The 53,624-nt window shown below is 67.4% G+C and carries 59 protein-coding genes and 1 pseudogene (1 of these 60 running past the window's edge); 33 read left to right on the top strand and 27 right to left on the bottom strand.

Annotated features, from left to right (window positions below; translation table 11 throughout):
- The 12 genes from ubiB to J2X50_RS19030 form a co-directional block, all read left to right on the top strand.
- Positions 1–307 carry the end of a 2-polyprenylphenol 6-hydroxylase gene (gene ubiB, locus J2X50_RS19085; protein ID WP_429097387.1) on the top strand. It extends 1,268 nt beyond the left edge of the window, so only the last 307 of its 1,575 coding nucleotides appear in the window; the start codon falls outside the window, past its left edge; it ends in the stop codon at positions 305–307.
- 83 nt (positions 308–390) lie between these two features.
- Entirely contained in the window at positions 391–648 is a 258-nt protein-coding gene (locus tag J2X50_RS19080; RefSeq protein ID WP_429097385.1) for a FitA-like ribbon-helix-helix domain-containing protein, read from the top strand.
- Positions 645–1,046: a type II toxin-antitoxin system VapC family toxin gene (locus J2X50_RS19075; RefSeq protein ID WP_429097383.1), complete on the top strand. Its 402-nt coding sequence runs from the start codon at positions 645–647 to the stop codon at positions 1,044–1,046. The genes J2X50_RS19080 and J2X50_RS19075 overlap by 4 nt, the downstream gene beginning before the upstream one ends.
- 18 nt (positions 1,047–1,064) lie before the next feature.
- The gene (coaBC, locus tag J2X50_RS19070; protein WP_429097381.1) at positions 1,065–2,282 is read left to right on the top strand and encodes a bifunctional phosphopantothenoylcysteine decarboxylase/phosphopantothenate--cysteine ligase CoaBC; all 1,218 of its coding nucleotides are present in this window, start codon (positions 1,065–1,067) and stop codon (positions 2,280–2,282) included.
- A gap of 105 nt (positions 2,283–2,387) precedes the next feature.
- On the top strand, positions 2,388–2,993 hold the full coding sequence (gene gstA, locus J2X50_RS19065) for a glutathione transferase GstA (protein WP_429097380.1): 606 nt from the start codon (positions 2,388–2,390) through the stop codon (positions 2,991–2,993).
- 209 nt (positions 2,994–3,202) lie between these two features.
- Positions 3,203–3,337 carry a hypothetical protein gene (locus tag J2X50_RS19060; RefSeq protein WP_429097378.1) on the top strand — a complete coding sequence of 45 codons (135 nt, stop codon included), beginning with the start codon at positions 3,203–3,205 and terminating at the stop codon, positions 3,335–3,337.
- An 11-nt stretch (positions 3,338–3,348) separates the two neighbouring features.
- Positions 3,349–3,438 carry a K(+)-transporting ATPase subunit F gene (gene kdpF / locus J2X50_RS19055; RefSeq protein ID WP_340036012.1) on the top strand — a complete coding sequence of 30 codons (90 nt, stop codon included), beginning with the start codon at positions 3,349–3,351 and terminating at the stop codon, positions 3,436–3,438.
- A 34-nt stretch (positions 3,439–3,472) separates the two neighbouring features.
- Positions 3,473–5,176, top strand: coding sequence for a potassium-transporting ATPase subunit KdpA (gene kdpA, locus J2X50_RS19050; protein WP_429097376.1), 1,704 nt, complete (start codon positions 3,473–3,475; stop codon positions 5,174–5,176).
- A gap of 32 nt (positions 5,177–5,208) precedes the next feature.
- The gene (kdpB, locus tag J2X50_RS19045; RefSeq protein ID WP_429097375.1) at positions 5,209–7,281 is read left to right on the top strand and encodes a potassium-transporting ATPase subunit KdpB; all 2,073 of its coding nucleotides are present in this window, start codon (positions 5,209–5,211) and stop codon (positions 7,279–7,281) included.
- Between the two features lie 11 nt (positions 7,282–7,292).
- The gene (gene kdpC / locus J2X50_RS19040; RefSeq protein ID WP_429097374.1) at positions 7,293–7,862 is read left to right on the top strand and encodes a potassium-transporting ATPase subunit KdpC; all 570 of its coding nucleotides are present in this window, start codon (positions 7,293–7,295) and stop codon (positions 7,860–7,862) included.
- Positions 7,863–7,925: 63 nt separating this feature from the next.
- Positions 7,926–10,634 (top strand): DUF4118 domain-containing protein, encoded by a 2,709-nt coding sequence (locus J2X50_RS19035; protein WP_429097373.1) that lies wholly within the window; start codon positions 7,926–7,928, stop codon positions 10,632–10,634.
- Positions 10,631–11,323, top strand: coding sequence for a response regulator (locus J2X50_RS19030; protein WP_429097371.1), 693 nt, complete (start codon positions 10,631–10,633; stop codon positions 11,321–11,323). Before J2X50_RS19035 ends, J2X50_RS19030 begins: the two co-directional genes overlap by 4 nt.
- A gap of 25 nt (positions 11,324–11,348) precedes the next feature.
- Here J2X50_RS19030 and map read toward each other — a convergent pair whose 3' ends face one another.
- The 5 genes from map to J2X50_RS19005 all read right to left on the bottom strand — a co-directional run bounded on the left by map (position 11,349) and on the right by J2X50_RS19005 (position 16,832).
- Positions 11,349–12,125 (bottom strand): type I methionyl aminopeptidase, encoded by a 777-nt coding sequence (gene map / locus J2X50_RS19025; RefSeq protein WP_429097369.1) that lies wholly within the window; start codon positions 12,123–12,125, stop codon positions 11,349–11,351.
- On the bottom strand, positions 12,122–12,334 hold the full coding sequence (locus tag J2X50_RS19020) for a ParD-like family protein (RefSeq protein WP_429097368.1): 213 nt from the start codon (positions 12,332–12,334) through the stop codon (positions 12,122–12,124). The genes map and J2X50_RS19020 overlap by 4 nt, the downstream gene beginning before the upstream one ends.
- A gap of 209 nt (positions 12,335–12,543) precedes the next feature.
- A complete protein-coding gene (gene gyrB, locus J2X50_RS19015; RefSeq protein ID WP_429097366.1) occupies positions 12,544–14,991 on the bottom strand; it encodes a DNA topoisomerase (ATP-hydrolyzing) subunit B in 2,448 nt (815 codons plus the stop codon).
- Between the two features lie 269 nt (positions 14,992–15,260).
- A complete protein-coding gene (locus J2X50_RS19010) occupies positions 15,261–15,830 on the bottom strand; it encodes an NADPH-dependent FMN reductase (protein WP_429097364.1) in 570 nt (189 codons plus the stop codon).
- A 96-nt stretch (positions 15,831–15,926) separates the two neighbouring features.
- Positions 15,927–16,832, bottom strand: coding sequence for a LysR family transcriptional regulator (locus J2X50_RS19005; protein ID WP_429097362.1), 906 nt, complete (start codon positions 16,830–16,832; stop codon positions 15,927–15,929).
- 150 nt (positions 16,833–16,982) lie between these two features.
- Here J2X50_RS19005 and J2X50_RS19000 point away from each other — a divergent pair, with 150 nt between their 5' ends.
- Together J2X50_RS19000 and J2X50_RS18995 are read left to right on the top strand one after the other, a co-directional pair.
- Positions 16,983–17,387 (top strand): ester cyclase, encoded by a 405-nt coding sequence (locus tag J2X50_RS19000; RefSeq protein ID WP_429097360.1) that lies wholly within the window; start codon positions 16,983–16,985, stop codon positions 17,385–17,387.
- A 67-nt stretch (positions 17,388–17,454) separates the two neighbouring features.
- Positions 17,455–18,825: a cytochrome P450 gene (locus J2X50_RS18995; RefSeq protein ID WP_429097359.1), complete on the top strand. Its 1,371-nt coding sequence runs from the start codon at positions 17,455–17,457 to the stop codon at positions 18,823–18,825.
- 30 nt (positions 18,826–18,855) lie between these two features.
- Here the strand turns inward: J2X50_RS18995 and J2X50_RS18990 are convergent, their stop codons facing one another.
- Both J2X50_RS18990 and J2X50_RS18985 read right to left on the bottom strand, forming a co-directional pair.
- A complete protein-coding gene (locus tag J2X50_RS18990; RefSeq protein WP_429097357.1) occupies positions 18,856–20,112 on the bottom strand; it encodes an RNA polymerase sigma factor in 1,257 nt (418 codons plus the stop codon).
- Between the two features lie 2 nt (positions 20,113–20,114).
- On the bottom strand, positions 20,115–20,465 hold the full coding sequence (locus J2X50_RS18985; RefSeq protein ID WP_429097355.1) for a YciI family protein: 351 nt from the start codon (positions 20,463–20,465) through the stop codon (positions 20,115–20,117).
- Positions 20,466–20,682: 217 nt separating this feature from the next.
- Between J2X50_RS18985 and J2X50_RS18980 the strand changes: the two genes are divergently transcribed.
- Positions 20,683–21,303 (top strand): glutathione S-transferase family protein, encoded by a 621-nt coding sequence (locus J2X50_RS18980; protein ID WP_429097353.1) that lies wholly within the window; start codon positions 20,683–20,685, stop codon positions 21,301–21,303.
- A gap of 246 nt (positions 21,304–21,549) precedes the next feature.
- On the opposite strand, the gene J2X50_RS18975 is transcribed toward J2X50_RS18980, so the two are convergent.
- Positions 21,550–21,702 (bottom strand): hypothetical protein, encoded by a 153-nt coding sequence (locus J2X50_RS18975; protein ID WP_340036037.1) that lies wholly within the window; start codon positions 21,700–21,702, stop codon positions 21,550–21,552.
- A gap of 318 nt (positions 21,703–22,020) precedes the next feature.
- A complete protein-coding gene (gene mbfA / locus J2X50_RS18970) occupies positions 22,021–23,004 on the bottom strand; it encodes an iron exporter MbfA (RefSeq protein WP_429097352.1) in 984 nt (327 codons plus the stop codon).
- Positions 23,005–23,177: 173 nt separating this feature from the next.
- Between mbfA and J2X50_RS18965 the strand changes: the two genes are divergently transcribed.
- Entirely contained in the window at positions 23,178–23,501 is a 324-nt protein-coding gene (locus J2X50_RS18965) for a hypothetical protein (RefSeq protein ID WP_429097351.1), read from the top strand.
- A gap of 6 nt (positions 23,502–23,507) precedes the next feature.
- On the opposite strand, the gene J2X50_RS18960 is transcribed toward J2X50_RS18965, so the two are convergent.
- Complete coding sequence (locus tag J2X50_RS18960) at positions 23,508–23,987, bottom strand: GNAT family N-acetyltransferase (RefSeq protein WP_429097350.1); 480 nt, start codon at positions 23,985–23,987, stop codon at positions 23,508–23,510.
- Positions 23,988–24,079: 92 nt separating this feature from the next.
- Here J2X50_RS18960 and J2X50_RS18955 point away from each other — a divergent pair, with 92 nt between their 5' ends.
- From J2X50_RS18955 to J2X50_RS18940, 4 genes are all read left to right on the top strand, one after another.
- Positions 24,080–24,511 (top strand): EamA family transporter, encoded by a 432-nt coding sequence (locus J2X50_RS18955; RefSeq protein ID WP_429097348.1) that lies wholly within the window; start codon positions 24,080–24,082, stop codon positions 24,509–24,511.
- A gap of 239 nt (positions 24,512–24,750) precedes the next feature.
- Entirely contained in the window at positions 24,751–25,650 is a 900-nt protein-coding gene (gene rsmI / locus J2X50_RS18950; protein ID WP_429097346.1) for a 16S rRNA (cytidine(1402)-2'-O)-methyltransferase, read from the top strand.
- Positions 25,643–26,014: a YraN family protein gene (locus J2X50_RS18945; RefSeq protein ID WP_429097344.1), complete on the top strand. Its 372-nt coding sequence runs from the start codon at positions 25,643–25,645 to the stop codon at positions 26,012–26,014. Before rsmI ends, J2X50_RS18945 begins: the two co-directional genes overlap by 8 nt.
- 214 nt (positions 26,015–26,228) lie before the next feature.
- Positions 26,229–26,459: a DUF3297 family protein gene (locus tag J2X50_RS18940; protein WP_340036046.1), complete on the top strand. Its 231-nt coding sequence runs from the start codon at positions 26,229–26,231 to the stop codon at positions 26,457–26,459.
- Between the two features lie 37 nt (positions 26,460–26,496).
- Here the strand turns inward: J2X50_RS18940 and J2X50_RS18935 are convergent, their stop codons facing one another.
- The 3 genes from J2X50_RS18935 to J2X50_RS18925 form a co-directional block, all read right to left on the bottom strand.
- A complete protein-coding gene (locus tag J2X50_RS18935) occupies positions 26,497–26,781 on the bottom strand; it encodes an acylphosphatase (RefSeq protein WP_429097342.1) in 285 nt (94 codons plus the stop codon).
- 78 nt (positions 26,782–26,859) lie between these two features.
- The gene (gene cysK / locus J2X50_RS18930; protein ID WP_429097340.1) at positions 26,860–27,840 is read right to left on the bottom strand and encodes a cysteine synthase A; all 981 of its coding nucleotides are present in this window, start codon (positions 27,838–27,840) and stop codon (positions 26,860–26,862) included.
- 154 nt (positions 27,841–27,994) lie between these two features.
- Positions 27,995–28,612: a LysE family translocator gene (locus tag J2X50_RS18925; protein ID WP_429097338.1), complete on the bottom strand. Its 618-nt coding sequence runs from the start codon at positions 28,610–28,612 to the stop codon at positions 27,995–27,997.
- A 209-nt stretch (positions 28,613–28,821) separates the two neighbouring features.
- On the opposite strand from J2X50_RS18925, the gene J2X50_RS18920 reads away from it, so the two are divergent.
- Positions 28,822–30,078: an Hsp70 family protein gene (locus J2X50_RS18920; protein WP_429097336.1), complete on the top strand. Its 1,257-nt coding sequence runs from the start codon at positions 28,822–28,824 to the stop codon at positions 30,076–30,078.
- A gap of 70 nt (positions 30,079–30,148) precedes the next feature.
- On the opposite strand, the gene J2X50_RS18915 is transcribed toward J2X50_RS18920, so the two are convergent.
- Positions 30,149–30,334: a hypothetical protein gene (locus J2X50_RS18915; RefSeq protein ID WP_340036051.1), complete on the bottom strand. Its 186-nt coding sequence runs from the start codon at positions 30,332–30,334 to the stop codon at positions 30,149–30,151.
- A gap of 23 nt (positions 30,335–30,357) precedes the next feature.
- Positions 30,358–31,428 (bottom strand): heat-inducible transcriptional repressor HrcA, encoded by a 1,071-nt coding sequence (gene hrcA, locus J2X50_RS18910; protein WP_340036052.1) that lies wholly within the window; start codon positions 31,426–31,428, stop codon positions 30,358–30,360.
- Positions 31,429–31,573: 145 nt separating this feature from the next.
- On the opposite strand from hrcA, the gene rph reads away from it, so the two are divergent.
- The 4 genes from rph to hemW all read left to right on the top strand — a co-directional run bounded on the left by rph (position 31,574) and on the right by hemW (position 34,920).
- Positions 31,574–32,290 (top strand): ribonuclease PH, encoded by a 717-nt coding sequence (gene rph / locus J2X50_RS18905; protein ID WP_429097334.1) that lies wholly within the window; start codon positions 31,574–31,576, stop codon positions 32,288–32,290.
- 192 nt (positions 32,291–32,482) lie between these two features.
- A complete protein-coding gene (locus J2X50_RS18900; RefSeq protein ID WP_429097332.1) occupies positions 32,483–32,893 on the top strand; it encodes a VOC family protein in 411 nt (136 codons plus the stop codon).
- A complete protein-coding gene (gene rdgB, locus J2X50_RS18895) occupies positions 32,893–33,540 on the top strand; it encodes an RdgB/HAM1 family non-canonical purine NTP pyrophosphatase (protein ID WP_429097330.1) in 648 nt (215 codons plus the stop codon). Before J2X50_RS18900 ends, rdgB begins: the two co-directional genes overlap by 1 nt.
- A gap of 222 nt (positions 33,541–33,762) precedes the next feature.
- On the top strand, positions 33,763–34,920 hold the full coding sequence (gene hemW, locus J2X50_RS18890) for a radical SAM family heme chaperone HemW (RefSeq protein WP_429097328.1): 1,158 nt from the start codon (positions 33,763–33,765) through the stop codon (positions 34,918–34,920).
- Between the two features lie 5 nt (positions 34,921–34,925).
- Here the strand turns inward: hemW and J2X50_RS18885 are convergent, their stop codons facing one another.
- From J2X50_RS18885 to J2X50_RS18870, 4 genes are all read right to left on the bottom strand, one after another.
- The gene (locus J2X50_RS18885; RefSeq protein WP_429097326.1) at positions 34,926–36,074 is read right to left on the bottom strand and encodes an ABC transporter permease; all 1,149 of its coding nucleotides are present in this window, start codon (positions 36,072–36,074) and stop codon (positions 34,926–34,928) included.
- On the bottom strand, positions 36,071–36,988 hold the full coding sequence (locus tag J2X50_RS18880) for an ATP-binding cassette domain-containing protein (RefSeq protein ID WP_429097324.1): 918 nt from the start codon (positions 36,986–36,988) through the stop codon (positions 36,071–36,073). The genes J2X50_RS18885 and J2X50_RS18880 overlap by 4 nt, the downstream gene beginning before the upstream one ends.
- A gap of 84 nt (positions 36,989–37,072) precedes the next feature.
- Positions 37,073–38,023: an HlyD family secretion protein gene (locus tag J2X50_RS18875; protein ID WP_429097322.1), complete on the bottom strand. Its 951-nt coding sequence runs from the start codon at positions 38,021–38,023 to the stop codon at positions 37,073–37,075.
- Complete coding sequence (locus J2X50_RS18870; RefSeq protein WP_429097320.1) at positions 38,020–38,709, bottom strand: CerR family C-terminal domain-containing protein; 690 nt, start codon at positions 38,707–38,709, stop codon at positions 38,020–38,022. The genes J2X50_RS18875 and J2X50_RS18870 overlap by 4 nt, the downstream gene beginning before the upstream one ends.
- A 77-nt stretch (positions 38,710–38,786) precedes the next feature.
- On the opposite strand from J2X50_RS18870, the gene J2X50_RS18865 reads away from it, so the two are divergent.
- Genes J2X50_RS18865 through J2X50_RS18855 form a run of 3 tightly spaced genes read left to right on the top strand, consistent with a single transcriptional unit; the run spans position 38,787 to position 41,100 of the window.
- Positions 38,787–39,260 carry a CYTH domain-containing protein gene (locus J2X50_RS18865; RefSeq protein WP_429097318.1) on the top strand — a complete coding sequence of 158 codons (474 nt, stop codon included), beginning with the start codon at positions 38,787–38,789 and terminating at the stop codon, positions 39,258–39,260.
- On the top strand, positions 39,257–40,204 hold the full coding sequence (locus J2X50_RS18860; RefSeq protein WP_429097316.1) for a CHAD domain-containing protein: 948 nt from the start codon (positions 39,257–39,259) through the stop codon (positions 40,202–40,204). The genes J2X50_RS18865 and J2X50_RS18860 overlap by 4 nt, the downstream gene beginning before the upstream one ends.
- Positions 40,205–40,251: 47 nt before the next feature.
- Positions 40,252–41,100, top strand: a complete 849-nt coding sequence (locus J2X50_RS18855; RefSeq protein ID WP_340036063.1) for a YiiX/YebB-like N1pC/P60 family cysteine hydrolase — start codon at positions 40,252–40,254, stop codon at positions 41,098–41,100.
- Here J2X50_RS18855 and J2X50_RS18850 read toward each other — a convergent pair.
- The 3 genes from J2X50_RS18850 to J2X50_RS18840 all read right to left on the bottom strand — a co-directional run bounded on the left by J2X50_RS18850 (position 41,039) and on the right by J2X50_RS18840 (position 43,880).
- Complete coding sequence (locus J2X50_RS18850; RefSeq protein WP_429097314.1) at positions 41,039–42,772, bottom strand: SulP family inorganic anion transporter; 1,734 nt, start codon at positions 42,770–42,772, stop codon at positions 41,039–41,041. The genes J2X50_RS18855 and J2X50_RS18850 overlap by 62 nt on opposite strands.
- Before the next feature lie 85 nt (positions 42,773–42,857).
- Entirely contained in the window at positions 42,858–43,103 is a 246-nt protein-coding gene (locus J2X50_RS18845; RefSeq protein ID WP_429097313.1) for a helix-turn-helix domain-containing protein, read from the bottom strand.
- A 78-nt stretch (positions 43,104–43,181) separates the two neighbouring features.
- Positions 43,182–43,880 carry a phosphatase PAP2 family protein gene (locus J2X50_RS18840; protein WP_429097311.1) on the bottom strand — a complete coding sequence of 233 codons (699 nt, stop codon included), beginning with the start codon at positions 43,878–43,880 and terminating at the stop codon, positions 43,182–43,184.
- Positions 43,881–44,124: 244 nt separating this feature from the next.
- On the opposite strand from J2X50_RS18840, the gene J2X50_RS18835 reads away from it, so the two are divergent.
- The 3 genes from J2X50_RS18835 to J2X50_RS18825 all read left to right on the top strand — a co-directional run bounded on the left by J2X50_RS18835 (position 44,125) and on the right by J2X50_RS18825 (position 48,325).
- Entirely contained in the window at positions 44,125–46,116 is a 1,992-nt protein-coding gene (locus J2X50_RS18835; RefSeq protein ID WP_429097309.1) for a PhoX family protein, read from the top strand.
- A gap of 146 nt (positions 46,117–46,262) precedes the next feature.
- The gene (locus J2X50_RS18830) at positions 46,263–47,666 is read left to right on the top strand and encodes a sensor histidine kinase (protein WP_429097307.1); all 1,404 of its coding nucleotides are present in this window, start codon (positions 46,263–46,265) and stop codon (positions 47,664–47,666) included.
- Positions 47,663–48,325, top strand: a complete 663-nt coding sequence (locus J2X50_RS18825; protein WP_429097305.1) for a LuxR C-terminal-related transcriptional regulator — start codon at positions 47,663–47,665, stop codon at positions 48,323–48,325. Before J2X50_RS18830 ends, J2X50_RS18825 begins: the two co-directional genes overlap by 4 nt.
- 85 nt (positions 48,326–48,410) lie before the next feature.
- Here the strand turns inward: J2X50_RS18825 and J2X50_RS18820 are convergent, their stop codons facing one another.
- The 4 genes from J2X50_RS18820 to J2X50_RS18805 all read right to left on the bottom strand — a co-directional run bounded on the left by J2X50_RS18820 (position 48,411) and on the right by J2X50_RS18805 (position 50,738).
- Positions 48,411–49,046, bottom strand: a complete 636-nt coding sequence (locus J2X50_RS18820; RefSeq protein WP_429097303.1) for a hypothetical protein — start codon at positions 49,044–49,046, stop codon at positions 48,411–48,413.
- 125 nt (positions 49,047–49,171) lie between these two features.
- Entirely contained in the window at positions 49,172–49,510 is a 339-nt protein-coding gene (locus J2X50_RS18815; protein WP_429097302.1) for a hypothetical protein, read from the bottom strand.
- Between the two features lie 166 nt (positions 49,511–49,676).
- Positions 49,677–49,976, bottom strand: coding sequence for a hypothetical protein (locus J2X50_RS18810; protein WP_429097300.1), 300 nt, complete (start codon positions 49,974–49,976; stop codon positions 49,677–49,679).
- Positions 49,977–50,123: 147 nt separating this feature from the next.
- Positions 50,124–50,738 carry a GNAT family N-acetyltransferase gene (locus tag J2X50_RS18805; RefSeq protein WP_429097298.1) on the bottom strand — a complete coding sequence of 205 codons (615 nt, stop codon included), beginning with the start codon at positions 50,736–50,738 and terminating at the stop codon, positions 50,124–50,126.
- Between the two features lie 187 nt (positions 50,739–50,925).
- Here J2X50_RS18805 and J2X50_RS18800 point away from each other — a divergent pair, with 187 nt between their 5' ends.
- Positions 50,926–51,243 carry a hypothetical protein gene (locus tag J2X50_RS18800; protein WP_429097297.1) on the top strand — a complete coding sequence of 106 codons (318 nt, stop codon included), beginning with the start codon at positions 50,926–50,928 and terminating at the stop codon, positions 51,241–51,243.
- 68 nt (positions 51,244–51,311) lie between these two features.
- Positions 51,312–53,120, top strand: coding sequence for a translation elongation factor 4 (gene lepA / locus J2X50_RS18795; protein ID WP_429097296.1), 1,809 nt, complete (start codon positions 51,312–51,314; stop codon positions 53,118–53,120).
- A gap of 273 nt (positions 53,121–53,393) precedes the next feature.
- Here lepA and J2X50_RS18790 read toward each other — a convergent pair.
- Positions 53,394–53,624: pseudogene (locus J2X50_RS18790) on the bottom strand (hypothetical protein); the annotation flags it as partial.

Raw genomic sequence — 53,624 nt, 5'->3', positions numbered from 1 at the left:
GTGGAAGACCGCCGAGCCGGTGGTCGGCCACTGGATCGCCGGCAATCTCGGCCCGCGCGGCCTGCTGATCGACGCCCGCGACGGCCTCGGCGCGCTGCTTTCGTTGGCGCGCCAGGCACCCGACCTCTCGGCCCGCGCCGAGCGCCTGTCGCGCGAGATCGACGCCATGGCCGAGAATGGCCTGCGCTTCGACCAGGCCACCGCCCACGCCATCGGCAAGGCCGAGGCGCGGCACACCCGCTCCGGCCGCATCGCGCTCTGGGTGATCGCGCTGACCCTGCTCTTTATCGCCTGGAAGCTGCTCTGAGGTGGCATGACAGCATTGCTAGCAATGCTGTCATTGAATGCATCACGCTTCGGCGCTATCTTCTGTGAGATAGGAGCCATGCCATGGGCACGCTGACCATCCGCAACCTCGACGACGACGTGAAGCAGGAACTGCGCACCCGCGCCGCCGCACGCGGCGTGTCGATGGAGCAGGAGGTGCGGGACCTCATCACCCGGGATGTCAGGAACGGCAACCGTCGCCTGCTCAATGTCTCTTTCGACGAGATCATGAGCCTGTCCCGCAAGCCCGCCCGGCCAATCGATTCCAAAAAGGCGCAGGACGAGGTTTGGGATTACCTCTACGAGGCCGATCGCCGATGATCGCCGTCGACACTTCGGCCTTGTTTGCCTTCCTTGCGGCAGAGCCCGAGGCGGCAGATGTCGCGCGGCTCATGTATGGCTCGCCGGTCCTCGTATGCGCGCCGACATGGGCCGAGACGGGAATCGTCGTGTCGAACAAGCTCGGATCGGATGGGTTGTCCCGGCTGCAGCGGCTTGCGCAGGCCCTGCAGTTCGACATCGTCGCCTTCGATCGCGATCTTGCCGACGCCGCGGTTGCCGCGCATCGCCGCTTTGGCCGAGGTTCGGCGCATCCGGCCAATCTCAACTTCGGCGACTGCTTCGCCTACGCACTCGCCAAGACCCGAAAAGTCCCTTTGCTTTTCAAAGGCGACGATTTCATCCATACCGACATCGAACCGGCACTCAAGCCGGCCTGAGACCACGGCGGACCTGGCATGTTCCTTTCCGGCAAGCGCATCCTGCTCATCATCGGCGGCGGCATCGCGGCCTACAAGTCGCTCGACCTGATCCGCCGCCTGCGCGAGCGCGGCGCCTCGGTGCGGGCGATCATGACGTCTGCCGCCCAGGAGTTCATCACGCCGCTGTCGGTCGGCGCGCTCACCGCCGACCACGTCTTCACCGATCTCTTCGACCGCCAGGACGAGCAGGACGTCGGCCACATCAGGCTGGCGCGCGAGGCCGACCTGATCGTGGTCGCGCCCGCCACCGCCGACCTGATGGCCAAGCTCGCCAACGGCCACGCCTCCGACCTCGCTTCCGCCGTGCTGCTCGCCACCGACAAGAAGGTGCTGTTCGCGCCGGCCATGAACCCGAAGATGTGGTCGCATCCGGCGACGCGCCGCAACCGCGCCACCCTCGAAAAGGATGGCGTCCATTTCATCGGCCCGATGAAGGGCGAGATGGCCGAGAGCAACGAGGCCGGCGAAGGCCGCATGGCCGAGCCGCTGCAGATCGTCGGTGCCGTCGAGGAGCTGCTCGACGCCCGGCCCAAGCCGCTGTCGGGTCGCAAGATCATCATCACCTCCGGACCGACGCACGAGCCCATCGACCCCGTGCGCTATATCGCCAACCGCTCCTCGGGCAAGCAGGGCCACGCGCTCGCCGCCTCGCTCGCCCGGCTCGGCGCCGACGTGCGGCTCGTCTCCGGCCCGGTCACCATTGCCGATCCCGCCGGGGTGAAGACCGTGCATGTCGAGAGCGCGCGCGAGATGCGCGATGCCGTCGAACAGCTGCTGCCGGCCGATGCCGCCGTCTTCGTCGCCGCAGTCGCCGACTGGCGCGCCGCCGCTTCCGCCGGCGAGAAGATCAAGAAGGTGGCGGGCGAGGGGCCGCCTGCGCTGCAGATGGTCGAGAACCCCGACATTCTCGCCGGCGTCGGCCACCACGCCAAGCGTCCCTATCTGGTCGTCGGCTTCGCCGCGGAAACCCAGGACGTGCTCAAGAACGCACAGGCCAAGTTGGCCAAGAAGGGCGCCGACTTCATCGTCGCCAACGATGTCAGCCACGAGGGCGGCGTCATGGGCGGCGACCGCAACCGCGTGAAGATCGTGAGCCCGGCCGGCGTCGACGAATGGCCCGATTTGCCCAAGGAAGAGGTCGCCGAGCGGCTTGCCCAGCTGATTGCCGAGAAGCTAAGGACGATCACTGTCTGAGCGGTGTTTCGCCTGTGAAAACATAGTGTTCACAGGTTGGTGTCTTGGCCGCTTCGCCCGCGCGTGCGAGGGAAGGGCCCCCCACCATCTGGAGTTCCCTCGGAAATGAAGCTTTTCTACATGCCCGGCGCCTGCTCGCTGGCCCCGCACATCGTCGCCAACGAGGCCGGCATCGACCTCGAACTCGTCAAGGTCGACGGCAAGACCAAGACCACCGAAACCCAGCAGGACTTCCTCGCCACCAACCCCAACGGCTACGTGCCGGCGCTGGTCCTCGGCGACGGCGAGCTGATGACCGAATCCTCGGTCCTGGTGCAGTACCTCGCCGACCAGAAACCCGAGAGCGGCCTGATGCCCAAGGCCGGCGACATGGCGCGCTATCGCGTCCAGCAGTGGCTGGCCTTCGTCGCCACCGAGCTGCACAAGGTCTTCGGCGCCTTCTTCAAGCCCAACACGCCCGAGGCGACCAAGGAGATCAACCGCGAGCTGCTCGCCAGGCGCCTCGCCTATGTCGACGGCAAGCTCGAAGGCCGCGCCTATCTGATGGGCGACGTGTTCACCGCTGCCGATGCCTACCTCTGGACGATTCTCGGCTGGGCCCGGCATGTCGGCATCGACCTTTCGTCCTTCGCCAACATCCAGCGCTATCTCGGCACCGTGGCGGCCCGCCCGGCCGTGCAGAAGGCGCTGCGCGCCGAAGGCCTGGCCTGATCCCTGCCGATCTGCCGCGGCTGACGCGGCGGTTCCGAACCTGACGACAAGACGGCCCTCCGGCATCCGCCCGAGGGCCGTTTTCTTTATGCAATTCCTATTTCTTTCAGGGCGCCGCTCTCTCGAACCTTAATGCGGTTCGGCCCCAGATTCCTCCCTGACATCGACAGTTCTGCCGACGACGCCCGCATCGCTGGCGTCGCCGTGTCGTGCATCGATCCAACGCCCGCCTGCCGGGACGATTTCAGGAAAGGACCACGGAGATGGACATCTTCGTACTCGCCATAGGCGTCTTCTTCTTCGCCATGTGCTTCGCCTACGTCAAAGCCTGCGACATCCTCTGAGGGAGCGTTCGATGTTGTTCGACTACATTCTCGGCGGCGGCGTGACCGTGTTCCTGCTCGCCTACCTGACCTACGCGCTCATCCGCCCCGAACGGTTCTGAAGACCGTCCCGCGCATGTTCGGAAAGCTTTTCTCATGACCATCAATGGCTGGCTACAGATCCTCGTCTTCTGCGGGGTCATCATTCTGCTCGTGAAGCCGCTCGGCGGCTACATGTACCGCGTCTTCAGCGGCGAGCGCACCTTCCTCACCACTGTCCTTGGCCCGGTCGAGCGCCTGCTCTACGGCCTCGCCGGCACCAGCGAGCGCGAGGACCAGCACTGGACCGGCTATGCCGCGGCCATGCTCGCCTTCAACGTCGCGGGCTTCCTGCTGCTCTACCTTTTACAGCGCCTCCAGGGCGACCTGCCGTTCAATCCGGCCGGCATGACTGCCGTCCCGCCGGAGCTGTCGTTCAACACCGCCGTCAGCTTCGTCACCAACACCAACTGGCAGAACTATGGCGGCGAAAGCACCATGTCCTACCTGGTGCAGATGGCCGGCCTGACGGTGCAGAACTTCGTCTCCGCCGCCACCGGCATCGCCATAGGCATGGCGCTGATCCGCGGCTTCGCCCGCGCCTCGGGCAAGTCGATCGGCAATTTCTGGGTCGACCTGACGCGCGCCACGCTCTACGTGCTCCTGCCGCTCTGTATCGTGCTCACGCTCGCCTATGTCTGGCTCGGCGTGCCGCAGACGATCGGCGCCTACGTCACCGCCACCACCGTCGAGGGCGCTGAGCAGACCATCGCGCTCGGGCCTGTCGCCTCGCAGCTCGCCATAAAGATGCTCGGCACCAATGGCGGCGGCTTCTTCAACGCCAACTCGGCGCATCCGTTCGAAAACCCCGACGCGATCTCGAACTTCCTCCAGATGGTGTCGATCTTCGCCATCGGTGCCGCATTCACCAACGTCTTCGGCCGCATGGTCGGCAACCAGCGCCAGGGCTGGGCGATCTTCGCCACCATGGGCATCCTGTTCGTCGCGGGCGTCGCCTTCACCTACTGGGCCGAGGCCGCCGGCAACCCGCTCGTCCAGGCGCTCGGCATCGACGGCGGCAACATGGAAGGCAAGGAGGTCCGCTTCGGCATCGTCTTGTCGTCGCTCTTCGCCATCGTCACCACGGCTGCGTCCTGTGGCGCGGTCAACGCCATGCACGGCTCGTTCACCGCGCTCGGCGGCATGATCCCGCTCATCAACATGGAACTCGGCGAAGTCATCGTCGGCGGCGTCGGCGCCGGTTTCTACGGCATCCTGATGTTCGTCGTCATCGCCATCTTCGTCGCCGGCCTGATGGTCGGCCGCACGCCCGAATATCTCGGCAAGAAGATCGAGGCCAAGGAGGTCAAGATGGCCGTGCTCGCCATCCTGTGCCTGCCGCTCGCCATGCTCGGCTTCACGGCAATCGCCGTTCTGCTGCCCAGTGCGGTGGCATCCATCGGCACGCCCGGACCGCACGGCTTCTCCGAGATCCTCTATGCCTATACCTCGGGCGCGGCCAACAACGGATCGGCCTTCGGCGGCCTCACCGGCAACACGCCCTGGTACAACGTCACCATCGGCCTCGCCATGCTGATGGGCCGCTTCCTGGTCATCATCCCGGCACTCGCCATCGCCGGCTCGCTGGTCGCCAAGAAGACCGTGCCCGCCTCGGCCGGTACCTTCCCGACCGACACGACCCTGTTCGTCGGCCTGCTGGCAGGCGTCATCCTCATCGTCGGTGGCCTCACCTTCTTTCCGGCGCTCGCTGTCGGCCCGATCGTCGAACATCTCGCCATGATCGTCGGCCAGGTCTTCTGAAGCAGCGCCGCTAGAAAATACGGAGTCTCAAAATGAGCACCCACAAATCCGCGAGCCTGCTCGACGCTCGCATCCTTCTCCCGGCGATCGGCGATGCCTTCAGGAAGCTCGACCCGCGCAGCCTGGCCCGCAACCCGGTGATGTTCGTCGTCGCGGTCGTCTCGGCTCTCACCACCGTGCTGTTCGTCAAGGACCTCGTCAGCGGCACCGGCAACCTCGGCTTCTCGTTCCAGATCATCCTCTGGCTCTGGTTCACCGTGCTGTTCGCCAACTTCGCCGAGGCCGTCGCCGAAGGCCGCGGCAAGGCCCAGGCCGACTCGCTGCGCAAGGCGCGCACCGAAACCCAGGCCAAGCTGCTTGAGGGTGATAGCACCACCTCGTGGAAGCTGGTGCCGGGCACCAGCCTCAAGGTAGGTCAGGTCGTCCTGGTCGAGGCCGGCGACATCATCCCGTCCGACGGCGAGGTCATCGAGGGTGTGGCGTCGGTCAACGAGGCGGCCATCACCGGTGAATCCGCCCCCGTCATCCGCGAATCCGGCGGCGACCGTTCGGCCGTCACCGGCGGCACCCAGGTGCTGTCGGACTGGATCCGCGTCCGCATCACCGCCGCCGCCGGCTCGACCTTCCTCGACCGCATGATCTCGCTGGTCGAGGGCGCCGAGCGCCAGAAGACGCCCAACGAGATCGCGCTCAACATCCTGCTCGCCGGCATGACCCTCATCTTCGTGCTGGCCGTCGCCACCATCCCGAGCTTCGCCACCTATGCCGGCGGCTACATCCCGGTCATCGTGCTGGTCGCGTTGTTCGTGACGCTGATCCCCACCACCATCGGCGCGCTGCTGTCGGCCATCGGCATCGCCGGCATGGACCGTCTCGTCCGCTTCAACGTGCTCGCCATGTCCGGCCGCGCCGTCGAGGCCGCCGGCGACGTCGACACGCTCTTGCTCGACAAGACCGGCACCATCACCCTCGGCAACCGCCAGGCCACCGAGTTCCGTCCGGTCAAGGGTGTCTCCGAGCAGGAACTGGCCGACGCCGCCCAGCTCGCCTCGCTCGCCGACGAGACGCCGGAAGGCCGCTCCATCGTCGTGCTTGCCAAGGAGCGTTACGGCATCCGCGCTCGCGACATGGGTTCGCTGCACGCCCATTTCGTGCCCTTCACCGCCCAGAGCCGGATGAGCGGCGTCGATTTCGACGGCTCCTCCATCCGCAAGGGTGCGGTGGATTCGGTGCTCGCCCATGTCAGGTCGATCGCTGCGTCCGCCTCGGGCGCGCCGGCCGACAGCGAGGCCGTGCGCAACATCCAGGCTATCTCGGACGAGATCGCCAAGCTCGGCGGCACCCCGCTCGCCGTTGTCCGCGATGCCCGCCTGCTCGGCGTCATCTACCTCAAGGACATCGTCAAGGGCGGTATCAAGGAGCGTTTCACCGAGCTGCGCCGCATGGGCATCCGCACCGTCATGATCACGGGCGACAACCCGATGACGGCCGCGGCGATCGCCGCCGAAGCCGGCGTCGACGACTTCCTTGCCCAGGCGACGCCCGAGAACAAGCTGGCGCTGATCCGCGAGGAGCAGGCCAAGGGCAAGCTGGTCGCCATGTGCGGCGACGGCACCAACGATGCGCCAGCACTTGCCCAGGCCGATGTCGGCGTGGCTATGAACACCGGCACGGTCGCAGCGCGTGAAGCCGGCAACATGGTCGACCTCGACAGCGATCCCACCAAGCTCATCGAGATCGTCGAGATCGGCAAGCAGCTGCTGATGACCCGCGGCGCGCTCACCACGTTTTCGATCGCCAACGACATCGCCAAGTATTTCGCCATCATCCCGGCGATGTTCCTGGCCTTCTACCCGCAGCTCGGCGCGCTCAACGTCATGGGGCTTTCCACCCCGCAGAGCGCCATCCTGTCGGCCATCATCTTCAACGCGCTGATCATCGTGGCGCTCATCCCGCTGTCGCTGCGCGGCGTGAAGTACCGCGCCGTCGGTGCCGCCTCGCTGCTCCGCCGCAACATGCTGGTCTACGGCCTCGGCGGCATCGTCGTGCCCTTCATCGGCATCAAGGCCATCGACATGGCGATCACCGCCATCGGCCTCGCATAAGGACGTCTCCAATGCTGAAGCAACTCAGACCCGCGCTCGTCATGATCGTAGCGCTCACCGCCATCACCGGCCTCGCCTATCCGCTCGGCATGACCGGCATCGCCCAGGTGCTGTTCCCCAAACAGGCCAACGGCAGCCTGATCGAGAAGGACGGCAAGGTCATCGGCTCCGAGCTGATCGGCCAGGCCTTCACCGGCGACCGCTACTTCCACGGCCGCCCGTCGGCCGCGGGCGACGGCTACAATGCCGCCGCCTCCTCCGGCTCCAACCTCGGCCCGACCAGCGCCAAGCTGATCGACCGCATCAAGGCCGATGCCGAGAAGCTGAAGCAGACCGATCCGGGTGCGCCCGTGCCCATCGAGATGGTCACCGCCTCCGGCAGCGGCCTCGACCCGCACGTCTCGCCCGAGGCGGCCTATTTCCAGGTCGCCCGTGTCGCCAAGGCGCGCGGCGCCGATCCGGCCTTCGTCCGCAATCTCGTCGACAGCCACGTCGAGGGCCGCAAGCTCGGCTTCATGGGCGAGCCCGTGGTCAACGTGCTCAAGCTCAACCTTGCCCTCGACGCCGCGATTGCGCGCTGACAACTTCGCGCCGGGGTTCTAACACTGTAAGAAACTCCGGCGCACCGACACATGCAGGCATAGATGCCAGACGATATCAGGGACAAGGAAGCCAGGCCTTCGCCGGACGCGCTGCTCGAGACAGCCGCCCGCGAAACCCGCGGCCGTCTGAAGATATTCCTCGGTGCTGCCCCCGGCGTCGGCAAGACCTACGAGATGCTGATGTCGGGCCGCGCCCGGCTCGGCGACGGCACCGACGTCGTCATCGGCGTGGTCGAGACCCATGGCCGTCGCGAGACCCAGGCGCTTGTCGAGGGCTTCGAGGTCATCCCGCGCAAGGCGGTCGACTACAAGGGCCGCGCGCTGGACGAGATGGACCTCGACGCCATCATCGCGCGCCGGCCGAAGCTGGTGCTGGTCGACGAGCTCGCCCACTCCAACGCTCCCGGCAGCCGCCATCCCAAGCGCTATCTCGACGTCCAGGAATTGCTGTCCCAGGGCATCGACGTCTACACCACGCTCAACATCCAGCATGTCGAGAGCCTCAACGACGTCGTCGCCCAGATCACGCGCATCACCGTGCGCGAGACGGTGCCCGACGTCATCATCGACCGCGCCGACGACGTCGAGATCATCGACCTCACGCCCGACGACCTGATCAAGCGGCTGCACGAGGGCAAGGTCTACGTGCCGACCACGGCACGCCGGGCCATCGAGAACTATTTTTCGCCCGGCAACCTGACCGCGCTGCGCGAACTCGCCCTGCGCCGCACCGCCCAGCGCGTCGACGAGCAGCTGCTCACCCACATGCAGGCCCATGCCATCGAGGGGCCGTGGGCCGCCGGCGACCGCGTGCTGGTCGCCGTCGACGAGCATCCGCGCAGCGCCTCGCTCGTGCGCTTCGCCCGCCGCCAGGCCGACCGGCTGCGCTGCCCCTGGGCAGCGCTCCACGTCGAGACCTCGCGCTCGGCCAATCTGGGCGACGCCGACAAGGACCGGCTCGCCGCTACCATGCGGCTGGCCGAACAGCTCGGCGGTGAGGCGGTGACCATTCCCGGCCAGTCGGTGGCCGAGGACATCGTCCGCCACGCCGGCACCCACAACTTCACCCACATCGTCATCGGCAAGCCGTCCAAGCCGCGCTGGCGAGAGCTGTTCGAGGGCTCCGTCACCCACGACCTGATCCGCCAGGCCGGCAACATCTCCGTCCACGTCACCTCTGGCGCCGAGCAGGACGCGGCGCTCGCCGCCCGCGACGTCAGGACCGCCGCTCAGCGGCGCGGCCTCGACCCCCGGCCCTATCTGGTGGCGACGTTGCATGTGACCGGCGCGCTCGCCTTCGGCTTCGCCCTCGACACCTTCCTCGACGTCCGCTCCATCGCGCTCGTCTTCCTGATGGCGGTGCTCACTTCGGCGGTCACGCTCGGCCTGTGGCCGGCGCTCTACGCCTCGGTGCTGAGTTCGCTCGCCTACAATTTCTTCTTCCTGCCGCCGCTCTACACGCTGACCATCGCCGACCCCGAAAGCGTGGTCGCCCTGATCTTCTTCCTCGTCGTCGCGGTGATCGCGTCGAATCTCACCGGCCGCGTCCAGCGCCAGGCCGCCGCCGCCCGCGAGCGGGCGCGCATGACGGAAGACCTCTATCTGTTTTCGAAGAAGCTCGCCGGCACCGGCACGCTCGACGACGTGCTCTGGGCCACGGCCTTCCAGATCGCCTCGATGCTTAAGGTGCGCGTCGTGCTGTTGCTGCCGGAGGACGGCACCATCGCGGTCAAAGCCGGCTATCCGCCTGACGACACGTTGGTCGACGCCGACATCGCCGCCGCCAAATGGGCCTGGGAGCACAACCGGGCCGCCGGACGCGGCGCCGACACCTTGCCGGGCGCCAAGCGCCTCTATCTGCCGCTGCGCACCGGCCGCATGGCCGTCGGCGTCGTCGGCCTCGACAACGATCGCCAGGGTCCGATCCTGACCCCCGAGCAGCAACGCCTGTTCGACGCGCTGGCAGACCAGGCGGCCGTCGCCATCGAGCGTATTCAACTCGTCGCCGACGTCGACCGCGCCCGCCTCGCCGTCGAGGCCGACCGATTGCGCTCGGCGCTGCTCACTTCGATCTCGCACGACCTCAAGACGCCGCTTGCCGGCATAATGGGGGCGGCGGGTGCGTTGCGTGACTTCGGCGGCTCGCTGCCGGAGGAGGGCAGGGTGGAGCTGGTCTCGACCGTGGTCGACGAGTCCGAGCGTCTCAACCGCTTCATCGCCAACCTGCTCGACATGACCAAGATCGAGTCGGGCGCGATGGAGCCCAATTACGCGCTGCATTTTGCCGGCGATATCGTCGGCTCGGCCCTGCGCCGCGCCGCCAAGATCACCGCCCGGCACCGGACCGAGGTCGACATGCCGGCCGAGCTGCCGATGCTCAAGATCGACCCCGTGCTGTTCGAACAGGTGCTGTTCAACCTGCTCGACAATGCCGCCAAATACGCGCCCGAGGGCTCGCTCATCCGCATTCGCGGCTGGTCCGACCATGGCTCGGTGGTCATCCAGGTGATGGATGAGGGCCCCGGCATCCCGCAGGCCGATCTGGAACGGATCTTCGATACGTTCTATCGGGTGCGCAAGGGCGACCATGTCCGCGCCGGCACCGGCCTCGGCCTGTCGATCTGCCGCGGCTTCGTCGAGGCCATGGGCGGCACGATCGTCGCCTCCAACCGGGGCGACCGGCCGGGCGCGGTCTTCACCATCACCATGCCGGTACCGGGAGAGGCATCGAAGCTCGAAGGATTGGCATGACCAGCGCCGCCGTGAAGATACTCGTCGTCGACGACGAACCGCCGATCCGCAAGCTCCTGCGCGTAGGCCTTGGCACCCAGGGCTATGCCATATTCGAGGCACCCGCCGCCAAGGCGGCGCTTGCCATTGCCAGGGCGGAGCAGCCGGATCTCGTCCTGCTCGATCTCGGCCTGCCCGATATGGCCGGCCACGACCTGCTCGCCGCCTGGCGGGCGGAGGGCGTTCAGGTGCCCGTCATCATCCTGTCGAGCCGCACCGACGAGGCCGGCATCGTCAAGGCGCTGGAACTCGGCGCCGACGACTACGTCACAAAACCCTTCGGCATGAACGAGCTCATCGCCCGCATCCGCACCGCGCTCCGCCACCGCCTGCAGCAGCAGGGCGAAAAGCCGGTGTTCCAGACCGGCGAGCTGTCGGTCGACCTGGTCAAGCGCATCGTCAAGGTCGCCGGTCAGGAGGTGAAGCTGTCGCCCAAGGAATACGACATCCTGCGCGCGCTGGTGCAGCACGCCGGCAAGGTGCTCACCCACCGCTTCCTGCTCGAGCATGTCTGGGGCGGCTCGGCCGACGTGCAGTATCTCAGGGTCTATGTCCGCCAGCTTCGCCAGAAGATCGAAAAGACCCCCGACGAGCCGCAATACATCACCACCGAGACCGGCGTCGGCTACCGCCTGCGCGAGGCCGATTAGCGCGATCCCGGAACGGGCAGCGGCATCAGAGCGAAGCGTATCTCTCCATCTCGTCGGGCCGCAACGTCAGCACGTCGACGCCCGACGCCGTCACAGCGACGGTGTGCTCGAATTGCGCCGAAAGCGAGCCGTCCCGCGTCACCACGGTCCAGCCGTCGGCTTCGGTCCGCACGCTCCGCCGGCCGCGATTGAGCATCGGCTCGATGGTGAACACCATGCCCTCGCGCAGCGTCAGCCCGGTGCCCGGCTTGCCATAGTGCAGGACCTCCGGTTCCTCGTGCATCTCGCGTCCGATGCCGTGGCCGCAAAAATCGTGCACCACCGAATAGCCGCTCCGCTTGGCATGGCGCTCGATCGCCCAGCCGATGTCGCCGAGCGTGGCGCCGGGGCGAACCGTCCTGATGCCCTGCCACAGGGCCTCGTGCGTGGCCTCGACCAGCCTCCGGGCGGCTTGGTGCACCGCGCCGACCAGATAGGTCTTGCTGGAATCGGCGATGTAGCCGTTCTTCTCCAGCGTGACGTCGAAGTTGACGATATCGCCGGCCTTCAGCACGTCCGATTGCGATGGAATGCCGTGGCAGACGACCTCGTTCAGCGACGAGTTCAGCACGAAGCCATAGCCGTACTGCCCCTTGCTTGCCGGCCGTGCCTGAAGGTCGCCGACGATGAACCGTTCGACCATTTCGTTGATCTCGAGCGTCGACCTGCCTTCGAGCGAGGTGCGATCCAGGAGCGCGAACACCTGCGCCAGCAGCCTGCCGGACTCGGCCAGCAGCAGCAGCTCCTCTGGCCGCTTGATCATGCCTGGATCGCCGCCAGCGATGGCGCCGAAACGCCGGCCAGGCTCAGCTCGCGCTCCATGATCTCGTTGAAGCTCAGCGTCGGATTGGTCTCGCACAGCATGCCGACCTTGATCCAGAAGGCGGCCTGCGCGTTGATCGACCGGCAAGACACCTTGCTCGCCCTGCGCAGCTGCTCGTGCAGCTCATCGTCTATGTTCACAATGCCCATTTGGGTTCTCCATATATGGTTCATATATAGAACGTATATGGAGTTGCCAAGAGCCGCGCTGAAGACACCTCTGTTCGAGATGGTTTGCCCACCGATGGTCCATGGGAGCGCGCCGCTGTCTCGAGCGCGAACCCACCGCACCTCGGAAAACACAATCGCCCCCTTCGCGGCGCGAAGGAGGCGAGGTGCAACAAGTCGATCTGCCGCGATCAGACGTCCAGGTTGGCGACGCTCAGCGCGTTCTCCTGGATGAAGTCGCGGCGCGGCTCCACTTCGTCGCCCATCAGGCGGGCGAACAGCGAGTCGGCGTCGGTCGCATCGGTCACTTGCACCTTGAGCAGCGAGCGCACGTTCGGGTCCAGCGTGGTCTCCCACAGCTGCTCGGCGTTCATCTCGCCGAGGCCCTTGTAGCGCTGCATGGTCAGGCCCTTGCGGCCCGAGGCAAACACGGCGTCGAGCAGCGCGAGCGGCCCCGCCAGGGTTTCCGAGTTCTCCTTGCGGCGCAGCACCGGCGGCTGGTTGTAGACCTCGCCGAGGCGCGCCGCATAGCGGTCGAGCGCGCGCGCGTCGGCCGAGTTGATCAGGGCCATGTCGAGCTGCACATGCTCGGTCACGCCGCGCAGCGTGCGCTTGAAGACATAGCCGCCGGGGCCTTCGTTGGATGTCGACACCTCGCCGCTCCAGCCGCGCTCGATGTCCTCGGAGATCAGGTCGAGGCGCTTGGCGATGGCTTCGGCCATGTCCTTGGCGCGGCCGAGATCGCTGAAGATGTCCGGGTTGAGTGCGCCGGCGATCGCCGCCTGCTCGACCACGGGGCGCGAATAGCGCGTGTGCAGCCCGTCCATCAGCGTGCGCACGCCGAGCGCGTCGGACACCGCCGTGCGCAGGTCCTGGCCGACGCGCACCTCGCCGTTGGCGAGCGTCAGCGACGCCTCGTCCAGGCCGACATCGACCAGGTAGTCCTCGAAGGCGCTCTCGTCCTTCAGGTATTGCGAGCTCTTGCCGCGCGTCACCTTGTAGAGCGGCGGCTGGGCGATATAGAGGTGCCCGCGCTCGATCAGCTCCGGCATCTGGCGGAAGAAGAACGTCAGCAGCAGCGTACGGATGTGGGCGCCGTCGACGTCGGCGTCGGTCATGATGATGATCTTGTGGTAGCGCAGCTTGTCGGCGTTGAACTCGTCCTTGCCGATCGAGGTGCCGAGCGCGGTGATCAGCGTGCCGATCATGTCCGACGACAGCATGCGGTCGAAGCGGGCGCGCTCGACGTTCAGGATCTTGCCGCGCAGCGGCAGGATCGCCTGGTTCTGGCGCGACCGGCCGCTCTTGGCCGAGCCGCCTGCCGAGTCGCCCTCGACGATGAAGATTTCGGACTTGGCTGGATCGCGCTCCTGGCAGTCGGCCAGCTTGCCCGGCAAAGACGTGATGTCGAGCACGCCCTTGCGGCGGGTCAGCTCGCGCGCCTTGCGCGCCGCCTCGCGGGCGGCGGCGGCTTCCACCACCTTGCCCACCAGCGTCTTGCCTTCGGAGGGATGCTCTTCCAGCCAGGTGCCGAGCGCCTCGTTGACCAGGCTTTCGACCACCGGGCGCACTTCCGACGACACCAGCTTGTCCTTGGTCTGCGACGAGAACTTCGGGTCCGGCACCTTCACCGACAGCACGGCGGTCAGGCCTTCGCGGCAGTCGTCGCCGGTCAGCGTGACCTTTTCCTTCTTGGTCAGGCCGGAGCTTTCGGCATAGCCGGTCACCTGGCGCGTCAACGCTCCACGGAAGCCGGCGAGGTGGGTACCGCCGTCGCGCTGCGGGATGTTGTTGGTGAAGGCCAGCACGTTCTCGTGGTAGCTGTCGTTCCACCACATCGCCACTTCGACGGTGATGCCGTCACGCTCGGCCTTGATGGCGATCGGCTTCTCGATCAGCGGCTTCTTGGCGCGGTCGAGATACTTCACGAACTCGATCAGCCCGCCGTCATAGAGCAGTTCCTGCACCTTCACGTCCGCATGGCGCTTGTCCGACAGCACGATGCGCACGCCGGAATTCAGGAAGGCCAACTCGCGCAGGCGGTGTTCCAGCGTGTTGTAGTCGAACTCCACCATGGTGAAGGTGTCGGGCGAGGGCAGGAAGGTCACTTCCGTGCCGGTCTCGTCGCCGGCCTGGCCGATCACCTTCAGCGGCGCAACGGCATTGCCGTGGCTGAAGGTCATCTCGTGGACCTCGCCCTTGCGGCGGATCTTGAGCTTCAGCCACACCGACAGCGCATTGACCACCGACACGCCGACGCCGTGCAGGCCGCCCGAAACCTTATAGGAGTTCTGGTCGAACTTGCCGCCGGCATGCAGCTGGGTCATGATCACCTCGGCGGCGGAAACGCCTTCCGAGGGATGGATGTCGGTCGGAATGCCGCGGCCGTTGTCGGTCACCGTGCACGAGCCGTCGGGGTTCAGCGTCACCGTCACCAGCGTCGCATGCCCGGCCAGCGCCTCGTCGATGGCGTTGTCGACCACCTCATAGACCATGTGATGCAGGCCCGAGCCGTCGTCGGTGTCGCCGATATACATGCCGGGGCGCTTGCGGACGGCATCCAAGCCCTTCAAAACCTTGATGGAATCTGCGCCGTACTCGGCCTGGGCGCCGGGAAGGTTCTCGGACTGGTCGCTCATGAAGATCTTTCGTCTGACTGCCGCGGAAGGACGCGGCAGAATCGGCCCCGAATCGCACGCCCACTAGTCCCCGAGATATAGGGGTTAAGTGTGACTTTTCCAAGTTTTACGGGGGTTTTGGGCGGGGATAACGGGCTTTGGCGAGCCGCCGCCGCCGCTGTGCGGGCGGCGGTTGCGAGCCTTCGAAACGTGCCCATCGCCACTCGGGACCGTCGGCAGCCCAGATCGGTGCGGGGCGGCTGTCGCCGCCCCGTTGTCATGCAGAGCAGTCAGGCAGCCCTGAGCGGCCTCAGCGCCTCGCTCCAGCGATGCAGTTCGTCCAGCATCGTCCTGGCGCTGTCCTTGACCAGGTCGTTGGCCTTGAACTCGCCCTCCTCGTCGAGGTGCTGCGCGAAGGCGGGAATCGCGATCGCCTCGGGGATCGGCATGATCTTCAGCGTCGTCAGCAGCATCTTTTCCGACTGCACGGCGCGCAGGCCGGCGGAGACGCCGCCATAGCTCAGGAAGCCGGCCGGCTTGTAGTTCCACTCGCGCGCCAAATAGTTGACGGCGTTGACCAGTGCGGGCGCAGCGAAGAAGTTGTATTCCGGCGTCACGAACACGAAGGCGTCGCCGGCCTTGATCGCCTCGGACCATTTCTTCGTGTGTTCGTTCTCGTACTGGCCGAGCCTCGGGTGCTTGGGCTCGTCGAACATCGGCAGGCCGAAGGCCTCGATGTCGGTGATGACGGGTTCGAACTTGCCGTGCTCGCGCACATAGGCCTCGAACCAGCGGGCGAAAACGGGTCCGACGCGGCCGGGGCGGGTGCTGGCCACGATGATATTGAGCTGGTGTTTCAAGATTTCAGTCCTTGGTGGGCAGGTATCCAATGGTGACCAGCGAGACATAGGCGCCGGAACCATCCAGTTGCAAGAAGGCACCTTTCGGTAACTGGATCACGTTCCGGTAATCGGGCCGGTAATCAGCGCCTTCTTCTCGGCGATCTCGGCCGCGAGGAAATCGGCCACGCTGCGGATCAGCGGGTCGTTGCGCCGGCTCTCGTGCCAGCACAGCCAGAACGGGCTTGGAAAGCTGCCCAGCGCTTCGCATCGCACCAGTTCGGTCGAGCCATGCGCGGCAATCGCGGGCAGGGCGGCGAGCCCGAGCCCGGCTTCGGCGGCGGCGAGCAGTCCCGGCAGCGAGTTGGAGCGCAGCGCGATCCGTGCCGGATCGGCCCGCTTTTCCAGGAGCGCCACCGGTCCGGCGGCCTGGATCGCGCCTTCGCCGGCGATGACGGGGAAGCGGGCGATGTCCGCCTCGTTTTCGGGCATCCCGGCGGTCCCGGCCAGCGACCTGGCCAAGTAGATCGCCCACACCGAATCCGGCAGCCTGCGCCGCACGATGTCGTCGCGCTCGTCGGCACCGCCGGCGCGAAGGGCGATGTCGGCTTCGCCCTTGCCGAGGTCGAGGCGGCTGTCTGTGGCGATGATCTCGGTTGCGATTTCGGGATAGGCCGCGCGCAACCGGGAAATGGCGGGCGCCAGCAGCAGGCGCGCGGTCAGCTCGGTGCCGGTGATCCTGACCCTGCCCGAGAGTGCCCGCTTGCGCGCCGCGACCTTTTCCTCGAGCCGCGCCGCAGCCTCCTCGGCGGCTCTCGCCAGGTCGAGCACGGCGCGCCCCTCCTCGGTCACGCTGTAGCCCGACTGCCGGCGGTGGAACAGCTCGATGCCGAGCGCGTCCTCCAGCGCCTTGATGCGCCGCGCCACCGTTGTCTGGTTGACGCCGATGGTTGCCGCCGCCTTCAGCGTCGAGCCGTGGCGGGCGGTGGCGATCAGGTAGCGCAAATCGTTCCAGTCGAACATCGCCTATCCTGCACTTTCGCAGAACCGTTCTGCAAGTGGCGCAATTGCCCGGCGACGCGCCGTCGCGATAGACCGCCCCGAACCCGCACGATCCCGGGAGCCGGAACGCGCCCGTGTCTTCCCCCGTGCCATCCTCCCCTGGAGCCCGTCATGCTGAACCAGACCCCCGCCAAGACCGTCGTCCGCGCCTATGTCGAGGCGATGAATTCGGGCGATTTTCCTGCTCTCGCTTCCCTGTTCGCACCCGACGCCGTCATCCATGGCGTGCTCGGGCACGGCACGCTCGACTTTGCCCTGCCGATCTGGCGCGAGCTGCACGATTGCCTGGCGATGCGCCTCGAGGTCCTCGACATGGTCGAGGAGGGCGACAACGTCGTCGTCCGCTTCCGCGAGACCGGCAAGGCGGTGGCCCCCTTCCGCGGCATGCCGGCCACCGGCAGGAGCTTCGAGCTGACGGCGATCGAATGGTTCACCGTCGCCGACGGCCGCATCACCCGGCGCTGGGGCATCCGCGACAGCGGCCATCAGGCCCGCCAGCTCGGCTGGAGCGCCTGAGTGCCGTTCGGCCGCATGGACGCCCGCTTGTCGCGTTACTACATTGTAGGAACAAGCGGAGCCGTCCATGGACACCAATCCAGCCCCCTTCGTGCCGCCCGCGCCGATACCGCGTGCCACGCCGCCGTCGACGCTGGAGATGATGCGCATCGTCTACCGCAACCCGCTCGAGCTGTGGGGCGAGCCCTCCTATAACGAACCCTGGATCTCGGTGTCGGGCATCGGCGGCCCGCTGGTCATCGCCAACGATCCCGGCCTCATCCGCCACGTGCTGGTCGACAACGCCAAGAACTACAAGATGGCGACCGTCCGCCAGATGATCCTGCGCCCCATCCTGCGCGACGGGTTGCTGACGGCCGAGGGCGACGTCTGGAAGCGCTCGCGCAAGGCCATGGCGCCGGTCTTCACCCCGCGCAACATCTTCGGCTTCGCCCGGCCGATGCTTGCCCGCACCCTCGACTTCGTCAAACGCTACGACGAAGCCGCCGGCCCGGTCGATGTCGCCCAGGACATGACCATGCTCACCTACGAGATTCTCGCCGAGACGCTGTTCTCCGGCGAGATCGCCGGCGAGGCGGGCAGCTTCGGCCACGAGATCGACCGGCTGTTCGAGACCATGGGCCGCGTCGACCCGCTCGACCTGCTGCGCGCGCCCGAATGGCTGCCGCGCATCACCCGCATCCGCGGCCGCAAGACCATGGCCTATTTCCGCAAGATCGTCACCGACACGGTGGCGATGCGCAGCGATAGGCTGGCCCGCGATCCCGCCGGCGCCCCGCAGGACTTTTTGACCCTCTTGCTCCGCGCCGAAGGCCCCGACGGCCTCTCGCGCCAGGAGATCGAGGACAACATCATCACCTTCATCGGCGCCGGCCACGAAACCACGGCCCGCGCGCTCGGCTGGACCATCTACTGCCTCGCCGAAGCGACCTGGGAGCGCGAGCGCATCGAGCGCGAGGTCGACGCGGTGCTGGCCCACGAGCCGGACCCGGTGAAATGGCTCGACGCCATGCCGCTCACCCGCGCCGCCTTCGAGGAGGCGCTCCGGCTCTATCCGCCGGCGCCGTCGATCAACCGCGAGCCGATCGCCGACGACGAGTACAAGGGGCTGAAGATCCCGAGGAAAGCCCAGGTGCTGGTCATGCCCTGGACTGTCCACCGCCATCGCAAGCTGTGGGACCGGCCCGAGGCGTTCTTGCCCGAGCGCTTCCATCCCGAGAACCGGGACAGGATCGACCGCTACCAGTACCTGCCTTTCGGCGCCGGCCCGCGCGTCTGCATCGGCGCGAGCTTCGCCATGCAGGAGGCGATCATCGCGCTCGCCATCCTGTTGTCGCGCTACCGCTTCGACGTCCTGCCCGAGACCAAGCCCTGGCCGGTGCAGAAGCTCACCACCCAGCCGCAGGGCGGCCTGCCGATGCGGGTGACCAGGCGCTGAGCCTGCGAGGCGGCAGCCGCAGCCCGAAGCTCACTCGCCCGGCTGTCCCGGCGCCAGCGCTTCGCGCCTTTTTTCCAGGAAGCGACGGACGGCAGGGTCGGTCTCGAGCCCGATGGCGACCAGATAGGCCTTGCGGGCCAGTTCGGCGTCGCCGGTGAGCGACAAAAGCTCGGCCCGCGCCGCCCAGTAGGGCTGGTATGTGTCGAGCCTCGTGTCGCCGATCGCATCGAGCAGCCGCAGGCCCTCGGCCGGCCGCCCGGCATAGGCGGCCGCGACCGCGTGGTTGACCGCGGCGACCGGCGACGCCGAGATCGCCAGGAGCGCGGCATGGAGGGTGGCGATCGCCGGCCAGTCGGTGCAGCCGGTGAAGCGGCGCGCCGCATGTACCGACTGGATCGCCGCCTCGATCTGGTAGCGGCCAAGCGCGGCGAATGGGCCGGCGCGCATGATGAGGGCGTCGGCCTCTCCGGCAAGGTCGGCATCCCACAGGCGCGTGTCCTGCTCGCTCAGCGGCACGAATTCGCCGGCGGCGTCGCGCCTCGCCTCGCGGCGTGCCTCCGCGTGCAGCATCAGCGCGAGAAGGCCGAGCGCTTCCGGCTCGTCCGGCATCTGTTGCACCAGCAGCCGGCCGAGCCAGATCGCCTCGGAGGCGAGGTTGCGGCGGCGCGATTCCGAGCCGGCGGCGTCGCCCCAGCCCTCGGAGAAGGCGGCATAGGTCGCCTCCAGCACCGCCTGCAGCCGCCCGCCGAGTTCTGTCCTGTCGGGAATGCGGAAGGGAATGCCGGCCTGCCGGATGCGCGCCTTGGCGCGCACCAGCCGCTGCCCCATGGCAGCCGGCGAGACCAGGAAGGCGGAGGCGATGGTGGCCGCGTCGAAGCCGAGCAGGGTCTGCAGGATCAGCGGCGCACGCACGCCCGGGTCGAGGGCGGGATGGGCGCAGGCGAAGATCAGGCCGAGGCGCTCGTCGGGCAGGTCGTCATGCACGGTCTCGGCCTCCGTTTCCTCGCTCATCAGCCTGAGGTGCGGCAGAGCCGCCTGGCGCGTGGCGCGGCGGCGATGCTGGTCGGCCGCGCGGCGGCGCGCGACGCTGAGCAGCCACGCTTCCGGTCGGGCGGGAACGCCCGTCTCCGGCCACCTGGCGAGTGCTGCGGCAAAGGCGTCGGCCAGCGCGTCCTCGGCGCCGGCGACGTCGCGCGAGCGCGCGGCAAGGAAGGCGACCAGCTTGCCGTAGCTCCGGCGGGCGGCCGCTTCCGCCGCCGCCCGGGCCTCGTCCGCCGCCTCCGGCATGGCTAGCGGGTCGGCCAGACCGGCCGCACCTCGATGGTGCCGTTGCTGGCGGTAGGGCAGCGCGCCGCCCAGTTGAGCGCGGCGTCGAGGTCGGGCGCCTCGATGACGTAGAAGCCGCCGAGTTGCTCCTTGGTCGCGGCGAAGGGGCCGTCGAGCACCTGCGTCTTGCCGTCGCGCACGCGCACGATGGTCGCGTTGGACGTCGGCTGCAGCCGCTCGCCGGACACGAGCGCGCCGGCCTTGATCAGCGCCTCGTTGTAGGCGGCGTAGGGAGCGCTCATCTGCTTCACCGCTTCGGGGGAGGGAACGTCGCCGGACACCTCTTCGGCATGGATGAGAAGCACGTATTGCATGGTGGTCTCCTGTGTTTGCCAGGGCCGCGTCGTCGCGGGCCGAACGGATGTCGTCCACGCCCGGGGGATTTCGACATGCGGACGGAAATTTTTGCAAGATGGCGGCGCAAGGGCGCGGCTGGTCCGGCGAAAATCCTGCGCTGGCGCGCCCGAGATGCTTGAGAAGCCGGCTCGGCGCATGTCAAATCCCCCGCTTCACATGCAGGGGGGGACGAACATGTACAAGCTCTACACCCGCGCCGGCAGCGGCGGGTTCGTGGTCGAGGCGGCGCTGGAACTCGCGGGCGCGCCGTTCGAACGCATCGATGTCGCCAAGGGCGCCGATCCCGACGAGCGCTTTGGAGAGGTCAGCCCGCTCCGCCAGGTGCCGGCGCTGGTGCTGCCGGATGGCGAGGCGATGACGGAATCGGCCGCCATCTGCCAGCTGATCGCCGAGCGCTATCCCCATGCGCGGCTGGCGCCGGCCTCCGACGGAACCGGGCGCGCCGATTTCCTGCGCTGGATGGCGTTCATGACATCGGTGGTCTACCCGGCGATCCTGCGCATCTACTACGCGTCGCGCTATACCGCCGACGCGGCGGGCGCGGGCGCGGTCAAGGCCGCGGCCATCGCGGAACTGGACCGCGGCTTCGGCATCGTCGAACAAGCGCTTGCAGGCCGCCGCTGGCTCGCGGGCGAGCGCATGTCGGTCGCCGACGTCTACCTGCTGATGCTGGTCTACTGGCACCCCGAAGCCGGCAAGGCGGATGCCGCCTGGCCCAACATCGCCCGGCTGTGCGCGATGCTGAAGGACGTGCCGGTGATCAAGGACCTGAACGTCCGCCACGAATTGTGGTGAGGCCGCCGCGGCACCCGTCCGGGGCGCGCCCCGGGAGGCGCGCCAATGCGTTGCCCGGCCGAGGCCCCAGGGGTGCACGGCGTGATGATGCGGCTGCTGTGGGGTGTGCCGGGCTTGCGCCGCCTGGCAGGCGTTTGCCTTACAGGCGGGAGGCAGCAGCCCGGCGTTCGCCGCGCAGCGTAGTGCTGCGGTGGTCGCTGGCCGGCCGCGCGATGCGGCTGTCGTGACGTCCGGTAACGGTCATGATCAGTGGATCGTCACGCGGGTCTTGAGCTGGTGGGCGCGGCGCGCGCAGGCCGGCCCCGGGCCGCGCATGTAGTGGCGCTCGGGGCGGTAGGTTGGAGCGATGAATTCGCGGAACGCCACGGCGGCGTGAGAGAGTTGGTTCCAGATAGCCATTGTTCTTATCCCTGTCCCTTCGGAAGCCCGTTCCGAATGTGGAAGCGATCATAGCCGTCGGTCGTGAATCTTCGGTGAACGCGATGTTAATCTTCGTGTGAAAATGCGCCCGATCGGGGCTGAATTGCGTTCTTTTCTGGGCATTTAGGCCGGATCGGGCGGCAATGGTTAAGATGTGCCTTTTCGACCACACAAGTAACCGCGGATTGCCGCGAAACTATCCACAGGTTTCGAGCGCAGGTTACAAATAGAAGCGTATTCGCACCCTTCCGGCGAGCTTGGCGCGGCTGCGGGAGGTTCTAGCCGAGGAAGGTCACATCACGCGTTGCCGATCAGCACGCCCGCCGCAAGGACCAGCCCGCCGCCGAGCACCACCTGGAAGGCGGCGCGCAGGAACGGCGTCTCCATGTAGCGGTTCTGGATGAAGGCGATCGCCCAGAGTTCCACGAACACCACGGCCGCCGCCACGGTCGTCGCCGTCCAGAAATGCGGGATGAGGTAGGGCAGCGCGTGGCCGAGGCCGCCGATCGCCGTCATGATGCCGGAGGCGAGGCCGCGCTTGAGCGGCGAGCCGCGCCCGGACAGCTTGCCGTCGTCATGGGCGGCTTCGGTGAAGCCCATCGAGATGCCGGCGCCGACGGAAGCCGACAGGCCGACCAGGAAGGTCTGCCAGGTGTCCTGCGTGGCGAAGGCCGCGGCGAAGATCGGCGCGAGCGTCGACACCGAGCCGTCCATGAGGCCGGCGAGGCCGGGCTGCACATAGGTCAGGATGAACTGCCGCCGCTCGCCTGTCCGCTCCTCTTCCCTGACGTCCTCGGGCACGTGCTTGAGGCCGAGGCGATGGGCGAGCGATTCATGGCCCTGCTCGGCCGCCGCCAGGTCGCCCAGCAGCTTGCGGGTCGAGGCGTCCGACGTGCGCTTCGCCGCCTCGATGTAGAAGCGGTGGGCCTGCCGCTCCATCTCCTCGGCCTGGTCGCGCACCTTGTCGATGCCGAGCGGGCGCACCAGCCAGTCGGGCTTGCGCTCGTAATAGCCGCGCACATGCTCGCGCCGGATCAGCGGGATGCGCTCGCCGAAGCGCTTGCGGTGGAGCTCGATCAGCGCGGCGCGGTGGCCATCCTCCTCCTCGGCCATGGCGTCGAACATCTTGGCCGATTGCGCAAACTCGTCGCGTAAGCCGTCGGCATAGGCGCGGTAGATGCGGGCGTCGTCCTCCTCCGACGAGATGGCGAGCGCCAGGATCTCCTGCTCGGAAAGGGAATCGAAGGCGCGGCGGCCGAAGCCGAAGACACGGGATAGCATGCTGATTCCTCAGTTTAGAATTATTCTAAACTAGATGGGGACTGGCCGGCGGTCAATGCGCCAGCGCCGCAACAATTTTCCGCTTCATGGTCCAGCCGGGCAACGCCATGACTTGTTATAGCCTCACCTGTGCTTATATAGGCTAACCTTACCCTATAGAGAAAGGTTCCCCCATGGCGGCCAGGCAGCAAGCCCATCGCATCGACCCCAAGCCCGTGCTCGAGCTGATCGCCAGCCTCGAGGCGGACCTGCAGCGCCTCAGGAAGATGCTGGAGCCCGCGCCGGAGAAATTCGATCCGGACAACCCGCTCAACAAGGCTACCGACGGCAAGCTGACCGAGCAGGGGGTCGAGTGCTGCTACCGCATGTTCGACGAGGGCAAGTCGCGTTATTCGGTGGCGCGTGCCATGAAGATCTCGTTTGCCGCCGCCACCCACCGCTTCAATGCCTGGCGCAAGGCCGGCGGCGAGAAGCGGCAGCGGGCGTTGCTGGGCTGATTTGCCCTACGACGGCTTCGACAGCGAAAAGACGTCGAGGCCGTCGACATCCCTCTCGATGCGCCGCCAGCCGCGCCCTTCATAGAAGCCGGCCTTGGCCGGCTCGGCGCAGAGATAGACCGTCCCGAAGCCTTGCCGGAACGCTGCCTCCGCTGCTGCCCGCACCAGGGCCGCGCCGATGCCCGCCTTGCGCGCCGCCTCGTCGACCCAGACGGCCGCCACCCAGGGTGTGTAGTGCGGGCGGGCGTCGAGGTCGTCGTCGATCAGATGGGCGGTGCCGAGGAAGGTGTCGCCGTCATGGGCGACGAGCGCCATCGGGCGGCCGGCGGACGTCAAACTCTCGTCGACCAGCCCTTGCAGGTGATCGAGCCCGAACCCCTGGTCGCGCCACCAGGCGTTCCAGACACGCTCGGCCACCGTCGAAGCAAATTGCGGCCTGTCGCGAAGATCGGATATGGAATAATTCTGGCTGCGGCGATCCGGCATGCTTGTTTCCGTCGGCTGGTCTTTCGGCTGGTGGAATAGGGATGACCGGGCAGCGGTCCAACAGCCAGCTAGACCATTCCACGGAGCCAGACATGACCCTCGAATCCTGGCAGTTCTGGGCGGTGCTTTCCGCCGTCTTCGCGGCCCTGACGGCGATCTTCGCCAAGGTCGGCGTCGAGAACGTCAATTCCGACTTCGCCACGCTGATCAGGACCGTGGTCATCCTTCTGGTTCTGGCGGGGATCGTGACCGCGACCGGCCAGGCGCAGGCGCTGGGCACGATTTCGGGGAAGACCTATGCCTTCCTGGCTCTCTCGGGTCTCGCCACGGGGGCTTCGTGGCTGTGCTATTTCCGCGCCCTGAAACTGGGCAACGCCGCGCAGGTTGCGCCGATCGACAAGCTAAGCGTCGTTCTTGTCGCGGTGTTTGGCGCCGTCTTTCTGGGCGAGCGTCTTGGCCCGGCGAACTGGCTCGGCGTCGCGCTGATCGCGGCGGGGGCGGTGCTGGTCGCCTACAAGGCCTGAGGGGGGAACCGCCTTGGTGGCGGCGTCGATGCGGGAGATGAAGGCGTCGAAGCGATGGGGCATGGCTGGTGCTTTTGCCTTTGTTAGCGAATCGCTATGCCGATCCGCGGCCGCGATTACCGTCCCGCACTATGGCAAAGCCATGGCAGAGCCGATCACAACCTTTTGCAAGCCGGCGCTCGCCGTGCCAAACAGAAGCCAAGGGCCGTCACCCTGAATCGGACGGCAAGCGGGGCTCGGTGCAGACAGGCGAAAACAGGCGGGTTTATGTGGTCGGGCAGACCGAGATCGCGGCGCGGCCGCTCGATCCGGCGCTCTATCTGGTCGCCACCCCGATCGGCAATCTCGGCGACATCACCCTGCGCGCGCTGGAAACGCTTGCGGCTGCCGATCACGTCGCCTGCGAGGACACGCGCGTCACCCGCGTGCTGCTAGACCGCTACGGCATCCGCCAGCGGCCGACCGCCTATCACGAGCACAATGCGGCCGAGGCCGGGCCGCGGCTGATCGAGGCGCTGGAGAGCGGCAGGAGCGTGGCGCTGGTCTCGGACGCCGGCACGCCGCTGGTCTCCGACCCCGGCTTCCGGCTGGTCGAGCAGGCGCAGGCGCACGGCATCCGCGTCGTGCCCATCCCCGGCGCGTCCGCCGTGCTCGCCGCGCTGACCGCGTCGGGCCTGCCGTCCGACGCCTTCTTCTTCGCCGGTTTCCCGCCGGTCAAGGACGGGCAGAAGCGGTCGCGGCTGGAAGAGCTGAAGGCCGTGCCCGGCACGCTGATCCTGTTCGAATCGCCGCGCCGGCTCGCCGACACGCTCGCCGCCATGGCCGACGTCCTGGGCGACCGGCGGGCGGCGATCGGCCGCGAGCTCACCAAGGCCTTCGAGGAGATCCGCACCGGCACGCTGGCCGAACTCGCCGCGCATTATGCCGAGGCCGACACGCCGAAGGGCGAGATCGTCATCTGCATTGCCCCGCCCGAGGCGCGCACCGAAACGGTCGAGGACATCGACAAGTTGCTGGTGTCGCTGGCCAAGGAGATGCCGGCATCGAAGGCCGCGGCGGAAGCCGCGCGCATGACCGGCCGGCAGAAGCCTGTGCTCTACCGCCGCCTGCTCGAACTCAAGGAAGGGGCGGGTGACTGACCGGCTCGCCCGGCAGAAGGCGCACAGCCGCGGCCACCGCGGCGAATGGCTCGCCGCCTTTGCCCTGAGGCTCAAGGGATTTCGGATCGTCGCCCGGCGCTACAGGACCAAGCTCGGCGAGATCGACCTGATCGCGAGGCGCGGCGACCTCGTCCTCATCGTCGAGGTCAAGTCGCGGAAAACGCTGCTCGAGGCGATGGATGCGCTGGCCTATGGCTCCGAGCGGCGCATCGAGGCGGCGGCCGATCTGTGGCTGGCGCGCCAGCCCGACTACGGCAAGCTCTCGGTACGCTTCGACATGGTGGCGGTGCTGCCCCGGCGCTGGCCGGTGCATGTCGAGAATGCATTCCAGGGGCGCAACTGAGCATGGCGCGCCGCGCGCCCGATTGGACGCGCAAGGGCGCTCCAACTCCTTGAGCCTGTGCATCGTGCTTTGCGAAAATCGGTGCCGATTTTCGGGCCGATGCGGCAGGGCCTTTACGCTGGACGCCAATGCCCTTAACAGGCCTCGCAACGCCCGCGGCGCGGGCAATCGCGTTTCGCGTCGCGCAAGGACGCCCGAACTCCTGGAGAGAGCAATGACCCTTCCCGACCGGCTGAGCATCGACCCGCGCAGCCCCTTCTTCGACGGCGAGGCGCTGGAGCGCGGCGTCGGCATCCTGTTCAACGGCCGCGAGCGCGAGGATGTCAGCGAATATTGCGTCAGCGAGGGCTGGATCCGCGTGCCGGCCGGCAAGTCCAAGGACCGCTTCGGCCAGCCGATCACCATCAAGCTCAAGGGCACCGTCGAGCCTTTCCCGAAGCCGTGAGGTAACGGACCGGCGCGGCTCACCATGCGGCGGGACGTCAGCCGGTGATGTCGAAGCCCGGCGGCACGTCCTGCTGCTCGGCCGCTTCGGCCACGACGTTCGTCACCGCCGCGCCGCGCGGCCCGACCCACAACGCCTCCAGCATCGCCTCGACCGCCTTGTTCGGGCCTGAGATCAGCGCCCGCACCGAGCCGTCGCGCTCGTTGCGAACCCAGCCGCGCAGGCCGAGCCGCTGCGCTTCCCGCAGCGTCCAGACCCTGAAGCTGACGCCCTGCACGCGCCCGGTGACGCTCACCAGCAGCGTGCGGTAGGTGTCGTTCATAGCTGCCTCCTGCCAGGCGTAAGACATGCCCTGCCGACCGGCAGTGCGCTCGGGGCGGCGGCAGGTTCCGAAGTTGGCCTACCCGCCCAGTCCCTCGAACAGCACCGTCGACAGGTAGCGCTCGGCGAAGGAGGGGATCACCACCACGATGTTCTTGCCGGCGTTCTCCGGCCGCGAGCCGACGACCACCGCCGCCTGCAGCGCGGCACCCGAGGAGATGCCGACCGGAACGCCTTCCAGCCGCGCCACCAGCCGCGCATTGGCCACCGCCTCCTCGTTCGACACCTTGACGATCTCGTCGTAGATCGTGGTGTCCAGCACCTTGGGCGCGAAGCCCGCGCCGATGCCCTGGATCTTGTGCGGGCCAGGCTGGCCGCCCGAAAGCACCGGCGAACCCTCCGGTTCCACCGCCACCACATGCAGCGACGGCTTGCGGCCCTTGATCACCTGGCCGACGCCGGTGATGGTGCCGCCGGTGCCGATGCCGGCGACGAGGATGTCGACCTCGCCCTGCGTGTCGTTCCAGATCTCCTCGGCCGTGGTCTGGCGGTGGATTTCCGGGTTTGCCGGGTTCTCGAACTGCTGCGGGATGACGGCGTTGGGGATGGTCTGCACCAGCTCCTCGGCCTTGGCGATGGCGCCCTTCATGCCCTTTGCGCCTTCGGTCAGCACCAGTTCGGCGCCGAGCAGCGCCAGCATCTTGCGGCGCTCGATCGACATGGTCTCCGGCATGGTCAGGATCAACTTGTAGCCCTTGGCCGCAGCGGCGAAGGCGAGCGCGATGCCGGTATTGCCCGAGGTCGGCTCGATCAGCGTGCTCTTGCCGGGCGTGATCCGGCCGGAGGCCTCGAGCGCCTCGACCATCGCCACGCCGATGCGGTCCTTGACGCTGGCGATGGGGTTGAAGAATTCGAGCTTGGCGAGCAGGTTCGCCGCCACGCCCCGTTCCTTGGCGAACTTGTCGAGCCTGACCAGCGGCGTGTCGCCGATCGTCTCGGTGATCGAACCGTAGATGCGCCCGCGGCCGGGTACGCGCGTGGGGGTGACGGGCTTGTTCATACGGTTCGCTCCCTGCCTGGATGACGCATTGCCGGCGACGAAGATAGGGTGTCGCCGGGCAGATTCCGAGTGGGCCGCATCCTGATTAGCGGCATCGCACGGAAATGCGTTTCCGCGAATGCGCCGACATTGGAATGAGATTCTCGGAACACCCTTACTGGCGGGTGGCGATCGCTGCCGCGGCACCCACCATGAAGGCTGCCGCGGTGCGGTTCAGCGCCTTCAGCGCCCTGGGCGTCTTCAGGAACCAGCGCGCCTGCGAGGCCAGCGCCAGATAGGGCACCAGCACCAGGAGCAGTACCACGACGGTGATCGCCAGGAGGATGCCGTAGTCGGCCGGCGTCACCGACCTAAGGTCGATCACCGTCGGCGTGATCGCCAGGTAGAAGATCATCGTCTTGGGGTTGCCGAGCGTCAGCGTCAGTCCGGCCAGCAGGCTGGAGAGGAACCCGTCCTTGCCCTTGCGCGCCTCGATCGTCTCGGGCGTGATGCCGCTGGTCCAGAAGCTCCAGGCGAGATAGGCGAGGTAGGCGACGCCGAGCCACTTGATCGCCAGGAACACCAAGCCGAAGGTCTGCGCCACCATGGCGAGCCCCAGCACCACGGCGGTGAGATAGGTCAGGTCGCCCAGCACCAGCCCGAGCGACATGGCGAGCGACGAGCGGAAGCCCGAGCCGAGCGCCCGGGCCACGAGTGCGGTCACGCCGGGGCCGGGTATGGCCGCGGCAATGGCGAGCGCGCCGCTATAGGCGAGAAATCCTGCAAGCGTCATCGGGATAGCCTGGATGTCGGTTGATCGCCGGCTCTATGACACAAATGCCGTTTCCAGGAAATGTCGCGTCGCTTGGGCCAGCGATCACATTTTGCCGAAATCGCCGTTTCGGTCATCGACATGTCACACTTGCTCGTGTACCCGCACGGTCCCGCTGTGGCCTCATTGGTCAGGCCGCCCGTTCACGCAGCAAAATTCAGGATATTCAGATGCGACCGGCATACGGCGGCATAGACTTCGGCACTTCCAATTCCACCGTCGGCGTCATCGAGAACGGCCGCCCGCGCCTCGTCGCGCTCGAGGGCGAGAGCGTCACCCTGCCGTCGGCCATCTTCTTCAACTTCGAGGACGACAACACCGCCATGGGCCGCCAGGCCATCGGCGAATACACCGACGGCGCCGAGGGCCGCCTGATGCGCGCGCTGAAGAGCGTGCTCGGCTCGTCGCTGGTGCACGAGAAGACCCGCATCAAGGCGCGCCAGATCGCCTTCACCGACATCATCGGCATGTTCGTCGGCCACCTCAAGGACAAGCTCGAAGGCCATGTCGGCGAAGCCGTCGAGAACGTCGTGCTCGGCCGCCCCGTCCAGTTCGTCGACGAGGACGCCGAGGCCGACGCCGCGGCCCAGGGCGAGCTCGAAAAGGCCGCCCGCAAGCAGGGCTTCAAGCATATCGACTTCCAGTTCGAGCCGATCGCGGCCGCCCTCGACTACGAGCGCACCGTCAGCCGCGAGGAACTGGCGCTGATCGTCGACATGGGCGGCGGCACCTCCGACTTCTCCATCGTCCGCGTCTCGCCCGAGCGCGCCGCCGCGCCGGACCGCAAGGCCGACATCCTCGCCAACCGCGGCGTTCATATCGGCGGCACCGATTTCGACCGCCTGCTGTCGATCGCCCATGTCATGCCCGAGCTCGGCTATCTCTCGCCGACCAAGGACGGCAAGCGCAACCTGCCCGCCGGCTACTTCATCGACCTCGCCACCTGGCAGCGCATCAACCTGCTCTATACCCCCAAGGCCAAGCTCGACCTGCGCCAGATCCGCTTCGAGGCGGCCAGGCCCGAACTCGTCGACCGCATGATCGAGGTGGTCGAGCAGCGTTTCGGCCACGCGCTCGCCACCCGGGTCGAAAAGGCCAAGATCGAGCTCACCGACGCCGACCGCGCCACCGTCGGGGTCGATCTGCCGGCTGCGCATTTCTCCGCTTCCTTCACCCGCGGGCAGCTGGAGGACACGATCCGCACTGAGGTCGGCCGTGTCACCGCCACTGTTGCCGACACGCTGACCGAGGCCGGCGTGCGCGCCGAGGACATCACCGCCGTGTTCCTGACGGGCGGCTCGACCGCCATCCCGCTGGCACGCCAGAGCATCCTCGAACTCGTCCCCGGCGCCAAGGTGGTGCAGGGCGATGCCTTCGGCAGCGTCGGGATGGGGCTCGCGCTCGATGCCCAGCGCAAGTTCGGCTGATTGGACCCGCGTCGAAGCATGATCTTGCGCCGGGTCGAGCCCGGCGCTTCATGAAGCGAAGCAGCGGCGGCTATGAAAGGTCGGCGTCGAGGCGCCGTTCGAGTTCGACCAGGTCCTGCGGCAGCGGCAGGCCTTGCGCGCGCAGCTCGGCGAGCTTCTCGCGGATCTGTTCCTGCAGCTCGTGGGCGTCCTCGGGCTGGTTGACCATCTCCTGAAACAGGACCGCGATCTGGGCCTTGATCTGTTCGAGCGCCATCTGGGTCTCCCCTGGCTGTGCGGCTATCGCAGCATGCGCGAAATAAGCTGCGCCGTATAGTCCACCATCGGCACGATTCGCGCATAGTTGAGCCGGGTCGGGCCGATGACGCCGAGCGCGCCGACGACGCGGGCGTCCTTGTCGCGATAGGGTGCGACCACCAGCGACGAGCCCGAAAGCGAGAACAGCCGGTTTTCCGAGCCGATGAAGATGCGCACGCCGGAGCCTTCCTCGGCGAGGTCGAGCAGCTGGATCAGCCCGTCCTGCGTCTCCATGTCCTCGAACAGGTGCTTGAGCAGCTCGATGTCGGCCTGGGCGGTGACGTTTTCGAGCAGGTTGGCGCGGCCGCGCACGATGAGGCGGGCCGGCAGGCCGCTGTCGGCCCCGGCCCAGACGGCGAGGCCCTTCTCGACCAGCTGCTGCGACAGCGTGTCGAGCGCCGCCTTGGTCTCGTCCTTGAGGCGGGCGATCTCGGTGCGCGCCTCGGCCAGCGTGCGGCCGCGGATATGGGCGTTGAGGAAGTTGGTGGCCTCCTGGAGTTGGGACAGCGTGACCCCCAGCGGTAGCTCTACGACGCGGTTCTCGACGTCGCCGTTCTGCGACACCAGCACCACGAGCGCCCGCGACGGCTCCAGCTGGATGAACTCGATGTGCTTGAGCGGCACCTCGTTCTTGGTGGCGAGCACGAGGCCCGCGCCGCGCGACAGGCCCGACAGCATCTGGCTCGCCTCGGTCAGCATGTGCTCGAGCGAGGCGCCGTCGCCCGAGGCCTTGACCTGGGCGTCGATGGTGCGGCGTTCCTCGTCGGAGAGGTCGCCCAGTTCCATGAAGGCGTCGACGAAGAACCTGAGGCCCTTCTGCGTCGGCAGGCGGCCGGCGGAGATGTGCGGCGCGTAGACGAGGCCGAGATGTTCGAGGTCGCTCATGACGTTGCGCACGGTGGCCGGCGACAGCGACGAGGGCAGCATGCGCGACAGGTTGCGCGAGCCCATCGGCTCGCCGTCGCGCAGGTAGGATTCGACGATGCGCCGGAAGATGTCGCGCGAGCGCATGTCGAGGGATTGCAGGCTGGGGTCGGTAACCGCTTTGGTCATCTTCTTCTTGGTCTCCGCCCCAGATGATATAGACAGCGCCGGCCCGAACACAACCGTTGCCCGGCTTGCCTGTTTTCCTTTGCGCTCCCGTGGGCATGGGGCTACAAGCCGGCGACATCTGCCAAATTCCTGAGAAAGAACCCGCATGCGCCCCTCCAAACGCCAGTTCGACGAAATGCGCGCCATCTCCTTCGAGCGCAACGTGTCCAAGCACGCCGAAGGCTCGTGCCTGGTCAAGTTCGGCGACACGCATGTGCTGTGCACGGCGAGCCTGGAGGAGAAGGTGCCGGGCTGGATGCGCAATTCCGGCAAGGGGTGGGTCACGGCCGAATACGGCATGCTGCCGCGTTCGACCGGCGAGCGCATGCGCCGCGAGGCCTCTTCGGGCAAGCAGGGCGGCCGCACGCTGGAAATCCAGCGCCTGATCGGCCGCAGCTTGCGCGCCGTCGTCGACATGCAGGCCCTGGGCGAGCGCCAGATCACCGTCGACTGCGACGTGATCCAGGCCGATGGCGGCACCCGCACGGCGTCGATCACCGGCGCCTGGGTTGCCCTTCACGATTGCCTGCGCTGGATGGAAGCACGCCAGATGGTCAGCGTCGAAAAGGTGCTGAAGGACCATGTCGCGGCGATATCCTGCGGCATCCATGACGGCCAGGCGGTGATCGACCTCGATTATCTCGAGGATTCCTCGGCCGGCACCGACGCCAACTTCGTCATGACCGGCAAGGGCGGCATCGTCGAGATCCAGGGCACCGCCGAGGGCGTTCCGTTCTCGGAGGAAGAGTTCCTGCAGCTGATGGGCCTGGCCCGCAAGGGCATCGCGCGGCTGGTCAGCCTGCAGCAGATGGCGGTGGCGTAAGCAACGAAGGCGATGACGTCGCACCTGGTCACCCCCCTCTGGCCTGCCGGCCATCTCCCCCGCAAGGGGGGAGATCGGCAGCTCAACTGCGGGCGATCCTGTTGCGATTTCGACGTTGAGGCGGTGCGGCTGCCACAGCCAATCTCCCCCCTTGCGGGGGAGATGGCCGGCAGGCCAGAGGGGGGTGTCTAGGTGCAACCCTCCGCCATCCTCGAATCCGCCCTCTACGTCTCCGATCTCGACGCCGCGGAGAAATTCTACGGCGGGGTGATGGGGCTGACGCGGATCGCCAGGGTGGAGGGACGGCACGTATTCTTCCGCTGCGGCCAGGGCGTGCTTTTGCTGTTCAACGCCGACGCCACCCGCCAGCCGCCGAAGCCGGACGCGAGGCTCCCGGTGCCGCCGCACGGCACGACCGGTCACGGGCATCTCTGCTTTGCCGGCACCGCAAGCGAGATCGAAGACTGGAAGATGAGGCTCGAAGGCGAGGGCATCGCCATCGAAGCCGATTTCGAGTGGCCCAACGGCGGCCGCTCCATCTATTTCCGCGATCCCTCGGGCAACTCGCTCGAGATCGCCGAACCGAGAATCTGGGGACTTTGATGCGTGAACTCGCCGACAGGAAGATCGTCATCGCCAGCCACAACGCCGGCAAGCTGCGCGAGTTCGCCGACCTGATGGCGCCGTTCGGCTTCGAGGCCAAGTCGGCCAGGGAATACGGCCTGCCCGAGCCCGACGAGACCGGCACGACCTTCGAGCAGAACGCCTTCATCAAGGCGCATGCCGCGGCCGAGAAGACCGGCCTGCCGGCGCTTTCCGACGATTCCGGCCTGGTCGTCGACGCGCTCGACGGCGCGCCCGGCGTCTACACCGCCAACTGGGCCGAGAAGCCCGACGGCACGCGCGACTTCGGCATGGCCATGCAGCGCACCGAGGACGCCATGCAGCAGCGCGGCGCGACCCGGCCCGACCAGCGCAGCGGCCGCTTCGTCGCCGTCATCTGCCTCGCCTGGCCCGATGGCCACGCCGAATATTTCCGCGGCGAGGCCGAAGGCACGCTGGTCTGGCCGCCGCGCGGCGAAATGGGCTTCGGCTATGACCCGGTGTTCCTGCCCGAGGGCTTCGACAAGACCTTCGGCGAGATGAGCGCCGAAGAAAAGCACGGCTGGAAGCCGGGCCAGCCTGATGCGCTGTCCCACCGTGCCCGCGCCTTCCAGAAGTTCGCCCGCGCCAAGCTCGGTTCGGCCTGATTAGATGCTGGTATTCGACCGTTCGTGCGGCAACGCACCCGCACCCCTAACCCCTCCCCACAAGGGGGAGGGGGATTGTGGCGCGGCCATCTTGGCTGGGCAGTCCACTTATGTGCCTGCGAAAAGCTGGAGGGCGCGCAGCAAAAGTCCCCCTCCCCCTTGTGGGGAGGGGCTAGGGGTGGGGGTACTGCCGCCACACACCACCCTGATGGGCACCGCACTATGACCTTCGACCGCTCGCCCGGCTTCGGCGTCTACGTGCATTGGCCGTTCTGCGCGGCCAAGTGCCCCTATTGCGACTTCAACAGCCATGTCCGCCACCAGCCGGTCGACCAGCAGCGCTTTGCCCGCGCCTTCGCCACCGAGCTCGCGACCATGCGCGCCCGCACCGGCCCGCGCGAGGTGACCAGCATCTTCCTCGGCGGCGGCACGCCGTCGCTGATGCGGCCCGAGACGGTCGGCGCCGTGCTCGACGCCATCGCCGCCAACTGGACGGTGTCGGCCAACGCCGAGATCACGCTGGAGGCAAACCCCTCGTCGGTCGAGGCCGAGCGCTTCCGCGGCTATCGCTCGGCCGGCGTCAACCGCGTGTCGCTCGGCGTCCAGGCGCTGAACGACGCCGACCTGCGCTTCCTCGGCCGCCTGCACAATGTCGAGGAGGCGCTGCACGCCATCGGCCTTGCGCGCGAGATCTTCCCGCGCCTGTCCTTCGACCTGATCTATGCCCGGCCCGGCCAGAAGCCCGACGCCTGGGTGGCGGAACTCACGCAGGCGATCGGCTATGCCGTCGACCATTTGTCGCTCTACCAGCTGACCATCGAGGAAGGCACGCGCTTCTTCCAGCTCTACAATGCCGGCAAGTTCGAGATCCCCGACGGCGAATACGCGGCCGAACTCTACGCCATCACCCAGGAAGTGACGGCGGCGCATGGCCTGCCGGCCTACGAGATCTCCAACCACGCCAGGCCGGGCGCCGAGAGCCGGCACAACCTGACCTACTGGCGCTACGGCGAATATGTCGGCGTCGGCCCCGGCGCGCATGGCCGCTTCGTCGAGGACGGCCGCCGCATCGTCACCATCGCCGAGAAGCTGCCCGAGCGCTGGGCCGACCTGGTCGAGGAGAGGGGCCACGGCATCGTCGGCGGGGAGACGCTGACGCGTTCCGAGGAAGCCGACGAGTTCCTGCTGATGGGCCTCAGGCTGGTCGAAGGCATCGACCTCGCCCGCTACGAGCAGCTTTCCGGCAAGTCCTTGTCCTCGGCGCGGCTGTCGATCCTGCAGGGCGAGGGGCTGGTGGCGCCGATCGGCAATTCGCGCCTGCGCGCCACGCCCGAGGGCATGATCGTGCTCGACGCGGTCGTCGCCGATCTCGCGCGCTGACGTCGTCAGTCCAGCGTCCGGCGGAACCTGAGCAGCGCCAGCCCCGCGAACACCACCACGAACACGCCGAGTATGCCCACCTCCTGGGCGATCGCCGGGAATTCGGCGCCCTTCAGCATCACCGCGCGGATGATGCGCAGGAAATGCGTCAGCGGCAGGATCTCGCCCAGCGCCTGGGCCCAGCCGGGCATGCCGCGGTAAGGGAACATGAAGCCCGACAACAGGATCGACGGCAGGAAGAAGAAGAAGGTCAGCTGCATCGCCTGCATCTGCGTGCGCGCCATGGTCGAGATGGTGTAGCCGAGCAGCACCAGTGCCATCACGAACACCAGGATCGCCGAAAGCAGCAGTGGCAGCGAGCCGATGAACGGGATGGCGAACAGGAGCTTCGACGCCACCAGCACCACCGTCACCTGCACCGCGCCGACCACCAGATAGGGCAGCACCTTGCCGAGCATGATCTCGGCCGGGCTCGCCGGCATCGCCAGCAGGTTCTCCATCGTGCCGCGCTCGGTCTCGCGGGTCAGCGCCATCGAGGTCATCATCACCATCGTCATCTGCAGGATGACGCCGAGCAGCCCGGGCACGATGTTGTATTGCGAGATGCCCTCGGGATTGTAGCGCCGGTGGACGACCACCTGGAGCTGGCCCTTGGCGCTCTCGGCGGCGGCCGCCTCCATGCCCTGCGCCCTGAGCAGCGCCTGGTTGGCCACCGTGCCGAGGGTAGACACGGCGCCGCTGGACGCCGACGGATCGGTCGCGTCGGCCTCGATCAGGATCTGCGGGGCGTTGCCGCCGGCCACGCGGCGGCCGAAGTCGGCCGGGATGGTGACGACGAACGCCACCGCGCCGCTCGCCATCAGCTCCTCCGCCTCGGCCGCCGTCGCGGCGACATGGTCGAAGCGGTAGTAGTTGGTGTTCTGCAGTGCGGCCACGATGGCGCGCGTATAGGGGTCGTTGCTGGTCGCCACCAGCGCCGCCGGCAGGCTCTTGGGGTCGCTGTTGATGGCGAAGCCGAACAGCACCAGCTGCATCAGCGGCACGCCCAGCATCATGGCGAAGGTGATGCGGTCGCGCCGCATCTGGATGAACTCCTTCATCAGCAGCGCCCCCAGCCGCGCGAAGGAGAACAGCCCGTTGGCGATCGTCTTCATGTCATGTTGTCCCTGGAGCCGGCCATGAACTGGATGAACACGTCTTCCAGGCTGGTTTCGCCCGGCTCGACCGTCACGCCCTTGCGCTGGCCGATGTCGGCGAGTGCCGCCTCCAGCCGCTCGCGGTCGGAGCCCACCACATGCAGCGTCGTGCCGAACGGCGCCACCTGGTCGACGCCGGGGCGGCCTTCGAGTGCCGCCGCCACCTGGTCGAGCCGCGGCCCCGACACGATGAAGGTCGTGAGCCCCGCATTGCGCACCACCTCGTCCACCGTGCCTGTGGCGAGCAGCTTGCCGTAGGAGATGTAGCTGATGCGGTGGCAGCGCTCGGCCTCGTCCATGTAGTGGGTCGAAACCAGCACCGTCAGCCCGTCATGCGCCAGCCTGTGGATCTCGTCCCAGAATTCGCGCCGCGCCTTGGGGTCGACCCCGGCGGTCGGCTCGTCGAGCAAGAGCAGCTTCGGCTTGTGCATGATGCAGGCGGCGAGCGCCAGCCGCTGCTTCCAGCCGCCCGACAGCGTGCCCGCCAGCTGGTTGCGGCGGCTCGTCAGGCCGAGGTCCTCGAGCGTATTGGCGACATAGTCCTCGACCGGCCGCAGCTTGTAGAGCCGGGCGACGAATTCGAGGTTCTCGCCGATCGTCAGGTCCTCGTAGAACGAGAACCGCTGCGTCATGTAGCCGACCTCGCTCTTGATCTTCAGCCCCTCGCGGCGCAGGTCGTAGCCGAGCACCTGGCCCTGGCCCTCGTCGGGGGTGAGCAGCCCGCACATGATGCGGATGGTCGTGGTCTTGCCCGAGCCGTTGGGGCCGAGGAAGCCGACGATCTCGCCCTCGGCGACCTGCATCGTCACGTGGTCGACGACGGTCTTGTCGCCGAAGCGCTTGACCAGGTTCCTGACGTCGATGGCGTTCATTGTTGTCTCCGGAAGGGAGTAGGGCAGTAGGGGAGTAAGGGAATGGGGCAGTATGTATGTCGCCCGGCCTATTCCCCTATTCCCCTATTCCCCTACCTCCACCGCCACATCCACGATCTGACCCGGCTGCAGCCCGGCGGCACCGGCCTCCGGCCTGGCCTCGACGAGGTAGACGAGCTTCTGCCGGTTCTCGAGCGAGTAGATCACCGGTGGGGTGAATTCGGGATCGGGCGAGACGTAGCTCACCTTGGCCTTGAGCCCTTCTGGACAGCCGTCGCAGCGCACCGCAAGCCGGGTGCCGATCTCGACCGAAGAGAACGCGCTCTCCGGGATGAACAGGGTCAGCTTCGCCGCCCCGTCGGGCAGCACCGAGACGACCGGGGCCGACGGGCCCGCCGTGTCGCCGGCGTTGCGGATCACGTCGCTGACGCGGCCGGCCGCCGGTGCGGCCAGCACGCGCTTCGACAGGCGCCAGCGCGCCTGTCCGAGCGCCGCGCGTGCCTGCTCCACCTGCTTCTCCGCCGCCTTGATCGCCTCGATGCGGGCCGGCAGGCCGGCCACTTCGAGGTTGGCCTGGGCAAGCCCGATCGCCGCTTCCGCCACCGCGGCCTGGGTCTTGGCTTCGTCCAGCTGCGCCTGGGTGGCGATGCCGCGCTTGAACAGGTCCTCGGTGCGCGCCAGCACGCGCCCCGCCTCCTCGGCCTGTGCCTTGGCCGAACGGACGCCGGCTTCGAGCGCGGCGATCTCCTCCGGCCGCTTGCCCACCTTGAGGTCGGCCAGTTCCGCCTCCGCCTGGGCGAGCGCCGCTTCCGCCTGGGTCACGGCGATCTTGGCGTCGCCGCTCTCCAGCGTGACGATCGGCTTGCCGGCTTCCACCCGGTCGCCGCGGCGCACCGCGATGCTTTCCACCTGCGCCACCTCGATCGGGGCGAGCAGCACGTAGTCGCCCTCGACATAGCCGACCGCGAGTGGCGCGGGGCCGGCGCAGGCCGAGAACAGCGACGCCGCGAAGGGTATCGAACAGAGGATGCTCATGGCTTTCCTGCCTTCCGTGCGGCGATGATGGCCGCGACGTTTTCCTTGGCTATGGCGACGACCTTGGCGGCCTCGGCCGCGCCGATTTCCGGCCAGCCCATCCGCCGCACGACGGCCGGGCGGGCGATGCGGAAATAGACGACCTGGCCGATCATCATGAACACCGTGATGCGCGTGCGCTCGCTCTCGGCCTCGTCGCCGGTGGCCGAGGCCCACAGCTGGCAGAGGCGCCGGTGCAGCGGCTCGAACACGCCGGCATAGATGCGGTCCAGCGCGTCCGTCGGCGTCGACAGTTCGCGCAGCATGAACTGCACGATCTCGCCGGCCTCCGGGCGGGCGACCATGAAGCCGACCATGCGCTCGACGGCCGCCTCGATCTGCAAAGTCGCCTCGGCCGCGGTCGCCGGCGGCGGCTGCGACAGCGTGCTGCTGCCGAAGGCCTGCATGGCGACGCCCTGGATGGTGTCGACGATGTAGTCCGCAGCCGCCAGCCGCAATCCTTCCTTGCCGCCGAAATGATAGGCGATGGAGCCGATATTGGCATTGGCCGCTGCCGCGATCTCGCGCGTCGAGGTGCCCGCGAACCCCTGGCGGCCGAACAGCCTCAGCGCCGCCAGCACCAGCGACGTGCGGGTTGCCTCGGCCGCCGAGGCCGGTTGCGGCATGCTGCTCTGAGTCTTGCTCATGTCTAAAATTTAATCAATCGATTGATTAAAGTCAAGTCCTTGTTGCAAGCGCCGGCCGGGCACGCTTTACTGCCGCCATGGCCAAGGAAATCGAACGCAAGTTCCTGGTGCGCGGACAGGAGTGGCGGAGCCTTGTCGAAGACAGGATCCGCATCCGGCAGTTCTACCTCGCCTCGTCGCCCGGCCGCTCGATCCGGTTGCGCATATCGGACGACAGGGTGGCCACGCTGACGCTCAAGTTCGGCTCCAGGGGGCGCGAGCGCGACGAGTTCGAATATGAAGTGCCGCTCGACGACGCCAGGGAGATGCAGGACCAGGCCGTCGGACGTGTCATCGAGAAGACACGTCATCATGTTAGCCATCGCGGGTATCTGTATGAGGTGGACGTTTTCGGCGGCGACCTGAGCGGGCTGGTCATCGCCGAATTGGAAACGCCCGACGACGTGCCGTCCGCCGATCTGCCGTCCTGGCTCGGCCGGGAGGTGACCGGCGACCCTCGCTATTACAACGCGTCGCTTGCCCTGGGCGACGCCCCGGAGGCGGTTGCATGAGCTTTCGCATCGATCCGCGCGCGCCCCTGACCGAGGAGGTTCGCCGCATCGCGCGCGAGGAAATCGACAGGGCCGTGGCATATCTCGATGCCGCGCGCGACAATCCGGAAAAGGCGCTCCATGCCGCCCGCCGCCGCATCAAGGCGCTGCGGGCGCTGCTGTGTCTCGTCCGGCCGGGCGACGAAGCCTTCTGCCGGGCCGAGAACGACCGTTTCCGCGATGTGGCGAGGTCGATCGCCGGCCCGCGCCAGGCGACGGCCCTGATCGAGACCGTCGACCGCCTGATTGCGGATTACCCCGACCACGCGGATTCCGCCGGCCTGGCGGGGATACGCGCCATGCTGGTCCGCTATCGCGCATCCGTCGTCTATGGCGAGATCGGGCTCGCGGCGACGCTCGACGCGGCCATCGCCGAGTGCCGTGCCGGTGCCGCCGCCTTCGAGGCGCTGCATCTGCCCGACCACCCCGAGGATGCGGCCGACGTGCTGGCCGAGGGGGCGCTTGCCACCTTGCGGCGGGCGCGCAAGGCGTTGAAGCAGTCCCGCGAGAGCGGCCAGGCCGAGGATTTCCACGAACTGCGCAAGGCGGTGAAGACGCATGCGGCGCATCTTTCGCTGCTGCGCAGGCTCTGGCCGTCGCCGGTCAAGCCGCGCCGCGAGCGGGTCGACCTGCTCGGCGAGAGCCTCGGCGAACTGCACGACGTCTTTGTCATGCGCGCCCTCATCGATGCGCGCGAGGCGCCCTTCGACGGTCTCGAGCCCAAGCTCCTGGTCAAGCTGCTCAAGCGTTCGGAAAAGGCGCTGCGCAAGCTTTGCCTCGCCGCCGCCGAGGAGTTGTTCGAGGACAAGCCCAGGCGCACCGTGCGCCGGCTTGCCAGGAAATGCCGCGCCGACCTCGCCGAGGCCGTCGTGATGCCGGAACCCGAGGGCACGCCCGGCGAGTAGCATCGGGCTGGCGCGCGTCGCCTGCGTCATGTTACTTCCCTTGGGTCATGACGCAGACGACAGATACCTTGCTCGACCGCACCGGCCGCTGGCTCGCTTCACGACTGCAGGCGGAATCCTCCGGCTACGAGCCCTATACGCCGTCCGATCCCGAAACGCTGCGCCGCACGCTGGAGCCGGGCGATGTCCTGCTCGTCGAGGGCAATCAGCGCATCTCGGCGGTCATCAAGTATCTCACTCAGTCGACCTGGTCGCATTCGGCGCTCTATGTCGGCGACGCGCTTCCCGAGCCCGCCGACGGGTCCGAGCGGCCGCGCCTGATCGAGGTCAACCTCGGCGAGGGCTGCGTTGCGGTGCCGCTGTCCAAGTACCGCACCTACAACACGCGCATCTGCCGCGCCAACGGCCTGACGCCGGAGGACCGCGAGCAGGTGGTGAAATTCATGGTCGAGCGGCTCGGCCTGAGATACGACCTCAAGAACATCGTCGACATGCTGCGCTATTTCTTCCCGACACCGCCGGTGCCGGTGCGCTGGCGCCGGCGCATGATCGCCTTCGGCTCGGGCGATCCGACCCGCGCCATCTGCTCCACCATGATCGCCGAGGCCTACGGCCGGATCCGTTATCCCATCCTGCCGGAGATCACCCGCGCGCCCGGCCGCGCCTCGGCGCAATCCAACTACATGCGGCGCGAGATCATGCAGATCCGCCACCATTCGCTCTACACGCCGCGCGACTTCGACCTGTCGCCCTATTTCCGCATCGTCAAGCCGACGCTGGAATACGGCTTCGACTACCGGCAGATCACCTGGGGCGAGCAGCGCGAGATCGATCTCACTGAGCTGCCGAAGTCGACGCTGCCCGTTCCGCCGCAAGCAGGTCGCGCGCGTCCTTGACGGTCGCCGCGTAGCTGACAAAGGGCCGCTTGACCCCGTGGTTGATCAGCATGCGCCGCGTCTGCGGCGAGGCTCCGGCGATGAAGAAGCGCACGCCCGCCTTCCTCGCCTTGCGCGCCGCCCCCTCCAGCACGTTGGCGGCGGTCGAATCGAGGAACGGCACCTGCGAGCAGTCGAGGATGAAGTTCCTGCGCTGGTCGGCGATGCGGTCGAGCACGGCGCCCACCGTCGAGGCCGCGCCGAAGAAGAAGGCGCCGGAGATGCGGTAGATCACCGTGTCGGCGTCGCCGGCATCGCTCGCCTCGTAGGCATGGCGGCTGCCGTTGGTGGCGTCCGCCATGTCCTCCTGCACCAGCGGCTGGTCGGTCTCGACGGCGATGCTCTTGGCCATCCGGTCGATGAACAGCACCGAGCCCAGCGCGAAGCCGACCACGATGCCTTCGGTGAGGTCGCGGAACACGACGAGCGCGAAGGTCACGAGCAAGACCAGCGCGTCGCCGCGCGAGGTGCGGACCAGCGTCGCGAAGGCCTGCTTCTCGACCATGTTCCAGGCCACCACCGCGAGGATGCCGGCCAGCGCCGACAGCGGGATGTAGGAGGCGAGCGGCGCGGCCACCAGCATGAAGGCGAGCAGGAAGGCCGAATGCAGCATGCCCGAGACCGGCCCGTGCGCGCCGGCCCGGACGTTGGTCGCGGTGCGCGCGATGGTGCCGGTGGCGCAGATGCCGCCGAACAGCGCGGAACCGATATTGGCGAAGCCCTGCGCCACCAGCTCGCAGTTCGAGCGGTGCCGCCGCCCGGTCATGCCGTCGGCGACGACGGCCGACAGCAGCGATTCGATGGCGCCGAGCAGCGCGAACGACACCGCGTCCGGCAGCACGGCTATCGCCTTTTCGACGCTCAAATCGGGCAGGGCCGGCCAGGGCAGGCTGCGCGGGATGCCGCCGAAGCGCGTGCCGATGGTCTCGACCTGCAGCCCGAGCGCTGCCGCGGCGAGCGATGCGACGCCGACCGCGATCAGCATGCCCGGCCAGCCCGGCCTCAGCCGCTTGAGCACCAGGATCGTGCCGATCGTCAGTCCAGCCACCGCGATCGCCGCCGGGTTCGCCGTGCCCGCGGCGTCCGCCAGCGCCATCAGCTTCGGCACCAGCGGTCCGGGTTCCTTGCCCGTGAGCGTCAGGCCGAACATCTCGCTCAGCTGGCTGGCGAAGATGATGACGGCGATGCCGGCGGTGAAGCCCACGGTCACCGGATAGGGGATGAACTTGATGTAGGTGCCGAGCCTGAGATAGCCGATGGCGACGAGGAAGATGCCCGCCATCATCGTCGCCAGGATCAGCCCCTCGACGCCCTCGCGCGCCACCGTCGCCGCCACCAGCACGATGAACGCGCCCGCCGGCCCGCCGATCTGGAAGCGGCTGCCGCCCAGTGCCGAGATGATGAAGCCGCCGACGATGGCCGTGAACAGGCCCCTGTCGGGCGACACGCCCGAGGCGATCGCGATTGCCATGGAAAGCGGCAGCGCCACGATCGCCACCGTCAACCCCGCGATGGCGTCGGCCTTCAGCTGCGCCGTGCCATAACCCTCGCGCAAGACCGTCACCAGCTTGGGCGTGAACAGTTCGGCGAATGTCGGTCGGTCGTGTCTATGTCTGTTGCCTGCTGCGTCCATGCCTGCATCGTCCTGCAATGCGGCGGGATCGTCGGCATGTCTGTCGGCGGTCGCCGTCGCGACTCTCTGCGGATGGTTGACGGGCTCAGCCGGCCTTCTTCTTCAGGCGCACGCCGCGGCCGCCGGCCTCGGTCTCGCCGATGAGTTCCACACCGGCGGCGTCGAGCGCTTCGATGACCTTGGTCAGCGTGTCGACCACGCCGCGCACCACGCCCTCGCTCGCTTCCATGCGCTGGATCGTCGGAACCGAGACCCCGGCCTTTTCGGCAAGCGTCTTCTGGTCGATGCCTGCCAGCGCTCGAGCGGCGCGCATCTGTGCGGCGGTGATCAATGTCGGAGTTCCCGTCTCTGTCCGCAGAATGAATGTATCATACATTCATGGTGATGTTTCAAGCATTAATATCGATGTTCAGCGCATGTCGTCTTCAGTTTCCTCGCCGGGCCGCAGCAGGTAGCGGCTGACCACCCAGCACAGCGTCGCCCAGGCGAAGCCGGCGCTCCATCCGGCCAACACGTCCGAGGGCCAGTGCACGCCGAGATAGATGCGGCTGATGCCGACCAGCAGCGCGGTCAGGATCGCGACGAAGAAGACGAAGACGGTGGTGGCGCGGCCGGGCACCACGCGGGCCAGCACCACGCCCAGCGTCAGGTAGGTCACCGCCGCGAGCATGGCGTGCCCGCTGGGGAAGCTCATGGTCTGCACCTGCGCCAGGTGCGAGACCAGGTCCGGCCGCGGCCGGTCGATGCCGAGCTTGAGCAGGCTCGAAAGCACCTGTGCGCCGGCGACCGAGGCGAACACGAACAGCGCCGGTCCCCAGCGCCGGATCAGGCACAGGTAGATGATGGCGATCGCGGTGATGTAGATCAGCACCGCAGCGCTGCCGAGCGCGGTGATGTCGCGCATCGCCTCTTCGAACCAGGCGGGTCCGATCGGGTTGTTGGGTTCGCCCGCCACGCGGAAGGCGAGCAGGATGTCGGTGTCGAAGGAGCGCGGTGCCGCGTCGCGCGCGACCTCCGCCAGTTCGACGAAGGCCCACAGCCCGCCGGCGATGACGATGCCCGCCGCCAGCAGCGACAATTGGACCTTGTTCCACAGTTTCTGATGCATCGTCCTGCCGTTCCGTTCCAGCTTCGGGATGGCCGCTTCCGGGCCCGTGCGCAACAAGTGGGGAGAGGTTTCCCAAAGAAAAGGCGCGCAATCAAAAGGTCGCAGCGTCTTTCGTCGGCAAGGGCCGATCCTCGACGCTGTATAGCGGCGCCCGATTTTCGGCGAAACTGTCATGCTACTGTTATGTCGTCCGATTAGCGGTCTCGGCGAACCCCAAGCGAAGCATCAGCCAGAGGTCGAAAACATGAACCAGCACGCTCCCAACGATCAGAAATTCCGCACCAGCCTGCTCGAGGAGAATGACGGTCCCGGCCACAACCCGACCGACAACCGCACCATGGGCGACATCATCGCCACGCGCTTCTCGCGCCGCAATTTCCTCAAGGGATCGCTCGCCGTCTCGGCGATTGCCGCCACCGTCAGCCCCATCGCCATCATCCTCGCCGACGACGCTCGCGCCGCCGCCGCCTCGGCCTTCAGTTTCGACGAGGTCGAGGCCGGCATCGACGACAAGCACCATGTCGCCGCCGGCTACGACGCCGACGTTCTGCTGCGCTGGGGCGACCCGATCTTTGCCGACGCGCCCGCGTTCGACCCGCTGAACCAGTCGGCCGAGGCGCAGGCCAGGCAGTTCGGCTACAACAACGACTATGTCGGCTACGTGCCGCTCGAAGGCTCGGCCGAGCACGGCCTGCTCGTCGTCAATCACGAATACACCAACGACCACCTGATGTTCCCCGGCATCGTCAAGATCGCCGAGGGCAAGATCGAGGTCGCGCCCGCCGACCAGAAGCGCGTCGATATCGAGATGGCAGCCCATGGCGGCTCGATCGTCGAGATCCGCAAGGAGGGCGGCAAGTGGCAGGTCGTGCGCGACGGCAAGCTCAACCGCCGCATCACCTCCACCACCGAGATGCAGCTCACCGGTCCGGCCGCCGGCCACGACCGCCTCAAGACCAATGCCGACGCCACCGGCACCAAGGTGCTCGGCACCCTCAACAATTGCGCCGGCGGCGTCACGCCCTGGGGCACCTACATCATGGCCGAGGAGAACTTCCACGGCTATTTCGGCGGCGAGCTGCCGGCCGACCATCCGGAGGCCGCCAACTACAAGCGCCTCGGCGTGCCGGAAGGCACCTATGAGTGGCTCAAGTTCTACGATCGCTTCGATGTTTCCAAGGAGCCGAACGAGCCCAACCGCTTCGGCTGGATCGTCGAGGTCGACGTCCGGGACCCGAACTCGCTGCCGAAGAAGCGCACCGCGCTCGGCCGCTTCAAGCACGAGGGCGCCGAATCCATCGTCGCCCCCGACGGCCGCGTCGTCTTCTACCTCGGCGACGACGAGCGCTTCGACTACGTCTACAAGTTCGTGACCAAGGGCAAGTTCAACCCGGATGATCGCGCCGCCAACCTCGACCTGCTCGATGAGGGCACGCTCTACGTCGCCAAGTTCGCCGAGGACGGCTCGTTCGAGTGGCTGCCGCTGGTCCAGGGCGAGGGTCCGCTCACGGCCGACAACGGCTTCGTCAGCCAGGCCGACGTGGTCATCGAGACGCGCCGCGCCGCCGACCTGCTCGGCGCCACCAAGATGGACCGGCCCGAGGACATCCAGCCCAATGCCGTCAACGGCAAGGTCTATGTCATGCTGACCAACAACTCGAAGCGCAAGGCCGACCAGGTCGACGCCGCCAACCCGCGCGCCGAGAACGCCTTCGGCCACATCATCGAACTGGTCGAGGACGGCGGCGACTTCGCGGCCACCAGGGGCAAGTGGGAAGTGCTTCTCAAGTGCGGCGATCCGTCGATCGCCGAGGTCGGCGCCTCGTTCTCGACCTCGACCACCCAGAACGGCTGGTTCGGCATGCCCGACAACTGCGCCGTCGATTCCGCCGGCCGTCTCTGGGTCGCGACCGACGGCAACAACCCCAAGGCCACCGGCCGTACCGACGGCCTCTGGGCCGTCGACACCGAGGGCGAGGCGCGTGCCACCTCGAAGCTGTTCTTCCGCGTGCCGGTCGGCGCCGAAATGTGCGGCCCGCTGTTCGCGCCGGACGATCAGACGGCCTTCGTCGCGGTACAGCATCCGGGCGACGGTGGCGAGGATTGGGAGGGCTTCGGCCGCCCGTCCTACTACGAGGACCTGTCGACCCGCTGGCCCGATTTCAAGCCCGACATGCCGGTGCGTCCGGCCGTGGTCGCCATCACCAGGCAGGGCGGCGGCAAGATCGGCGTCTGATTCAGGATAGACACAGGAAAACGCAGCCGGCGGGGTCGCCCCGCCGGTTTTTTTGTGAACAGCGCATACCCCGGCCGCGGCCGCGTGAAAGACAGGTACAAGAATCGCCATTGTGCCCCTATGATGCCGCGTCACGAGGAGGCAGGGTGCGCACGTTCGAACGACTTGGCCGGAGGTGGACCGGACTGTCGCTGGTCGTCCAGTTTTTGATCGCCGGCGGCGCCGTGCTGCTGGCGGCGATGTTCCTTGCCGGCTATTGGGTCACCTCCCGGATCGAGGACGGTGTCACCCGCAATGCGGCCACCACCACGGCGCTCTATGTCGATAGCGTCATCGCCCCGATCCTGCCCGACATGCGCCGCGGCGGGGCGCTGAGCGAGTCCGTCAAGCGGGCCCTCGACGAAACGCTCGACCAGGGTGGGCTGGGCGAACGCATCCTCCTGTTCCGGCTCTGGTCGCGCGACGGCACCATCCTCTATTCCAAGGACGCCAGCCAGATCGGCAAGAAGCTTCCGCTCACGCCTGATCTCGAGGCCGCCTGGAGCGGCCGCGTCGTCGCTCACTTCGACACGGTCGGCGCAGGCGACAAACGCCCGGGAAAAGTCGCGGGCATGCCGATCATGGAAATCTACAATCCGGTGCGCGAACCCTGGTCGGGACAGGTCGTGGCGGTGTCGGAATTTTGCGAGATCGCATATGAATTCCAGGCGACGCTGACAGAGGCGCGCCTGTCCAGCTGGCTCTTCGTCGCCGGCACGGCGCTGGCGATCTTCGGCCTGCTGTGGGGCATCGTCTATCGCGGCGGCAGGACCATCGACGATCAGCGCCAGGCGCTCCAGGAGCGCGTCGCCGAACTGCAGAAGCTGCTGGCCCAGAACTCGGCGCTGCGCATGCGTGTCCAGGGCGCTTCTCGCCGTGCCACTGCCCTCAACGAACGTTTCCTGCGCCGCATCGCCGCCGACCTGCACGACGGGCCGGCCCAACTCCTGGCGCTCGCCTCGCTGCGCATGGACAGCCGCGCGATTTCCAGTCCTCGGGCGCGGGCTGTCGAACGCGAGGCGGAAGTGGGTGCCATCAAGGCCAGTCTCGACGAGGCGATGCGCGAGATCCGCGATATCTGCAACGGCCTGGTGCTGCCGCAGATCGAAACTGCGAACCTGGCGGAAATACTGGGCCTTGCCGTTGCCACCCATGAGCAGCGCACCGGGACGGCCGTGGCGCTGTCGGGCGACGTCCCCGAGTTCGGCCTTGCCTCGTCGGAAAAGATCAGCATCTTCCGCTTTGTCCAGGAGGCCCTCAACAACGCCTTCCGCCATGCCGGCGGGCACGGGCAGGCCGTCAAGGTCGCCGCCGTCGACGGTCGCCTGGTCGTAGAGGTGATCGATGAGGGGGCGGGCTTCGACGTCGAAAACGTTCGTGCCGACAGGCTCGGCCTGGCGGGCCTGCGCGAGCGCGTGGAGAGCATCGGCGGCGACTTTTCGTTGGCGTCGTCGCCGGAGGGCACGCGTGTCGCCGTCACCCTCGCCGTCCGGGAGAAGGAACAGACATGACCACGCCCCTGCGTCTCGCCGTCGTAGACGATCATCCGCTGTTCAGGGAGGGGGTTGCGCGCAGCCTGGTCGAGCACGGTGGCTTCGAGATCGTCGCCGAGGGCGCCAGCGCGGAGGATGCGCTGCGCATCGTCGGCGAGGTGGGGCCGGAGATCCTGCTGCTCGACATCAGCCTGCCGGGAGGAGGGCTGAACGCCGCGCAGGAAATCCTCGTCCGGCGCCCGGGACAGAAGATCGTCATGCTGACCGTCTCCGAGGCGCGCGACGACGTCACCACTGCCCTCAACCACGGCGTCCGCGGCTATGTGCTGAAGGGTGTCGGCTCCCGGATGCTGGCCGAGATCCTGCGCAGCGTCGCCGCCGGCGAGATCTATGTCTCGCCCGTGGTCTCGGCGCGGCTGATCAGTGACCTACAGGCGATCCAGCTGGCAGAACCGAGGGCCGATCCGCTGCGCCAGCTCACCGATCGTGAGGCCGGTATCCTTGAGCTGGTCTCGGCGGGGCTCAGCAACAAGGAGGTGGCGGGCCGCCTGGCGCTGCAGGAAAAGACGGTCAAGCATCACATGACGCGGGTTCTGGCCAAGCTCAACGTCCGCAACCGCACCGAGGCGGCGATGCTGCTGCGCGACGCGCGGAGCCGTGCGGCCGAGGCTCAATAGCGACACCAAATAAAAAGGCTGGAAGGTTGCCCTTCCAGCCCTGTTGCCTGAGTTCCTCGCCGCGCTGCGGGGGGGTGGGGGTGGGTCAGCCCGCCATCGCCTTCAATCGGTCGATGTCGGCCTGCTTGGCGCGGCGTTTGATGATTGTCCGACCTGCGGCATCCTTCATCTGGTAGATGCCGTTGTCGATTTCTTCTTTTATTCCGTCTGGGTAGATGACCCTGATGTTGTTCCCGTCGATTTCGACGCGGGTGCCTTTCGAAGGATTCGTGCTCTTGTCGCCGCCGTTGCCGCGGCCGTTCTTGCCTTTGTCGGCCTTGTCGCTCTTGCCGCGGGGGCCGTCGTCCCGATCGTCGGCGCGGCGATTGCCATCGCTCTTGTCCTCGCCGTTGCTGCCGGCACCGGCCTCTCCGCCACTGGCCTTGCTGCTCGTGCCTGCTTCGCTGCCGGCGCCTGACTCGTTGCCGGCGTCTCCGCCTTTCGATTCATGGCCGCCGTCGCGCGAATCGCGACCGCCTCGTGAGTCCGGGCCGTCCTTCTTGCCGGCCAGCGCCACGGCCGCGCTCAGCTTCGGCAGCGCGCCCTCGAAGCCGAGCTGCAACGGCGCGAGCGTCAGCGCCAGCGCAGTCGAGGCGCGCAGTGCAAGCATTGCAAAAGGCCGAAGCGACGTCCCGCGCATTCCGAACTCTTCGCAGCGCGCTGATTCTGCCGCTGCCCCCAATCGACGCGAATTTGCTCATCCGATTCAATGCGCGGAAGAGTCCTGCGACCACTGCGTTTTGGTCATGGACCAAAGCGGGCGTCCAATTCGGACTTTGGTCTGATATTCCGGCAGATCGGTGGGGATTATTTCCCGGCGATTGCCGGTCCGAGCGTGATCAGCGCCACCGCCACCACCGCCAGCCCGACGCCTGCGCCTTGGATGCCGCTCAGCTTCTCGCCGAAATAGACGATTGCCACGAGGTTGACGGCGATCAGCTGGATCACCGCCGACAGGCTGAACGACACCGACATGCCGAAGTCGCGCACCAGCCGCAGCATGATCAGGTTGCCCAGCGAATAGAGCAGCAGCGTCACCACCAGCTTTCCGATGGTCGGCTCGATGCCCCAGGTCTTGGCCACCATGGCGGCGACCAGGAAGATCACGGTCGAGAAACCGAGCAGCGAAAGGCCGATGGCGGACATTTGAGGCAAGCTCCCACGAATATCCGGGGGATTTGCTCCGAATGCCAGGCGGGCGTCAAGCAGGCCGGCGACACGCTCCGACACTATCGCGTCATACTGCGCGAAAACCCTCCCGTCCGGAGACGGGAGGGCGCGCAACGTGCAGTCTTGGGAGCCCCTGACGCGATCAGGGGTAGGTACACTTGCCCTTCTGCGGTTCGCCGTTCGGGCCCGGCGTGCCGGTCTCCTCCCAGTCGCCGCCATGGCCGATGCAGTAGGCGATGAGCAGGTTGCACGACGACTTGTTGTTGCATTTCTCGACATGGCCCTCGGCCTGGCCGCCGCCGGGCGCCGCGAGGCCGAGCTGGTGCGGCGGCGGCGCCGGCACCCGCGCCTTGAGCTGGGCGGCGGAAGCGGCACCGGCGAAGGCCGACATGGAAAGCGCGAGCGTCGCGATCAGCGACGTGCGGACGAGCGTCGTGGTCATTTCGGTTCTCCTCTGGGACCTCTGGTCTTGCGGCTCGAAGGCCGCCACACAGGTCAGTGCCCCGGTCACCGGAGAAGGTTCATGGCCTCGGAAAAAAGAGATGCCGGCGCCGTCGGCCGCACGCAGGCAGCCGCCCCGCGGCCGCCGTCACTCCAGCGTGTCCTGTCGCGGCTTGATCATCAGCACCCAGTCCTCGCCGGGCGTGTCCCAGCCGTCCCGGACGATCGGCCGGCGCGCCGCCTCGCGATAGCCGCCGCGCTCGTAGAGCCCGCGCGCCGCCACGTTGGCGTCCGAGACGATCAGGCTGGTGCCGTTGCAGCCGGTCGCCTCGGCGATCTCGTCGGCCATGGCGAGCAGCCGCGTGCCGAAACCCTGCCGGCGCGCCTCGGGCACGGTGGCGAGCACGTTGACGTACCAGCTGCCCGTGGCCAGCGCCTCGAGCTCGTTCATCGGCGCGAAGATCGCCGGCGTGTCGGGGTCCGGCGGCCCCGGCACGATCGGATAGCCGATCAGGCAGGCGAGCACCCTGCCGCGCTCGAGCACGATGGCGTTGCGGTAGGAGAAGCTGCCCGTCTCGCGCCGCGCCCGCTGGCGCCCCACCTCCCACGGATCGCCGCCCTTGGCCATCTGCGTCCACAAATGCAGCGGCAGCCCGTCGCCGGCCATGTTGACCAGTTCTACCAGCACCGCCGCGTCCGCCTTGGTGGCGGGGCGGGCATGCGCGGCGAGCGCCTCCTCGCTCGGCTGGGCTCGCTCCGGCATGGCAGTCTCCTCCATTTCGACCGCATTGGAGCGCGCCGCCGCGCCTGCGTCAACCTGCCGCCACAGGCTTCCGGCAGCCCCGCGCCGGTCCCGATTTTAAACTTGATATTTTTACTCATATTATTTAGTGAGCATGCAGCGCGCCGTCCTTCGGCGCCACCCTTCCATGACCCGCCAGGAGATCCCCATGGCCCCCACCGACGACAGCGAGCGCCGCGGCGAAGACGCCGAGGCGCTCCTGCGCACCGCCGTCATGAACGGCTTTGCCGACGCCATGCGCAGCACCGGCCTGCCGCCGATGGCGGTGCTGAGACTGGCCGCCCGCGCCGTCGGTTCGGTCTACCGCGAGGCGGCGGATGCGCATTGCGGGCCCCATGCCTGCGGCTGCGGCTGGAGCCCGCGCGACGGCGCCGACGCCGACCTGCTCTGCGCCGCCCTGCTCGCCGCCTGTACCCGCCGTGCCCCGCGCGGCCTCGCCGCCATGCAGGTCGCCGGCCGCGCCTGAGCCCGCGGCCCCGGCAAAGCCTTATGCCCGCGCTTGTGAAGCCTTGCCGCCCCTGCTAAAGCGCGGCGATGACCACACCGCTCGACCATATCCGCAACTTCTCCATCGTCGCCCACATCGACCACGGCAAGTCGACGCTCGCCGACCGGCTGATCCAGCTCACCGGCGGCCTCGACACGCGCGAGATGAAGGACCAGGTGCTGGACTCGATGGACATCGAGCGCGAGCGCGGCATCACCATCAAGGCGCAGACCGTGCGCCTCAACTACCGCGCCAAGAACGGCGAGGACTACGTCCTCAACCTGATCGACACGCCCGGCCACGTCGACTTCGCCTACGAGGTCTCCCGCTCCCTTGCCGCCTGCGAGGGCTCGCTGCTCGTCGTCGACGCCTCGCAAGGCGTCGAGGCCCAGACGCTCGCCAACGTCTACCAGGCGATCGACAACAACCACGAGATCGTGGTCGTGCTCAACAAGATCGACCTGCCCGCCGCCGAGCCCGAGCGCATCAAGGAGCAGGTCGAGGAAGTCATCGGCATCGACGCCTCCCAGGCGGTGATGATCTCGGCCAAGACCGGCATCGGCATCGAGGACGTGCTGGAGGCGATCGTCCACCAGCTGCCCGCCCCGCGCGCCGGCGATGCGGCCAAGCCGCTCAAGGCCATGCTGGTCGACTCGTGGTACGACGCCTATCTCGGCGTCATCGTGCTCGTGCGCGTCATCGACGGCGTGCTGAAGAAGGGCCAGACCATCCGCATGATGGGCACCGGCGCCAAATACCCGGTCGAGCGCACCGGCGTGTTCACGCCCAAGATGCTCAATGTCGACGAGATCGGCCCCGGCGAGTTCGGCTTCATCACCGCCTCGATCAAGGAAGTGGCCGACACCCGCGTCGGCGACACCATCACCGAGGACCGCCGCCCCACCACCGACGCGCTTGCCGGCTTCAAGCCGGCCCAGCCGGTGGTCTTCTGCGGCCTGTTCCCGGTCGATGCCGCCGACTTCGAGGACCTGCGCGCGGCCATGGGCAAGCTGCGCTTGAACGACGCCAGCTTCTCCTACGAGATGGAAACCTCGGCCGCCCTCGGCTTCGGCTTCCGCTGCGGCTTCCTCGGCCTCTTGCACCTCGAGATCATCCAGGAGCGGCTCGAGCGCGAGTTCAACCTCGACCTCATCGCCACCGCCCCTTCCGTCGTCTACCGCATGAACCTCAACGACGGCACGGTCAAGGAACTGCACAACCCGGCCGACATGCCCGACGTGGTCAAGATCGCCTCGATCGAGGAGCCGTGGATCCGCGCCACCATCCTCACCCCCGACGACTATCTCGGCGGCATCCTCAAGCTCTGCCAGGACCGCCGCGGCATCCAGGCCGACCTCTCCTATGTCGGCAAGCGCGCCATGCTGGTCTACGACCTGCCGCTCAACGAGGTCGTCTTCGACTTCTACGACCGGCTGAAGTCGATCTCCAAGGGCTACGCCTCCTTCGACTACCACCTCACCGACTACCGTGAGGGCGACCTGGTCAAGATGTCGATCCTGGTCAACGACGAGCCGGTCGACGCGCTGTCCATGCTGGTCCACCGCACCGCGGCCGAAAAGCGCGGCCGCACCATGTGCGAGAAGCTCAAGGAGCTGATCCCGCAGCACATGTTCAAGATCCCGATCCAGGCGGCCATCGGCGGCCGCATCATCGCCCGCGAGACCATCTCCGCGCTGCGCAAGGACGTCACCGCCAAGTGCTACGGCGGCGACGTCACCCGCAAGCGCAAGCTGCTCGAGAAGCAGAAGGAGGGCAAGAAGCGCATGCGCCAGTTCGGCAAGGTCGACATCCCCCAGGAAGCCTTCATCCAGGCGCTCAAGATGGGCGACAACTGACGTTCTCTTTTTCCTTCTCCCCGTTCACGGGGAGAAGGTGGCCCGCAGGGCCGGATGAGGGGCGGCGCGAAACTCCCCAGCAAATCGCTCCAAAGCGTCAACGCCACAGGGCGAACGACGGGCCCCCCAAGACCCTCATGGTGAGGCTGTCGAACCATGACGTTTTGGGCAATCAGAATATGGCGCCTGGCGTCCTCGTGGTTCAACAGGTTCACCGTGAGGGCTACTGGAGCGCCTTCGCCTCTCGCGGCTTTACAACTTGGCGCCCCCCCCCTAGAGCCCAAGTGATTTGTAAGTGGCTTCGTTGTAGTGACGTGGCCCTGCTGCGCGGACCTCGTGCTTCATCGAGGCATAATCTGACGGCCAGTTATCAAGCGCGTGCTTGATGATCTTCATTTGGAATGGCACGCTAAGAGGCTGTTTGGAAAATCGGATTTGAGGGATTCCCGCCGGGCGTGAAACGTGATTCAGGGCGCGGATGTGGACCGAATCGAGCCGTTGCCG

The organism is Aminobacter sp. BE322, from assembly GCF_050433525.1.
GTDB lineage: Bacteria > Pseudomonadota > Alphaproteobacteria > Rhizobiales > Rhizobiaceae > Aminobacter.
This window is presented reverse-complemented; position numbering and strand designations above follow the sequence as displayed.

Excerpts from the sequence above, each read along its gene's own strand:
- J2X50_RS19075 (WP_429097383.1), top strand. The coding sequence starts at position 645 with ATGATCGCCGTCGACACTTCGGCCTTGTTTGCCTTCCTTGCGGCAGAG.
- J2X50_RS18850 (WP_429097314.1), bottom strand. The coding sequence starts at position 42,772 with ATGGACGCAGCAGGCAACAGACATAGACACGACCGACCGACATTCGCC.
- J2X50_RS18965 (WP_429097351.1), top strand. The coding sequence starts at position 23,178 with ATGGCGGCCAGGCAGCAAGCCCATCGCATCGACCCCAAGCCCGTGCTC.
- J2X50_RS18805 (WP_429097298.1), bottom strand. The coding sequence starts at position 50,738 with ATGCCGGAGCGAGCCCAGCCGAGCGAGGAGGCGCTCGCCGCGCATGCC.
- hemW (WP_429097328.1), top strand. The coding sequence starts at position 33,763 with ATGACCTTCGACCGCTCGCCCGGCTTCGGCGTCTACGTGCATTGGCCG.
- J2X50_RS18860 (WP_429097316.1), top strand. The coding sequence starts at position 39,257 with ATGAGCTTTCGCATCGATCCGCGCGCGCCCCTGACCGAGGAGGTTCGC.
- J2X50_RS18980 (WP_429097353.1), top strand. The coding sequence starts at position 20,683 with ATGTACAAGCTCTACACCCGCGCCGGCAGCGGCGGGTTCGTGGTCGAG.
- J2X50_RS18920 (WP_429097336.1), top strand. The coding sequence starts at position 28,822 with ATGCGACCGGCATACGGCGGCATAGACTTCGGCACTTCCAATTCCACC.
- map (WP_429097369.1), bottom strand. The coding sequence starts at position 12,125 with ATGATCAAGCGGCCAGAGGAGCTGCTGCTGCTGGCCGAGTCCGGCAGG.
- kdpC (WP_429097374.1), top strand. The coding sequence starts at position 7,293 with ATGCTGAAGCAACTCAGACCCGCGCTCGTCATGATCGTAGCGCTCACC.
- J2X50_RS19080 (WP_429097385.1), top strand. The coding sequence starts at position 391 with ATGGGCACGCTGACCATCCGCAACCTCGACGACGACGTGAAGCAGGAA.
- J2X50_RS19035 (WP_429097373.1), top strand. The coding sequence starts at position 7,926 with ATGCCAGACGATATCAGGGACAAGGAAGCCAGGCCTTCGCCGGACGCG.
- J2X50_RS18985 (WP_429097355.1), bottom strand. The coding sequence starts at position 20,465 with ATGCAATACGTGCTTCTCATCCATGCCGAAGAGGTGTCCGGCGACGTT.
- J2X50_RS18810 (WP_429097300.1), bottom strand. The coding sequence starts at position 49,976 with ATGACCACGACGCTCGTCCGCACGTCGCTGATCGCGACGCTCGCGCTT.
- J2X50_RS18960 (WP_429097350.1), bottom strand. The coding sequence starts at position 23,987 with ATGCCGGATCGCCGCAGCCAGAATTATTCCATATCCGATCTTCGCGAC.
- J2X50_RS18975 (WP_340036037.1), bottom strand. The coding sequence starts at position 21,702 with ATGGCTATCTGGAACCAACTCTCTCACGCCGCCGTGGCGTTCCGCGAA.
- rph (WP_429097334.1), top strand. The coding sequence starts at position 31,574 with ATGCGCCCCTCCAAACGCCAGTTCGACGAAATGCGCGCCATCTCCTTC.
- J2X50_RS18880 (WP_429097324.1), bottom strand. The coding sequence starts at position 36,988 with ATGAACGCCATCGACGTCAGGAACCTGGTCAAGCGCTTCGGCGACAAG.
- J2X50_RS18995 (WP_429097359.1), top strand. The coding sequence starts at position 17,455 with ATGGACACCAATCCAGCCCCCTTCGTGCCGCCCGCGCCGATACCGCGT.
- J2X50_RS19030 (WP_429097371.1), top strand. The coding sequence starts at position 10,631 with ATGACCAGCGCCGCCGTGAAGATACTCGTCGTCGACGACGAACCGCCG.
- J2X50_RS18885 (WP_429097326.1), bottom strand. The coding sequence starts at position 36,074 with ATGAAGACGATCGCCAACGGGCTGTTCTCCTTCGCGCGGCTGGGGGCG.
- J2X50_RS18825 (WP_429097305.1), top strand. The coding sequence starts at position 47,663 with ATGACCACGCCCCTGCGTCTCGCCGTCGTAGACGATCATCCGCTGTTC.
- J2X50_RS18955 (WP_429097348.1), top strand. The coding sequence starts at position 24,080 with ATGACCCTCGAATCCTGGCAGTTCTGGGCGGTGCTTTCCGCCGTCTTC.
- J2X50_RS19005 (WP_429097362.1), bottom strand. The coding sequence starts at position 16,832 with ATGTTCGACTGGAACGATTTGCGCTACCTGATCGCCACCGCCCGCCAC.
- kdpF (WP_340036012.1), top strand. The coding sequence starts at position 3,349 with ATGTTGTTCGACTACATTCTCGGCGGCGGCGTGACCGTGTTCCTGCTC.
- kdpA (WP_429097376.1), top strand. The coding sequence starts at position 3,473 with ATGACCATCAATGGCTGGCTACAGATCCTCGTCTTCTGCGGGGTCATC.
- J2X50_RS18925 (WP_429097338.1), bottom strand. The coding sequence starts at position 28,612 with ATGACGCTTGCAGGATTTCTCGCCTATAGCGGCGCGCTCGCCATTGCC.
- rdgB (WP_429097330.1), top strand. The coding sequence starts at position 32,893 with ATGCGTGAACTCGCCGACAGGAAGATCGTCATCGCCAGCCACAACGCC.
- J2X50_RS18940 (WP_340036046.1), top strand. The coding sequence starts at position 26,229 with ATGACCCTTCCCGACCGGCTGAGCATCGACCCGCGCAGCCCCTTCTTC.
- J2X50_RS18990 (WP_429097357.1), bottom strand. The coding sequence starts at position 20,112 with ATGCCGGAGGCGGCGGACGAGGCCCGGGCGGCGGCGGAAGCGGCCGCC.
- J2X50_RS18935 (WP_429097342.1), bottom strand. The coding sequence starts at position 26,781 with ATGAACGACACCTACCGCACGCTGCTGGTGAGCGTCACCGGGCGCGTG.
- J2X50_RS18840 (WP_429097311.1), bottom strand. The coding sequence starts at position 43,880 with ATGCATCAGAAACTGTGGAACAAGGTCCAATTGTCGCTGCTGGCGGCG.
- J2X50_RS18855 (WP_340036063.1), top strand. The coding sequence starts at position 40,252 with ATGACGCAGACGACAGATACCTTGCTCGACCGCACCGGCCGCTGGCTC.
- gstA (WP_429097380.1), top strand. The coding sequence starts at position 2,388 with ATGAAGCTTTTCTACATGCCCGGCGCCTGCTCGCTGGCCCCGCACATC.
- J2X50_RS18815 (WP_429097302.1), bottom strand. The coding sequence starts at position 49,510 with ATGTCCGCCATCGGCCTTTCGCTGCTCGGTTTCTCGACCGTGATCTTC.
- J2X50_RS18835 (WP_429097309.1), top strand. The coding sequence starts at position 44,125 with ATGAACCAGCACGCTCCCAACGATCAGAAATTCCGCACCAGCCTGCTC.
- J2X50_RS19000 (WP_429097360.1), top strand. The coding sequence starts at position 16,983 with ATGCTGAACCAGACCCCCGCCAAGACCGTCGTCCGCGCCTATGTCGAG.
- mbfA (WP_429097352.1), bottom strand. The coding sequence starts at position 23,004 with ATGCTATCCCGTGTCTTCGGCTTCGGCCGCCGCGCCTTCGATTCCCTT.
- J2X50_RS18870 (WP_429097320.1), bottom strand. The coding sequence starts at position 38,709 with ATGAGCAAGACTCAGAGCAGCATGCCGCAACCGGCCTCGGCGGCCGAG.
- coaBC (WP_429097381.1), top strand. The coding sequence starts at position 1,065 with ATGTTCCTTTCCGGCAAGCGCATCCTGCTCATCATCGGCGGCGGCATC.
- cysK (WP_429097340.1), bottom strand. The coding sequence starts at position 27,840 with ATGAACAAGCCCGTCACCCCCACGCGCGTACCCGGCCGCGGGCGCATC.
- J2X50_RS18875 (WP_429097322.1), bottom strand. The coding sequence starts at position 38,023 with ATGAGCATCCTCTGTTCGATACCCTTCGCGGCGTCGCTGTTCTCGGCC.
- J2X50_RS19020 (WP_429097368.1), bottom strand. The coding sequence starts at position 12,334 with ATGGGCATTGTGAACATAGACGATGAGCTGCACGAGCAGCTGCGCAGG.
- J2X50_RS18800 (WP_429097297.1), top strand. The coding sequence starts at position 50,926 with ATGGCCCCCACCGACGACAGCGAGCGCCGCGGCGAAGACGCCGAGGCG.
- lepA (WP_429097296.1), top strand. The coding sequence starts at position 51,312 with ATGACCACACCGCTCGACCATATCCGCAACTTCTCCATCGTCGCCCAC.
- J2X50_RS18915 (WP_340036051.1), bottom strand. The coding sequence starts at position 30,334 with ATGGCGCTCGAACAGATCAAGGCCCAGATCGCGGTCCTGTTTCAGGAG.
- kdpB (WP_429097375.1), top strand. The coding sequence starts at position 5,209 with ATGAGCACCCACAAATCCGCGAGCCTGCTCGACGCTCGCATCCTTCTC.
- gyrB (WP_429097366.1), bottom strand. The coding sequence starts at position 14,991 with ATGAGCGACCAGTCCGAGAACCTTCCCGGCGCCCAGGCCGAGTACGGC.
- J2X50_RS18865 (WP_429097318.1), top strand. The coding sequence starts at position 38,787 with ATGGCCAAGGAAATCGAACGCAAGTTCCTGGTGCGCGGACAGGAGTGG.
- hrcA (WP_340036052.1), bottom strand. The coding sequence starts at position 31,428 with ATGACCAAAGCGGTTACCGACCCCAGCCTGCAATCCCTCGACATGCGC.